49 protein-coding genes and 1 pseudogene are annotated in these 52,402 nt (G+C 39.9%); 40 read left to right on the plus strand and 10 right to left on the minus strand.

Going from position 1 to position 52,402, the window contains the following annotated elements; genetic code table 11:
• Positions 1-215: 215 nt before the first annotated feature.
• Both HMPREF0381_RS04940 and HMPREF0381_RS04945 read left to right on the plus strand, forming a co-directional pair.
• Positions 216-1,130 carry a hypothetical protein gene (locus HMPREF0381_RS04940; RefSeq protein WP_242824390.1) on the plus strand — a complete coding sequence of 305 codons (915 nt, stop codon included), beginning with the start codon at positions 216-218 and terminating at the stop codon, positions 1,128-1,130.
• A 122-nt stretch (positions 1,131-1,252) separates the two neighbouring features.
• Positions 1,253-2,227 (plus strand): choline-binding protein A, encoded by a 975-nt coding sequence (locus tag HMPREF0381_RS04945; RefSeq protein WP_008750802.1) that lies wholly within the window; start codon positions 1,253-1,255, stop codon positions 2,225-2,227.
• A 19-nt stretch (positions 2,228-2,246) separates the two neighbouring features.
• Here the strand turns inward: HMPREF0381_RS04945 and HMPREF0381_RS16060 are convergent, their stop codons facing one another.
• The gene (locus tag HMPREF0381_RS16060; RefSeq protein ID WP_242824391.1) at positions 2,247-2,483 is read right to left on the minus strand and encodes a hypothetical protein; all 237 of its coding nucleotides are present in this window, start codon (positions 2,481-2,483) and stop codon (positions 2,247-2,249) included.
• Between the two features lie 392 nt (positions 2,484-2,875).
• Here HMPREF0381_RS16060 and gltS point away from each other — a divergent pair, with 392 nt between their 5' ends.
• From gltS to uvrA, 5 genes are all read left to right on the plus strand, one after another.
• On the plus strand, positions 2,876-5,026 hold the full coding sequence (gene gltS / locus HMPREF0381_RS14505; RefSeq protein WP_081457396.1) for a sodium/glutamate symporter: 2,151 nt from the start codon (positions 2,876-2,878) through the stop codon (positions 5,024-5,026).
• Positions 5,027-5,164: 138 nt separating this feature from the next.
• Positions 5,165-7,315: a 1,3-beta-galactosyl-N-acetylhexosamine phosphorylase gene (gene gnpA / locus HMPREF0381_RS04960; protein WP_008750806.1), complete on the plus strand. Its 2,151-nt coding sequence runs from the start codon at positions 5,165-5,167 to the stop codon at positions 7,313-7,315.
• A gap of 2 nt (positions 7,316-7,317) precedes the next feature.
• Positions 7,318-8,400: a phosphotransferase enzyme family protein gene (locus tag HMPREF0381_RS04965; RefSeq protein ID WP_008750807.1), complete on the plus strand. Its 1,083-nt coding sequence runs from the start codon at positions 7,318-7,320 to the stop codon at positions 8,398-8,400.
• A gap of 36 nt (positions 8,401-8,436) precedes the next feature.
• Positions 8,437-8,946 (plus strand): shikimate kinase, encoded by a 510-nt coding sequence (locus HMPREF0381_RS04970; protein WP_008750808.1) that lies wholly within the window; start codon positions 8,437-8,439, stop codon positions 8,944-8,946.
• A gap of 61 nt (positions 8,947-9,007) precedes the next feature.
• A complete protein-coding gene (gene uvrA / locus HMPREF0381_RS04975) occupies positions 9,008-11,827 on the plus strand; it encodes an excinuclease ABC subunit UvrA (protein ID WP_040461163.1) in 2,820 nt (939 codons plus the stop codon).
• Positions 11,828-11,883: 56 nt separating this feature from the next.
• On the opposite strand, the gene HMPREF0381_RS04980 is transcribed toward uvrA, so the two are convergent.
• Positions 11,884-12,750: a nitroreductase family protein gene (locus HMPREF0381_RS04980; protein ID WP_008750810.1), complete on the minus strand. Its 867-nt coding sequence runs from the start codon at positions 12,748-12,750 to the stop codon at positions 11,884-11,886.
• A gap of 385 nt (positions 12,751-13,135) precedes the next feature.
• Here HMPREF0381_RS04980 and HMPREF0381_RS04985 point away from each other — a divergent pair, with 385 nt between their 5' ends.
• From HMPREF0381_RS04985 to brnQ, 6 genes are all read left to right on the plus strand, one after another.
• A complete protein-coding gene (locus HMPREF0381_RS04985; protein ID WP_008750811.1) occupies positions 13,136-13,579 on the plus strand; it encodes a Dps family protein in 444 nt (147 codons plus the stop codon).
• 246 nt (positions 13,580-13,825) lie between these two features.
• Entirely contained in the window at positions 13,826-15,217 is a 1,392-nt protein-coding gene (locus HMPREF0381_RS04990) for a GntP family permease (protein WP_008750812.1), read from the plus strand.
• A gap of 184 nt (positions 15,218-15,401) precedes the next feature.
• Positions 15,402-16,910, plus strand: coding sequence for a tetratricopeptide repeat protein (locus tag HMPREF0381_RS04995; RefSeq protein ID WP_008750814.1), 1,509 nt, complete (start codon positions 15,402-15,404; stop codon positions 16,908-16,910).
• Positions 16,910-18,205, plus strand: coding sequence for a DUF4026 domain-containing protein (locus HMPREF0381_RS05000; RefSeq protein WP_008750815.1), 1,296 nt, complete (start codon positions 16,910-16,912; stop codon positions 18,203-18,205). Before HMPREF0381_RS04995 ends, HMPREF0381_RS05000 begins: the two co-directional genes overlap by 1 nt.
• A gap of 43 nt (positions 18,206-18,248) precedes the next feature.
• Positions 18,249-18,701 carry a YhcH/YjgK/YiaL family protein gene (locus HMPREF0381_RS05005; RefSeq protein WP_040461164.1) on the plus strand — a complete coding sequence of 151 codons (453 nt, stop codon included), beginning with the start codon at positions 18,249-18,251 and terminating at the stop codon, positions 18,699-18,701.
• Positions 18,698-20,014, plus strand: coding sequence for a branched-chain amino acid transport system II carrier protein (brnQ, locus tag HMPREF0381_RS05010; protein ID WP_008750817.1), 1,317 nt, complete (start codon positions 18,698-18,700; stop codon positions 20,012-20,014). The genes HMPREF0381_RS05005 and brnQ overlap by 4 nt, the downstream gene beginning before the upstream one ends.
• Here brnQ and HMPREF0381_RS05015 read toward each other — a convergent pair.
• A complete protein-coding gene (locus tag HMPREF0381_RS05015) occupies positions 20,011-20,841 on the minus strand; it encodes an MBL fold metallo-hydrolase (protein WP_008750818.1) in 831 nt (276 codons plus the stop codon). The two genes, brnQ and HMPREF0381_RS05015, sit on opposite strands and share 4 nt — an antisense overlap.
• A gap of 139 nt (positions 20,842-20,980) precedes the next feature.
• Between HMPREF0381_RS05015 and HMPREF0381_RS05020 the strand changes: the two genes are divergently transcribed.
• From HMPREF0381_RS05020 to brxL, 26 genes and pseudogenes are all read left to right on the plus strand, one after another.
• Entirely contained in the window at positions 20,981-21,697 is a 717-nt protein-coding gene (locus HMPREF0381_RS05020; protein WP_008750819.1) for a ribonuclease domain-containing protein, read from the plus strand.
• Positions 21,698-21,707: 10 nt separating this feature from the next.
• The gene (locus tag HMPREF0381_RS05025; protein WP_008750820.1) at positions 21,708-21,986 is read left to right on the plus strand and encodes a barstar family protein; all 279 of its coding nucleotides are present in this window, start codon (positions 21,708-21,710) and stop codon (positions 21,984-21,986) included.
• A 21-nt stretch (positions 21,987-22,007) separates the two neighbouring features.
• Positions 22,008-23,744 carry a single-stranded-DNA-specific exonuclease RecJ gene (recJ, locus tag HMPREF0381_RS05030; protein ID WP_008750821.1) on the plus strand — a complete coding sequence of 579 codons (1,737 nt, stop codon included), beginning with the start codon at positions 22,008-22,010 and terminating at the stop codon, positions 23,742-23,744.
• Positions 23,745-23,803: 59 nt separating this feature from the next.
• On the plus strand, positions 23,804-25,051 hold the full coding sequence (glyA, locus tag HMPREF0381_RS05035) for a serine hydroxymethyltransferase (RefSeq protein WP_008750822.1): 1,248 nt from the start codon (positions 23,804-23,806) through the stop codon (positions 25,049-25,051).
• A gap of 86 nt (positions 25,052-25,137) precedes the next feature.
• Positions 25,138-25,662, plus strand: coding sequence for an adenine phosphoribosyltransferase (locus HMPREF0381_RS05040; protein ID WP_008750823.1), 525 nt, complete (start codon positions 25,138-25,140; stop codon positions 25,660-25,662).
• Positions 25,663-25,978: 316 nt separating this feature from the next.
• On the plus strand, positions 25,979-27,379 hold the full coding sequence (locus HMPREF0381_RS05045) for a hypothetical protein (RefSeq protein ID WP_040461167.1): 1,401 nt from the start codon (positions 25,979-25,981) through the stop codon (positions 27,377-27,379).
• Between the two features lie 44 nt (positions 27,380-27,423).
• On the plus strand, positions 27,424-29,220 hold the full coding sequence (locus tag HMPREF0381_RS05050; protein WP_242824392.1) for an ABC transporter permease: 1,797 nt from the start codon (positions 27,424-27,426) through the stop codon (positions 29,218-29,220).
• A gap of 1 nt (position 29,221) precedes the next feature.
• Positions 29,222-30,880, plus strand: a complete 1,659-nt coding sequence (locus HMPREF0381_RS05055; protein WP_008750826.1) for an ABC transporter ATP-binding protein — start codon at positions 29,222-29,224, stop codon at positions 30,878-30,880.
• A gap of 130 nt (positions 30,881-31,010) precedes the next feature.
• Positions 31,011-31,445, plus strand: coding sequence for a 50S ribosomal protein L13 (gene rplM / locus HMPREF0381_RS05060; protein WP_008750827.1), 435 nt, complete (start codon positions 31,011-31,013; stop codon positions 31,443-31,445).
• Between the two features lie 23 nt (positions 31,446-31,468).
• Positions 31,469-31,861 carry a 30S ribosomal protein S9 gene (gene rpsI / locus HMPREF0381_RS05065; RefSeq protein ID WP_007590784.1) on the plus strand — a complete coding sequence of 131 codons (393 nt, stop codon included), beginning with the start codon at positions 31,469-31,471 and terminating at the stop codon, positions 31,859-31,861.
• Between the two features lie 244 nt (positions 31,862-32,105).
• Positions 32,106-32,279, plus strand: coding sequence for a transposase family protein (locus HMPREF0381_RS14510; RefSeq protein WP_081457397.1), 174 nt, complete (start codon positions 32,106-32,108; stop codon positions 32,277-32,279).
• Positions 32,280-32,584: 305 nt separating this feature from the next.
• On the plus strand, positions 32,585-33,544 hold the full coding sequence (locus tag HMPREF0381_RS05070) for a helix-turn-helix domain-containing protein (protein WP_008750828.1): 960 nt from the start codon (positions 32,585-32,587) through the stop codon (positions 33,542-33,544).
• Positions 33,528-33,746, plus strand: coding sequence for a hypothetical protein (locus tag HMPREF0381_RS15675; RefSeq protein ID WP_008750829.1), 219 nt, complete (start codon positions 33,528-33,530; stop codon positions 33,744-33,746). Before HMPREF0381_RS05070 ends, HMPREF0381_RS15675 begins: the two co-directional genes overlap by 17 nt.
• Positions 33,747-33,884: 138 nt before the next feature.
• The gene (locus HMPREF0381_RS15680) at positions 33,885-34,151 is read left to right on the plus strand and encodes a hypothetical protein (RefSeq protein WP_330370236.1); all 267 of its coding nucleotides are present in this window, start codon (positions 33,885-33,887) and stop codon (positions 34,149-34,151) included.
• A gap of 186 nt (positions 34,152-34,337) precedes the next feature.
• On the plus strand, positions 34,338-34,520 hold the full coding sequence (locus HMPREF0381_RS14520; RefSeq protein ID WP_162097712.1) for a macro domain-containing protein: 183 nt from the start codon (positions 34,338-34,340) through the stop codon (positions 34,518-34,520).
• 34 nt (positions 34,521-34,554) lie between these two features.
• Positions 34,555-34,899: a hypothetical protein gene (locus HMPREF0381_RS16065; protein WP_330370237.1), complete on the plus strand. Its 345-nt coding sequence runs from the start codon at positions 34,555-34,557 to the stop codon at positions 34,897-34,899.
• Positions 34,900-34,987: 88 nt separating this feature from the next.
• Entirely contained in the window at positions 34,988-35,215 is a 228-nt protein-coding gene (locus HMPREF0381_RS05090) for a MerR family transcriptional regulator (RefSeq protein ID WP_008750832.1), read from the plus strand.
• Positions 35,196-35,804 (plus strand): DUF1819 family protein, encoded by a 609-nt coding sequence (locus tag HMPREF0381_RS05095; RefSeq protein ID WP_008750833.1) that lies wholly within the window; start codon positions 35,196-35,198, stop codon positions 35,802-35,804. The genes HMPREF0381_RS05090 and HMPREF0381_RS05095 overlap by 20 nt, the downstream gene beginning before the upstream one ends.
• 1 nt (position 35,805) lies before the next feature.
• Complete coding sequence (locus HMPREF0381_RS05100) at positions 35,806-36,426, plus strand: DUF1788 domain-containing protein (protein WP_008750834.1); 621 nt, start codon at positions 35,806-35,808, stop codon at positions 36,424-36,426.
• 18 nt (positions 36,427-36,444) lie between these two features.
• A complete protein-coding gene (brxC, locus tag HMPREF0381_RS05105; protein ID WP_154647080.1) occupies positions 36,445-40,098 on the plus strand; it encodes a BREX system P-loop protein BrxC in 3,654 nt (1,217 codons plus the stop codon).
• Positions 40,099-40,118: 20 nt separating this feature from the next.
• A complete protein-coding gene (gene pglX / locus HMPREF0381_RS05110; RefSeq protein ID WP_008750836.1) occupies positions 40,119-43,748 on the plus strand; it encodes a BREX-1 system adenine-specific DNA-methyltransferase PglX in 3,630 nt (1,209 codons plus the stop codon).
• Between the two features lie 21 nt (positions 43,749-43,769).
• Positions 43,770-44,252, plus strand: a complete 483-nt coding sequence (locus HMPREF0381_RS05115; RefSeq protein WP_008750837.1) for a DUF3990 domain-containing protein — start codon at positions 43,770-43,772, stop codon at positions 44,250-44,252.
• Complete coding sequence (locus HMPREF0381_RS05120; protein ID WP_005539002.1) at positions 44,249-44,488, plus strand: hypothetical protein; 240 nt, start codon at positions 44,249-44,251, stop codon at positions 44,486-44,488. Before HMPREF0381_RS05115 ends, HMPREF0381_RS05120 begins: the two co-directional genes overlap by 4 nt.
• A gap of 3 nt (positions 44,489-44,491) precedes the next feature.
• Positions 44,492-44,713, plus strand: a complete 222-nt coding sequence (locus HMPREF0381_RS05125) for a DUF3791 domain-containing protein (protein ID WP_040461170.1) — start codon at positions 44,492-44,494, stop codon at positions 44,711-44,713.
• A 54-nt stretch (positions 44,714-44,767) separates the two neighbouring features.
• A complete protein-coding gene (pglZ, locus tag HMPREF0381_RS05130) occupies positions 44,768-47,290 on the plus strand; it encodes a BREX-1 system phosphatase PglZ type A (RefSeq protein ID WP_008750839.1) in 2,523 nt (840 codons plus the stop codon).
• Positions 47,291-47,313: 23 nt separating this feature from the next.
• Positions 47,314-48,549: pseudogene (gene brxL / locus HMPREF0381_RS05135) on the plus strand (protease Lon-related BREX system protein BrxL); the annotation flags it as partial.
• A 100-nt stretch (positions 48,550-48,649) separates the two neighbouring features.
• On the opposite strand, the gene HMPREF0381_RS05140 reads toward brxL, so the two are convergent.
• From HMPREF0381_RS05140 to HMPREF0381_RS05155, 6 genes are all read right to left on the minus strand, one after another.
• Positions 48,650-49,153: a hypothetical protein gene (locus HMPREF0381_RS05140; RefSeq protein WP_008750841.1), complete on the minus strand. Its 504-nt coding sequence runs from the start codon at positions 49,151-49,153 to the stop codon at positions 48,650-48,652.
• A gap of 932 nt (positions 49,154-50,085) precedes the next feature.
• Positions 50,086-50,277 (minus strand): hypothetical protein, encoded by a 192-nt coding sequence (locus tag HMPREF0381_RS05145; protein WP_008750843.1) that lies wholly within the window; start codon positions 50,275-50,277, stop codon positions 50,086-50,088.
• The gene (locus tag HMPREF0381_RS14985; protein WP_008750844.1) at positions 50,274-50,450 is read right to left on the minus strand and encodes a hypothetical protein; all 177 of its coding nucleotides are present in this window, start codon (positions 50,448-50,450) and stop codon (positions 50,274-50,276) included. Before HMPREF0381_RS14985 ends, HMPREF0381_RS05145 begins: the two co-directional genes overlap by 4 nt.
• A gap of 129 nt (positions 50,451-50,579) precedes the next feature.
• Entirely contained in the window at positions 50,580-50,735 is a 156-nt protein-coding gene (locus tag HMPREF0381_RS14990) for a hypothetical protein (RefSeq protein ID WP_008750846.1), read from the minus strand.
• Between the two features lie 112 nt (positions 50,736-50,847).
• Complete coding sequence (locus HMPREF0381_RS05150) at positions 50,848-51,045, minus strand: hypothetical protein (RefSeq protein ID WP_008750848.1); 198 nt, start codon at positions 51,043-51,045, stop codon at positions 50,848-50,850.
• A 15-nt stretch (positions 51,046-51,060) separates the two neighbouring features.
• On the minus strand, positions 51,061-51,504 hold the full coding sequence (locus tag HMPREF0381_RS05155) for a hypothetical protein (protein ID WP_008750849.1): 444 nt from the start codon (positions 51,502-51,504) through the stop codon (positions 51,061-51,063).
• Positions 51,505-51,690: 186 nt separating this feature from the next.
• Here HMPREF0381_RS05155 and HMPREF0381_RS05160 point away from each other — a divergent pair, with 186 nt between their 5' ends.
• The gene (locus HMPREF0381_RS05160) at positions 51,691-51,948 is read left to right on the plus strand and encodes a helix-turn-helix domain-containing protein (protein WP_008750850.1); all 258 of its coding nucleotides are present in this window, start codon (positions 51,691-51,693) and stop codon (positions 51,946-51,948) included.
• Between the two features lie 39 nt (positions 51,949-51,987).
• Here the strand turns inward: HMPREF0381_RS05160 and HMPREF0381_RS05165 are convergent, their stop codons facing one another.
• Positions 51,988-52,209, minus strand: coding sequence for a hypothetical protein (locus tag HMPREF0381_RS05165; RefSeq protein ID WP_008750851.1), 222 nt, complete (start codon positions 52,207-52,209; stop codon positions 51,988-51,990).
• Positions 52,210-52,402: the final 193 nt, after the last annotated feature.

The raw sequence follows: 52,402 nt of genomic DNA on the forward strand, positions 1-52,402 counted from the left end.
AAAACATGATAGAGATATCAATGCAGCAAAAAATATATTGGAAGAAGGATTAAGACAAGTAGTATAATAAAAATGATAGGGCAGGGACTGCCCGAATTAACGCCTGTGGAGATAGTAGGTTGCGAGGTCAGCGAAGCAGGAAGCCCATAGGCTTTAGACTATGGGTAGTTCACGAAAGTGAGTGAGCGGATATGAGATTCATATGTATTTTTTGTGTGGCACTTATAATGTCAGGATGTAGAAGTATTGTATATGAAAAAGAGGTGCAAAATTATGATGTGTTGGAGACAAGCGATATTTCAACAGATAATTTTGAATGCACATTAAAGCCGGATGATTTTGATTTTCCGGTTCCGGAAATTTCATGTGAAATTATAAACAGTACAAAAGATAAGATTAATTTAATAACAACAGACAGCGAAAACCTTGAGAAATATTATAAAGAATTAAAAGAAGGCAATTGGCAGGTATTAAGATCGTCAACATCGGATTCTCCTGTTTCTATTTATTTTAACGGAATTGACGGTCTTGTAATAACAGACAGTAAAATAGATGATGTGGGGAACCGGGAAGTTGTTATTGATTATTATAACGGAAAAAAAGATAATTCATCTGAATATATCAAAAAATATGAAAATATTATAAGAGAGTATTTATCAGATGATGTAATATATGCTGTTTCTGAATATGATATTTATGAGGCCACTAAAAAATTAGGTTTACGAGGTTTTTATGTTTATACAGATAAAATTCACCCTAAAAAGCTTATAATTGATAAATACGAAAATATTATATTAGTCAATTATGATCAATTTGTAGTCTCTGATATAGATTCTGACGGGGAAGACGAATTAATCACACGCCTGGGATATGGTTTTGGTCGCTATATCATAACATTGTCCGCTTTTAAGTATAATTCGAAAGAAATGGTGATTTTATGCAAAACACAATATGAACAGACAGGTTCACTTGATATGTTTATAAGGCAGAACAATGGTAATGTGGAAGTGATTGCAGGGCAACAGAAAAACGGAGAAATTGTTGTATCGGAGTCTTATGGAAATTTGGAAATTAATAACGGTGTTTTGAGACCAAGGAAAAAAGATATTCCATTTAAGGTACTGAAATAAAAGATACTGAAATAAAAATGATATTTTGCCAAAGTAAGAGTAATAACGGTTAAAATATTTGTTATGTACTAAAAATCATTGTTTTATAACAGTACGGATTTATAATAGACCAGGAGGGTTTTATGGAAAAGAAGGGCTGGGTAAAGGATAAAGGAAAATGGTATTACTATGATACGAACGGTTCTATGAAAAAGGGCTGGGTAAAGGATAAGGAAAAGTGGTATTACTTGCTTGATAATGGTGAGATGGTTGCAAACAGATGGTTGCAGGATCCTAAAAGTTTTAAATGGTATTTTTTTAGAAGTAATGGAGAGATGCTTGTTTCAGATTGGGCACAGGACAGTGTGGGGAAATGGTATTATCTTAGAAGTAATGGAGAGATGGCTGTATCGCAGATGAGAAAGGGAAGGGACGGAAATAACTACTATCTGGGTTCTGATGGTGCTATGGCTACAAGGGGTGAAATAAAGTGGGACGGAAATTGGTATTATGTAAAAAGAAGCGGAGTCTGCGGAATAATTAAAAACATAGTGACAAAAAGAAACTTACTTGATTTGGGTTGGAGGGAAAAGCTTCTTACTGATAATATGTTGCTTAAACTAAATGCAGCTCTGTCGGAGTATGGTATTACAGATAAAAACAGTCTGAGACATTTTCTTGCACAATGCTGTGTGGAGAGCGGATGCGGAGAGATATTACTTGAAAGGCACAGTTCTAAATTCCCTTCACCTCAGGAGTATTTTCGCAACAGAGATTTTAAAGAGTACAATAATGTGCCGGGAAGTCCTGCGATGGAGGGTGACGGTGCAAAATACCGTGGAGCAGGTTATATACAGATAACATGGAAGGATGCCTACTATAAATTTGCAAAATATGTAGGTGATGATGAAATATTAAACAGGGGATGTGAATATGTAGCCGCAAACTATGCATGGGAGTCTGCCGGATGGTTTTGGAGTGTATTTAAAAAGCTGAACTCCCTGATAGAAAATGAACCGGATATAACAGTGGATAGAGTTACAAAGATAGTTAATGGAGGATATACGGCACTGGAGAAAAGAATAGAAGCTTATAACAGATCCTGTGATGTAATTTGATATACACCACTTTACAACTTTATAAATAATGTGCATGCTTAAAAACCGCCTCTTTTAAGGCATTTTTTACCGATGATAATTTTATTCCGGTTTCGATATTTTGCATGAAAATGGCAAAAAATACCTGTTGACGTATGCCTTCATTTAATACAAAACGGAAATCCTGCACGCTTTTATCCCTGTAATTATAAAATCTTTTATCTTGATATGGCAATAGCCTCATCACACAATAGGCAACATTAATCAGATTAACCATCATCTCAATACCTTTGTAGCTCCGCACCATATAGTTGCATAGTGACCGGAAAGTTTTCTGTTCATAGTAGCTGATTTCTATATTCCGGCGGAATGAGTACAGAAATAATGGGATATATTTCATTCTGGCACTTCCGGTATGATTTAAAGGCGATGACTCCTGCCATGCACAGAAAATCTGCAGTTTTTCAGGAGATATCGTGCTGAAAAGCAGGCGTTTGGTTCCACCGGTTAAGGCATTTGACGAAATGCTATATTTTCTGTATAATACTCTTCGTCTTTATATGACAGTGATTTTAAGGGGGTGGCATAAGCTGCCCTTTTCTTTATGTTTTATGAAAAGGAGGGATATTTATTAAAAGGATAGGAAAATTAGGAATAATATTTGTACTGTTGTTTACAATACTGGTTGCAACAGGGTGTTCAAAGGAAGTGGAAAACAACAATATTCATCTGGCAACAGGTGGAACAGGCGGAACATACTTTGCCTATGGCAATGCACTGAAGAATGTAGCAAAGCAGGAAAGCGATATGGATATAAGCATCCAGATTAGTGCAGGTTCGGCAGCCAATATCAGACTTATTGAAAATAATATAGTAGATATGGCAATTGTACAAAATGATACACTTACAGATGCCGTTGGCGGTAAGGGAGAGTTTGAAGGCAATCCGGTAAAGAAGACCAAGGCGGTGGCAGGACTTTATACTGAGAACTATCAGATAGTAGTTAATAAAAAACTACAGATAAAGTCTGTTGAGGATCTTAAAGGGCTTAGAGTGTCGGTAGGTGAAGAGGGTTCAGGTGTATTAAAAAATGCAAAAAATATATTGAAAGCTTATGGACTTACTGTCAATGATATCGATGTAAGATATCTGTCATTTGACGATGCCGCAACAGCTTTAAAAAACGGTGAGATAGACGCATTCTTTGTAACAGCGGCTACACCGACAAAGGCTGTTTCAGAGCTTGCAGATGCCAATGTGCCTATTGATATACTCTCACTGGATGACAGAGCTGTGAGATTCTTGGAAAACAGCTATGACGGATACAGTGTAACAACAATAAAAGCCGGAACTTATAAGGGTATCAACAAGGATATTACAACTGTAGGTGTAATGGCGGTACTTGTAGCAAATGAAAATGTCAGTGCAAGTCATATTGATACAATCTTAAATTTATTAAAGAAACATCATGAAAGTTTTAGTAAGATTTCAGGTAATACCTTAAATATGTTTGATGAAAACACATTGGACAGTATTGATGCACCTTTCCACAAAGCGGCGGCCAAGTGGTACGGTGACAACGGTATAACAGGGGTAAAGCCTGAAATTAAGGCTGAGACTTCTGCGGGAAAGACTTTAAATCTTGATATGTATCAGACAGTGGCGGTAGCCGTACTTGCACTTTTTATAGGTGTAATGCTGAAAGAAAAAATAAAATTCTTAACAACATTTTGTATTCCGGCTCCGGTGGTGGGCGGAATGATATTTGCCATAATATTCTGTATACTGTATGCGTTCGGTATTTTGGAGATAAATTTTGATGAGACATTAAGGAATGTCTGTATGGTAATGTTCTTTACCTCTGTAGGCTTTCAGGCAAATATGAAAGTGCTTAAGAGCGGTGGAAAGGGGACATTTATTTTCCTGATTTTAGTACTTTTGCTTATAATATTACAGAATACTCTGGCGGTAGGACTTTCAAAAGCAATCGGTATAAATCCGCTTATAGGTATGTGTACAGGTTCAATACCTATGATTGGCGGACATGGTACGGCAGGAGCATTCGGACCTTTGCTTGAGGATATGAATGTAGACGGTGCGACCACACTTGCTACAGCGGCGGCTACATTCGGACTTGTGGCAGGTTCACTGATGGGAGGACCGCTTGCAAACAGTCTGATAAAAAAGAAGAATCTTACAGATACCGCAGTATATGAGGATGACAGTATGCTTGTAGAAGAGGAGATAAAACATAGGAGAGAGGTTTCTATGTATGCTCCGGCGGTATATCAGCTTACACTTGCAATGGGTATAGGAACGGTTATATCCTTTGTGCTTTCAAAATCAGGCATGACCTTCCCTGTATATATCGGTTCTATGATAGTGGCAGCCATAATGAGAAATATAAGTGAGTATACTGATAAGTTCAGGATACATATGGGTGAGATAAATGACCTTGGAAGTATATGTTTGTCATTATTCCTTGGTGTAGCAATGATTACGCTTAAACTTTGGCAGTTGGCGGCACTTGCATTGCCGCTGTTTATCTTATTGGCAGGACAGACGGTACTTATGTTTGTGTTTGCAAGATTTGTGGTTTTTAAGTTTATGGGCAGTGACTATGATGCTGCGGTGCTTGCAGCGGGAACATGCGGTTTCGGTATGGGTGCAACTCCGAATGCAATGGCAAATATGCAGGCGGTGACAGAGAAGTACTTGCCTTCAGTAAAGGCATTTCTACTTGTACCGATAGTCGGAAGTATGTTTGCAGACTTTTTAAACAGTCTTACAATTACATTCTTTATAAATTTCTTAGGCTAAAAAGAGGCTCTCCGATGGGGAGCCTTTATTATTTTAGTATAAATTAGTTAAGATTTCAGTTGAATTTTTTGTGTTAAACTATTATAGTTGATTTAACACTGTGGTAAAAATCTATTTAAAACTTAAGGGGGTTAAATATTGAAAGGGAGAGTAACAATACCTACGGATGTAGACATAATTGAAGAGACAAAGAAGATCATGAAGCTTTGGGGAGCTGATGCCGTCAGAGACTGTGACGGTACAGATATGCCGAAAGAAATAGAAGAGCTTGATGCGAAAATTTATGCCACATACTATACAACCAGAAAAGATAACGAATGGGCGAAGAAAAATCCTGATGAAGTTCAGCAGATGTATGTGATGACCGACTTTCATATGGCGGATGACAGCGTTCTCAGAATTAATCTGATGGAAGGTTTACATAAGGACTTGCTGAAAGTAAATGACCATGATGATATAAAGAGATGGTGGGAGGTTATGGACAGGACTCTTGGCAGGTCGCTTGGGAGTAAGGAATGGCATTATGAAGACGGTGAAGTGGTAATCAAATCAAAGAAATATCATGAATATACAGTAAGCTTTTTGGCATATATCATATGGGATCCTGTACATATGTACAATGCAATAACCAATGGTTGGAAAGATTTTGAAAAACAGATAACTTTTGATGTACGTCAACCCAAGACCCGTGAATATTCAATGAAACGACTGAGAAAGTTCTTGGAAAATCATCCGAAAGTGGATGTAATCAGATTTACAACATTTTTTCATCAGTTCACACTGATATTTGATGAGCTTGCAAGACAAAAGTATGTGGATTGGTATGGATATTCCGCATCTGTAAGCCCATATATATTGGAGCAATTTGAAAAAGAAGCAGGATACAGATTCAGGCCTGAATATATAATAGATCAAGGTTATATGAATAATACCTACAGAGTGCCAAGTAAGGAATACTTTGATTTTATAGACTTCCAAAGAAGAGAAGTGACAAAGCTTGCAAAAGAGATGGCGGATATAGTACATGAGTACGGTAAGGAAGCCATGATGTTTTTGGGCGATCATTGGATCGGCATTGAGCCTTATATGGATGATTTTAAAAGTATCGGCTTGGATGCCGTGGTCGGAAGTGTCGGCAACGGTCAGACGCTTAGACTCATCAGTGATATTAAGGGAGTAAAGTATACAGAGGGCAGACTTTTGCCTTACTTTTTCCCTGATACTTTCCATCCGGGCGGTGACCCTGTAAAAGAGGCTATGAAAAACTGGATAACGGCCAGAAGGGCAATACTTAGAGCACCTGTGGACAGGATTGGCTATGGAGGCTATTTGAAGTTGACTTTGGATTTTCCGGATTTTATTGATTATACAAAGTCGGTATGTGAGGAGTTTAGAGAATTATATAAAAATATCAAAGGATGCAAGGCATACTCTATTAAAAAAGTTGCAATTTTAAGCAGTTGGGGAAGATATAAGGCATGGGGCAATCATATGGTACATCATGCCATATATCACAAGGAAAATGAAGCATATGCAGGTGTAATAGAGTCGCTAAGCGGTGCGCCTTTTGATGTAAGTTTTATAAGCTTTGACGATATAATAGAAAATAATGATATACTCAAAAATTTTGATGTGATTATAAATATAGGTGATGCTCAAACAGGACAATGTGGTGGAAGATACTGGAAGGATGAGCTGATTTTATCCACAATCAGAGAATTTATCTGTAATGGAGGGGGCTTTATAGGAATCGGAGAACCGAGCGGATATCCTTATCAGGGAAGGATTTTACAGCTTGCCGCTCAACTTGGTGTAGAGCTTGAAAACGGATTTACACTGGGCAGGGGTAAGTACAATACTGAGGTAAAATCACATTTTATAACAGAGGGTATAGACGGTGATATAGATTTTGGAGACAGAGAACATCAGATTTATGCACTTGAAGGAACCGATATTTTGGCAAAGAAGGGTAAGTTTGTAGAGCTTTCCGCAAAAGAATGTGAAAGCGGCAGATGTGTATATATAAGCGGTCTGCCATACAGTCTTAAAAATACCGGATTGTTATACAGAGCAATACTTTGGGCTTCACATGGTGAAGAGGATATTTACAAGTGGTTTAGCAGTAATGAAAATGTAGAAGTAAATGCTTACCTTGAGAATAATAAGTTCTGTGCGGTAAACAATACATATAGTGAACAGGAGAGTGTTATATATAGGGGAGATAAAAGCAGCTTTCATATTAAATTGGCTCCAAATGAGATAAAATGGTTTGAGATAGAGGAAAAATAATTATGGCTTTAGCAGAAGTTCTTAAGCAGTACAGCAGTATCGGTAACTTAAAAGGAGATTGTGAATATGGTAACGGTCATATAAATGATACCTATCTGCTTGAATATGACAACAACAGAGAGGTTATTTTGCAAAGGATAAACAGGTCAATCTTTAAAGAACCGGAAAAACTTATGGAAAATATATATCTTGTGACTTCGTTTTTAAAAGATAAGATAATAAAAAGAGGTGGAGATTATACCCGTGAGACTCTAAATCTTATAGATACAAATGACGGAAATTACTTTTATAAGGATAGTGACGGTGATATTTGGAGAGCTTATGACTTTATAAAGGATACGGTATGTTATGAGAAAGTGGAGTCGGCAAATGAGTTTTATGAGTCGGGTTTTGCCTTCGGTAACTTTCAAAATATGTTATCCGACTTTCCGGTTGAGAAACTGAGTGAGGTTATAAAGGATTTTCATAATACACAAAAAAGATATGAAACTTTTATAAACGGGGTATGTGAAGACCCGCTTGGCAGAGCATGCGATGTACAAAAAGAGATAGAATTTTTCAAAGAGAGAGAAGAGTATACTCGGATATTTAATAAAGCTATAGAAAACAAAGAAATCTCTCTGCGAGTGACACATAATGATACCAAACTCAACAATATCCTGTTTGATAAGCATACCAAAAAGGCGCTATGTGTAATAGATTTGGATACTATAATGCCCGGAGTTGCTGATTTTGACTTTGGAGATGCCATCAGGTTCGGGGCAAATAAAGGACTTGAAGATGAGCGGGATTTATCAAAGGTAGGCCTTGATATTGAACTTTTTAAGGCTTTTAGTGAGGGGTTTTTGAAGGCCTGCGGCAACAGCTTAAATAAAAGAGAGATAGAACTTTTGCCTATGGCGGCTGTTGTGATGACTTATGAATGCGGTATCAGATTTTTGGGAGACTATATAGCGGGAGATAAGTATTTTAAGATTTCAAGGGAGAATCATAACCTTGACAGGGCAAGGACTCAAATGAAGTTGATTTCAGATATGGAGTCAAATATGGATAAGATGAAAAAGGTTGTAGAAAAATATATTTAGTAATTCTAATAAATCTATAGCGAAACGGGATTAAAGATGTCGGATAAAAAAATTTATTTATGCGGTTTTATGGCAAGCGGAAAGACCACTGTAGGAAAGGCATTGTCAAAAAAATTAAATATTGATTATGTTGATACCGATGAGCTTCTGGTAGAGACTTACGGCCTTGGCATTCCTGCCATATTTGAAAAATACGGTGAAGATTATTTTAGAGACCTTGAATATGATATTGCTAAAAAGACTGCTGATATGAAAGGCGGAGTGGTATCAACCGGTGGAGGAATGCTTACTTTTGACAGAAATGGTGAGGTTCTACAAAAGAGCGGTATTATCATATGTCTTGTAAGAGATTTTGACAGCATATATCGGGAGATAAAGTCGGATAAAAACAGACCTCTTGCACAGACAAAGACAAAGGATGAGTTGAGGGAGATGTATGAGAGCAGAATCTTGAAGTATCAAAAGTATGCAGACTATATTGTAGGTAATGACGGCAGTGTAGATGACTGTGTAAAAAAAATAATGTCCATTATTGACGAGAGTTAAAATCCAGTATATACTATTACGAAAGTATGTTCGAATACTTTAAACAGTGATGGAGATTTTAATGGAAACTAAATATATAAAGATAAGAGGTGCCAATGAGCACAATTTAAAAAATATATCAGTGGATATACCAAGAGGAGAATTGGTGGTTTTGACAGGGCTTTCCGGATCGGGAAAGTCCTCTTTGGCGTTCGATACCATATATGCCGAGGGACAAAGAAGATATATGGAGTCAATGTCCTCATATGCGAGGATGTTTTTAGGTCAGATGGAAAAACCGGATGTGGAGAGCATAGAGGGACTTTCACCTGCGATTTCAATAGACCAAAAGTCCACAAACAGAAACCCGAGGTCTACTGTAGGAACAGTTACTGAGATATATGATTATCTTAGACTGCTATATGCAAGGATTGGAATACCGCATTGCCCAAGTTGCGGCAAGGAGATATACAAACAGAGTATTGACCAGATGGTGGACAGAGTACTTACTCTGCCTGAAAAGACAAAGTTTATGATACTTGCACCGGTAGTAAGGGGCAAAAAGGGCAGACATGAAAAGGTGCTTGAAAGTGCGAAAAAATCAGGCTATGTTCGTGCATTGATTGACGGAAATATGTATGAACTGAGTGAGGAGATTAACTTAGAAAAAAACATCAAACACAGTATTGATATTGTAATAGACAGACTTTCAGTAAAGGAGAATATAGAAAAGAGACTTACGGATTCGCTTGAGGCTGCATTAAACCTTGGCGGAGGCTATGCCACCGTTGATGTAATAGGCGCGGAACCTATTAAGTTTTCACAGAATTTTGCATGTCCTGACTGTGGAATCTCTATTGATGAGGTGGAGCCAAGGACTTTTTCATTTAACAATCCTTTCGGAGCCTGTCCTGACTGTGCAGGCCTTGGTTATACTATGGAATTTGATGAAGACCTTATGATTCCCGACAAGTCGCTTTCTATCAATCAAGGAGCGATAGTAGTACTTGGATGGCAAAGCAGCAATGACAAGAAAAGCTTCAGTAATGCGATGCTTAGGGCTTTGGCAGAGAAGTTTAAGTTCAGTCTTGATACACCTTTTGAAGATTATCCTAAAGAGATACATGATATTCTGATTTACGGTACTAGTGAGCAGGTGGATGTAGCCTATACAGGTCAAAGAGGAAGCGGAGTATATCCGGTAATCTTTGAAGGACTGATAAAGAATATGGAAAAGCGTTACAGGGAGACATATTCTCAGAGTGCAAAGGAAGAGTATGAACAGTATATGAGAATTGCTCCATGTAAAAGCTGTGGCGGTAAGAGACTAAAAAAGGAAGCGCTTGCAGTGACTGTGGGAGATAAGAATATATATGATGCTACAGATGAGTCCATAACGGAGTTTAGAAGCTTTATAGACGGTTTAAAACTTACAAAGATGCAGGAAGCTATAGGCTCGCTTATTTTAAAGGAGATCAGAGCAAGAGTTACCTTTCTTATAGATGTCGGACTTGATTACTTAAGTCTTACAAGAGCAACCGGTACTCTTAGCGGCGGTGAAGCACAAAGAATAAGACTTGCTACCCAGATAGGTTCAGGGCTTGTAGGAGTGGCGTATATACTGGATGAGCCGAGTATAGGACTCCATCAAAGGGATAATGATAAGCTGCTTGCCACTTTGAAACATCTGAGAGATTTGGGAAATTCGGTACTGGTGGTGGAGCATGATGAGGACACTATGATGGAAGCTGACTATATCGTAGATATCGGACCGGGAGCGGGCAGTCATGGCGGTGAGGTCGTTGCAACAGGCAGTGCCAAAGAGATTATGGCAAATCCTAATTCCGTTACAGGTAAGTATCTTTCAGGTGAGATAAAGATACCTGTGCCGAAGAGCAGAAGAACTCCTACAGGCTGGCTTAGAGTAAAGGGAGCGGCACAAAATAACCTTAAGAATATAAATGTAAAGATACCTACAGGAGTGATGACCTGTGTTACAGGTGTATCGGGCTCGGGTAAGTCATCACTTGTAAATGAGATAGTTTATAAGGCACTGGCAAAGAAACTGAACCGTGCCCATACAATTCCCGGTAAATATAAGTCCATAGAGGGGGTGGAACAGCTTGACAAGGTCATTGCTATTGACCAGTCACCGATAGGCAGAACTCCAAGATCAAATCCTGCCACATATACAGGTGTTTTTGATATGATCAGAGACCTGTTTGCAGCTACTCAGGATGCAAAGATGAGAGGTTATAAAAAGGGAAGATTCAGCTTTAATGTAAAGGGCGGAAGATGTGAGAGCTGTTCAGGTGACGGTATTATAAAGATTGAGATGCACTTTTTGCCTGATGTATATGTACCATGTGAGGTGTGTGGAGGAAAGAGATATAACAGAGAGACTTTGGAAGTAAAGTATAAGGGAAAGTCTATATATGATGTACTTGATATGACTGTTGAGGAGGCTTTAACCTTCTTTGAGAATGTGCCTACCATATCAAGAAAGATACAGACTTTATATGATGTAGGACTTTCATATATCAAGCTTGGACAGCCGTCTACAGAGCTGAGCGGTGGAGAAGCACAAAGAATAAAGCTTGCAACCGAACTTTCAAAGAGAGCTACAGGAAAGACCATTTATATCTTGGATGAGCCTACTACAGGTCTCCATTTTGCAGATGTACATAAGCTTGTGGAGATACTTAGAAGACTCTCAGACAGCGGAAATACAGTACTTGTAATAGAGCATAATCTGGATGTTATAAAATGTGCAGACTACATAATAGATATAGGACCTGAAGGCGGTGCCGGCGGCGGTGAAGTGGTAGCCACAGGTACACCTGAGGAGATAGCAAATATAGAAAAATCATATACAGGTAAGTATGTAAAAAAATATCTGTAGCAACAACTTAAAACACAGCCGTGAGCCGGCTGTGTTTTAAGTTATATAATACGAATTCAGATATCCAAAGCCGCCACCAATGTATAATCACTTGGATTTTTAAAATCATCTTTAATATTTGAAACATCAAGACTCCAGTTTCCGATTCCTGAATATTTTGATGACAGTATTATATAGAAGTTAAACATTGCAGCACCAAGGCCTAATAAATTGTCATTCTTTATAACTATTTCATCAAACCTGTTAAATAAATATATGTGGGTTCCGTTTATTACAAAACGATAATTTTGATGGTTTAAAAAGCTTGGTGAAAGACTGGCGGCATATACAGCATCAGCAATAACCGGATCCGAGCATTCATCATCAAAATTATAGGGGGTGTTAAAGTCGCTATCAAAAGCCAATGCTGTAGCTGCAATCTTTGGAGCTATATGTCCTGCTCTATTGCTTACACCTACATTTGAAGGTGAATGAATATCAAGTTTTGTAGTTTCCCTTTCTTTCTTACCGTATCCGAAAGCAATTACGCCGGCAACAGTCAGGTCGGATTCGATAAGCAAAACCTTCTTTATCATATCACTGTTATCACTTGTTAAAAAACAGGAGGACAGCCCCATCTCTTCAAGCTTTAAAATAAGATTTTCTGCCATAAAACCTGCATTTACAAGATAATTATCTTTCTCTTCAGATAGAATAACAAGATAAGCCGGAGCATTAAAGGCATTTCCACGATATCCGGCAACACCGAAAAGTCTGTTTGCAGTATCATCATCATTTGCAATAAGTATCTGTGCATTGACATCAAAAAGCTTCGGTACAGAGTTAAAAAAGCTGATTAACTCATCTGTTTTGTTTTGTTCAACTTTTTTCTTATAAAAATCTCTGATAGAGTTTCTGCTTTCAATAAGTTCTAAATAATTCATACATTTATCCCTCCATAGTACAAATTTCTAAAAATAAACTATATATATTATATGAAATAAAACCGGATTGGTCAAACTCTTATATATTCATATTTACAAAATATAGTTTTATCTGTACAGAAATTTTGTTTCCCAACTTCTTAACCAAGTGTACAATAAAATAGAAATACTACTGAAAAATATATATAGGTATATAATTGAATGAAAATATTTACAGTAAAAATATTGATTAAACAAAAGAACATGTTATAATACAAATGTCTCTTGGTGAGGCTGTCAGTTCCAAATACTGCAACAGTTTGTGTTGACTTTTGGAAGTTGGGGTCGATAGAAGAGCTTGCATAGTGGATTTTGATTTGTAAGGTTTTACAGAAAGGAAGATTTTATGAAACAGGAATTACTGGCAAAGATGAATGCTTATTTAGCCAATCAGGAGATCATGTATATTAAGTTACATAATATGCATTGGAATTTGAAGGGAAACGGATTTTTTACCCTTCATGCAAAATTAGAGGAATATTATGATCAGACAGCCGATATTATTGATGAGGTAGCTGAGAGAATACTTGCAATGGGTGAGTTGCCTGTTGCAAACCTTAAGGAAGCATTGGAGATTACTAAGGTTAAGGAGCTTCCGGACGGTGCTATTGATATAGCTGAAGCAGTTCGTATCCTTACTATTGATGTTGAGTACTGGATACATGACTCAAAGGAGATTGTAGAGCTGGCTGATAAAGAAGGCGATGTGGTTACCGCAGATATCTTCACAGGCTATTTGAAAGAATATGAAAAGACCCTGTGGATGTTAAAAGCATTCGCACAAAATTAAACACTGATTAAATGCTCAAAGCACAGCCGTTAAAGCGGCTGTGTTTTTTTAGCATAATGAAGAATTTTCAACATTGATAGGAATATATCATATTATTCGGTTTAAATAAATTTATTTGTATGAATTGCATTTGCCACATATTGTGTTATAATAAGTTTACAATATTATTAAGTGGAATATGGCATAAATATTAAAAGAAATGTACAAAGAGTTTATGCCGATATGTCTTGAGAAGGAGGTTTTGTTATGACAGGTTTACCACTTATATTCGTGTTTATTTTAGCAGTTATCATTATGATAGTTGCCATCTCAAAGCTGGGTATACATCCGTTTATATCCATTATGTGTATCTCACTTATTTTGGGGCTGGTGGCAGGTATTCCGTTGGTGGACAAGACTCTGGAAGACGGAACAAAGATACAAGGTCTGGCAAGTGTTATCGGAGCGGGATTTGCAGGTACATTCTCAAGTATCGGTATAGTTATTATACTTGGTGCATTGATTGGAACAATCTTGGAAAAGACCGGTGCGGCATTTAAACTGGCGGATATGGTTATCAAACTTGTGGGGAAAAGCAACCCTGTTCTGGCAGTGGAACTTATGGGTTGGATAGTTTCAATTCCGGTATTCTGTGATTCGGGATTTGTTATTTTGAATCCTATCAGAAAAGCATTGGTAAAGAGGACGGCAGAGTCGTCTGTAGCTATGACTGTAGGGCTTTCAGCAGGACTGTATATATCACATGTGTTTATACCTCCTACACCCGGACCTATTGCGGCGGCTTCAACACTTGGAATAGGAGATAATCTGTTGCTTGTTATGGGAATGGGTGCGGTATGTTCAGTATTTCCGCTGATTGCAGGATTTTTCTATGCCAAGTATATCGGTAAGAAAGTAAAAGCGGATGATGAAGCCGATTCAGATGAGATTACAAAGACATACGAAGAAATTGTTGCAGAGTATGGTAAGTTGCCCGGCGGATTGATGTCTTTGGCACCTATTATAGTGCCTGTACTGCTGATGGCTGTTGCATCCATAGTTTCAATGATGAAGATTAGCGGCACCGGAGCGGATATTTTAAAATTTATAGGAACACCTATTATCGCACTTGCAGTAGGTACTGTTTTTGGTGTACTTCAACTATATTGCACAGGTAAGATGAATGAATTCTATAATATAACCAATGAGACATTAAAAACTGTCGGTCCGATACTGTTTGTAACGGCAGCAGGCGGTGTGTTGGGAAAGGTTATAGCTTCATCCGATATGGTAAACTTTATAAAAGATCATGCAGAGGTTTTAAGTACAATGGGTATGTTGTTCCCGTTTTTACTTTCTGCAATTTTAAAGAGTGCACAGGGCTCATCTACAGTAGCACTTACAACCACAGCCGGAATTGTTGCACCGCTGCTTCCGGCACTTGGATTTGCAAGTCCTATGAGTGCTACACTTGTAACAATGGCTATAGGTGCAGGTGCTATGACAGTTTCACATGCCAATGACTCATACTTCTGGGTTGTTACAAACTTCGGTGCCATGTCACCTGAAAAAGGGTACAAGACACAGACTATGTGTACACTGTTTTTAGGTATAGCGGGAATCATTGAGATAATGATTCTGAGTCTTTTCCTACATTGATATAAATTGATATAAATTAACAGACAAAATATTTAAGGCACAGATTTTATAAATTTAATTTTTTGTAAGGTCTGTGCCTTATTTTAATTGCTGACAGTATTTTGTATATATGGTATATTTATAGTATTAAATAATAATTTAGAAGATAAGTTTTATAGACTTTTGTATAGACTAAGGAAAGAAAATGGAATTGCTGGAACAGTGTAAAGAGTGGAATGATAATGAAGAATATAAAAAGGTAGTGGATGCACTTGAGATTCTGCCTGAGAATGCAAGAACTCCTGAGATGGACTCAGAGCTTGCAAGGGCATACAATAATCTGGGTGAGCCGGGTGATTATAAGATGTTTGGACAGGCACTGAGATTATTGTTGCCATATGAGGAGTATTTTAGAGGTAATCACAGGTATTACTTCAGAGTGGCATATTCATACTTTTACCTTGATGAGCATGGACTTGCTTTGCATTACTTTAAGCAGGCACTGGATGCCAGACCCGGAGATGAAGACACAATTGATATGATGAATGAATGTGTGAACCGGCTGACAGATGGAGTTGTAGAGGTATCCATGTCACAGAAACTGGATTTCTTTTGGGAAGATACACAAGAAGAGATAAGAAAATATGATAAAAACAGCAAGGACTACCATGAAAAGGTGGCCGATATAACAGCTGACGGTATAAGGGATATATTTCAAAAGATAAATGTAAATATTTTATCGGACGGCAGGATACTTGAACTTGAAGCAGGTGATGATAAGTCAAATGTATTTATGCTTGAGTATATTAAGGACACCGTTCCTGATACTCTAAGAAAACTGTTTGATATAAAAGTCGGAATATCACCAAAAGAAAATATCAAAGATATAATGATATATGAGGATGAGGAATATGATATAAGTGAACTTAGATTCTTTGTCAGTGATGACAGGCAGATAATTATATATGCTGATGAGTTTGATATTCCGTTAGAGGTTATTGAACAGCTTTTTATAGATATCTTTGGTGAGATAGATTTGATGGCAAATGATTTTGAGTTTGATATTGCGGATGAAGATGATTTTAATGCTCCGACTGAGGATACATGTAAGATAGTACTTGACTATAATGAAAAGGAAGATTTCTTAAAAGAATGTGTGGATTATAACGGTCTTAGAGACAGGGCGAAAAGTAAGGGATTCAGACTTGGAACAAGTGCCAAAGAGTATCTGAAGATGTATTCCGGTTATCAACTACAGTCTATAGAGGAAGATATCAGAGAGGATATATATATAGGCACTACATGTTTGCCTTCTCTTATAAGTGAATATATATCAAGCGGACCGTTTGATATAATGCCTATAATGGATGAACTGTATAGAAATGGCGTTATGGCCGGTTTTTTTTGTTTCAGTATAGAAGGAGGGGAGCTGACAAATTCTTCATTAGAGTATGAGTTTGAAATTATGAATATTAGAAATCAGCTTATGGAATATATTTTAAATGAGCTTGATAAACTTGGTAAGACTAAAGATATAGCCTTCTTAGAGGGTGCTACAGGTAAGATATGCGGATATCTTGATTTTTTGATATTTGGAAGCTTTATGGATATTATGAATGCGGCATGTGAGTTCTTTGAAGAGAAAAATATAAAGCTTGCAGGTTATAAGACATTTAGAAAAATATCAAAATTAGTGACATTTAAGGAGGAATAATGTTTAACTTATTTAAGAAAAAGCAAAATGAGGTGGAACTGCCAAAAGTTGCACCGATGGAATTGTGGGAAGAACGTTCATATATGCATGTGCTGTCTGACAGTGTAGATACTGAAGACATTACAGATGCCAAAGAGAGAATAAAAGCGATAGATGAAGTTAACCTTATAGAATTCAATCAAAAAGACGATAAGTCAGGCAATATTATACTTGAATATAAAGGAGAAGAGTATGGTATAGGCTTTTATTTTGGGGATTTTGTATTTGACAGTTTGTACTCATTGCAAAAGCAAAAGATTCATGATGAAGACTTTAAAAAAATTGAGAAAAAGACCAAATCATTTATTATATATATGAAGTTCAATAAAAATTACTTTGACTCATATCATCTGCAATTAAAACTGATAACCGCATTTTTCCCTGATACATTGGCAGTAATAGATGAAAGTGCAGAGAAACTTTTAAGCGGAAGATGGGTGAAGTTGGCGGCCGATTCAAGAGTTGCTCCAAGTGCAGACAGTATATTTACCGTACAGGCGGTATATGATGATAAGACTAAAAAAGTTTGGTTTCATACACATGGAATATGCAGGACAGGGTTCTCAGAGTTTGAACTTTTAGATATCAGTCAGGACAATGCAAATGATCTGTATTACCTGATAAATACTGTAGCCAACAGAGTTTTGTATCAAAATGAAGCTATTGATGACTATATGTTTTTAGGTGAGTTTGTAGACGGAAATATGATTGTAGCCACCACTCTTCCTTGGAATGAAGCTGTCTGCAAATATCCTAAGGATATACTTGGCGGAGCGGCCGATAGAGAATGCAGTCACAACACAAACAGCAGAGTGATTTTCTTATACTTGACTGAAGATGATGCCAATAATAAGAGATATACAAAGCCGTCTGAAGTAGAGGAGAGACTTATAAACAATCCGCTTTATTATTATTCAAATGAGCAGACGGAGAATATGAAGTTCATGGCAAGGGATAGGTTTGGGCTGTTAAAAGAGGCTGTTTCAAATAATCATGATTATACAGCTTTAATAAAAATAGGTCTTCCTACAACTGACGAGGAAGGAAATATAGACTATGAAAATCTTGAACATATATGGTTTGAGTTAAAGGAATTTAACGAAGACGGGTTTAGAGCCGTACTGACACAGAACCCATATAGAGTACCGTCTATGAAAGAGGGAGATGAGGGTGAATATACTATATGTGATGTAACGGATTGGATAGTATATACTGATGATATGAGGATTGAACCGAATACAGCTTATTTATTATAAGGGGATTATTTACTATAAAGAGCTTATTTATAAAGGAGAGAATATGTTTTTTACAAATATCAAGTTAGCTAAGAAGTACAATTATTTGGATGAGAAATTTTTGAAAGCCTATGACTGGTTGGAAAGTCATGATTTGAAGTCATTGCCTGTAGGAAAGTATGAGATAGCAGGCAGTGATGTGGTTGCAAATGTACAGGAATATACCACATTGAAGGTGGAAGAAAAAAAGTTTGAGGCACATGATAAATTCTTTGATATTCAATACATGGTAGAAGGTGTGGAATTTTTTGGTATCTGTGACAGAGAGGGGCTTAAGGTAAAAGAGACAAAACCTGAAAATGATGTGCTTTTCTTTAAAACACCGGATATCTACGGCCATGTGATATTACATCCGGGTGAGTTTATAGTGGTGGCACCGGAGGATGCGCATATGCCCGGATGTTGTGTGGATAAACCTGAATATGCAAAAAAGGCAGTTGTAAAAGTAAGAGTATGATAAAAAAGGGTTTCTTAATAGGACTGTTACTTTTCGGTATTTTTTTCGGAGCAGGGAATTTGATTTTCCCTGCTGAACTTGGATTTAGGGCAGGAAAATATTTTTCTTATGCTATGTCAGGTTTTGTATTATCAGGAGTCGGAATAGCTATAATCACACTGATAGCGGGTACTATGGTAAGAGGCGGGTATAAGAGAGAACTTAGTATAAAGGTGGATACAAACTTTGCAATAGGATATCTTACAGTACTTTATCTTGCTATCGGTCCTTTCTTTGCAATACCCAGGACTGCAAGTACTTCATTTTCTATAGGCATTGCTCCGGTTACCGGAAATGGGAGAATGCCTTTATTTGTATTCAGTATAATATATTTTCTTTTTGCATATCTTATAGCTATAAATCCTTCAAAACTTATGGACAGAGTGGGCAAGGTGCTTACTCCTATATTTGCGCTGCTTATAGTCATACTTATAATTGTAGGAAATCTTAATTTTCATGCTGTAAACGAGGGTGAGATGACGGGAAGTCTTGTAGCTTTAAAGACGGGATTTTTTGACGGATACAATACTTTGGATGCACTTGCTTCCGTAAGTTTTTGTTTGATTGCAACTTCCGGTATAAAGAACTTCGGATTTTCCTCAAAAAAAGAGTATAAAGGAATAATGGCGATTGTAGGCATTGTAACAACTATATTTTTTAGCGGTTTATATATCGGACTCGGTGCTTTGGGAAATAAGTTTGATATTTCAAAGGAAGTTTTATCAGATCCTAATACCAATATAGGTACATATATATTGTCTATGAGTTCTTATAAACTTTTTGGAAGATTTGGACAGATCTTTCTTGGAACAATGACCATCCTTACCTGTTTTACCACTACTGTAGGCCTTATTGCAGTAACTTCAGAGTTTTTTACCGACATATTTAAAATGTTCGGCTACAGAACTTATGTAAATATTTTTACACTGACAGGCTTTGCTATGTCAAACTTCGGACTTAATACTATTATCAAGATTTCTGTTCCGATACTTAAAATTTTATACCCTGTTACAATAGTTATTGTATTGACAGTTATATTGAATAAATTTATAAGTCTGTCCAAGACAGGTATGAAGTTTACAATTATTTTGACAGCTGTAATCTCTGCAATAGATGTAATAGGAAATATATCAGATATAAAATTGATAAAAATATTTATGTCACTGTTTATAGGCGGAAGAGCGGGATTTGTCTGGATAAATATTGTTGTTTTTGGAATATTGCTTTCACTTGTTTTAAAAGACAAAGTAAGGGGAGAAGGTTTTGAGATTTAAAATCTCAAAACCTTAAGGGATGTAGCTTCATGTGATGCAAGGCTGTAGGCACAGTTTTTGTCCATTGACTCCATTCTGACCCATTCAAGTGCATGCATAGAGGCTTCTTTGTCTACACTTACGGCAGGCGGTGTAAGCTCTTTCCAAGCCTGTTCGCCATAGCCTGCATCTGCATAAAGTAAAGTGAACTTATTATTATCAGATGTTATCTTTACTCCGAACATACCGGCAGAATGTCCATACAGTTTAATAAGTTTGATAGAGCCGTCTTTCAGTAAGTCAAGAGATTTTTCAAAGGGGCCTTCTTTACCGTTCCAATCAAATATAGAAATATTTGCATTCTTCCACCAGTTTCTTGAATATCTGAGAGGATTTTTTATTGCCGCCTTTGCCTCATCTCTTGAAACCAAAATCTTGGTATCAGGTAAGAGATCTGCAACTCCGCTTACATTTTCAAAATCAAGATGAGTAAGAAGCACACAGTCAATGTCTCTTGGAGAAAGATTGAGAGCTTCAAGTCTTGAAATCAGTGAAGAGTCCTTTTGCAGATGAAAATGTGTGGAAGCAAATGTAAGAGGCGCCTTGACGGCACTTAGCTGTTTATTAAAGCTTAGCGGGGAATCCGACTCAAGTTCCTTTTTGATACCGGTGTCTACCAGTATATTTTTCTTTCCTGTTTGGATAAGGAATGATAATACAGGAACGCTTATTCTATCAATATCCTTTAAAAATAATCCGTATGTTTGCGGATTGAATTTATTATTGCCGCTATATGCAAGAGACGGTGCCACCTTAACCTCTCCTGTTTGTAATATATATATTTTCATAAATAACCATACCTTACTGTATTTTAGTTGTTTTAAACCATATTATACAAAATATAATACACTTGGTCAAACTTAATATAATCTTTCGTTGCGAAGAATTATGCCGTTTCGTATAATGATAAGAATGTGAGGTGAAAAGATGACAAATAAAGAAAACGGGAGTCTGTTAAAGAAGCTGCTTTGGTGGATTCCTATAATTATTTTGGGATTAATGTTTGCTTTGGGTGCTTGCACAAGGCGGGAAAATAAAATTATTCCTGATAAAAATACCGGTCAGGCAGAAAGCACTCAGAGCAAGAGTATTGCTAAGGAAAGCGGTACAAAACAAAGTGTAGAGATAAAAGAGACACAAGGTCAAAAAAAGCATAAACAAAAAAATAATAAATCAAAAAAACGTAAGAATAAAAAGCAAATACAGGAGTCGGTAAGTGAATCATCTGATGAAACAAGCAGTCAGGAAATTGAAAGCACAAAAGATTCCACTGTAGAGACCGGTGAAAACGGAAGTATAAATGTAGAAGAAAACGGTAACTATACTTCCAAGGATGATGTTGCATTGTATATTCATACTTACGGTAAACTGCCGCTGAACTATATTACAAAGGCTAAAGCACAGGAAATGGGATGGGATCCGGAAAAGGGAAACCTTTCAGATGTACTTCCCGGAATGAGTATAGGCGGCAGTGCTTTCGGAAATTATGAGGGAAATTTGCCGAGGGCAACCGGAAGAAGATATTTTGAATGTGATATTGATTATGAAGGCGGATATAGAGGTGCTAAAAGACTGATATATTCAAATGACGGTCTGGTTTTTTATACGGAAGATCATTACAAGACATTTGAACAATTGTATTAGGGAAAAATAAATGAATAATATTACTTTAAAATTGGATAAGTTTAATACAAAAAAAGAATTACACGGTTATTTAAAAAAGAAATTGAAGTTTCCGGATTACTATGGAGAAAATCTGGATGCTTTGTTTGACTGTTTGACTGACATAAGTACCGACACAGCTGTTGATATAAGATATGATGCGGAAAATGAATTTCAAAAAACAGTGCTTAAAGTGTTTAGCGATGCAGTGTCACAAAATACACATCTGGCTATAATAAAAACAAAGGTAAATAAAAAGAAGCCTGAGTAATATATTTAGAATGGAGATTAGATGGAGTCAAAGTGGATGCTATATACAAAACGGGCTGATTTTGAAAGAATATCAGCCCGTTTTCATATTTCACCTGTATTAGCAAGAATAATGGTAAATAGAGATATAAAGGAAGAAGACTTTTCTCTATATCTTAACAATGATTTGAATTTGATGCATGATGCAAAAGACTTGTACGGTGTGGAAGATGCCTATAAGGAAATCATGAGTGAGGTAAAAAAGGGGAAAAAGATAAGAGTTGTGGGAGATTATGATATAGACGGAGTCTGTTCATCATATATCTTAATGAAGTCTTTAAAGCACTTCGGTGCAAATGTGGATGTAAGGATACCGGATAGGATAAAGGACGGCTATGGCATCAATGACAATATTATAAATGAAGCGGCAAATGATAAAGTCTCTATGATTATCACATGTGACAACGGTATTGCTGCTCATAAACAGATGGAACTTGCAAATAATTTCGGAATAAAAGTTATTATCACAGACCATCATGAGGTGTATCAGGAAGACGGAAAAGATTATCTGCCGGTAGCCGATGTGGTAATCAATCCGAAGAGGAGTGATTGTACATATCCTTTCAAAACCATCTGTGGTGCATTGGTAGCTTATAAACTTGTGGAATATATTTATAAAAGACTTTATGACGGAAAACTGTATGAAGACAGCGAACTTGGCGACCTTTTGGAAGTGGCGGCTATTGCAACTATAGGTGATGTTATGCCGCTTGTAGATGAGAACAGAATAATTGTAAAAAACGGTCTGAAAAGTTTGATGAATACAAAAAACCCGGGGCTTAAAGCACTTATAAAGGCTACCGGCATGGAAGGAAAAAAAATCAGTGCTTACAGCGTCGGTTTTGTAATCGGGCCTTGCCTGAATGCAGGTGGCAGACTTGAAAATGCTCTTGTGGCGTTAAATATGTTTATGTCAAAAAACAGTGATGAGGCAAATGAATATGCTTCTCATCTAAAAGAGCTTAATGATGAGAGAAAGGATCTCACAGCCGGAAATGTAAAAATCGCCATAGAGTCGGCAAAAAGTGAGTATATCAATGATGATATATTGGTAATATATCTTAAAAATTGTCATGAGTCAATTGCGGGAATCATAGCGGGAAGGGTTAGAGAAGCACTTGGAAAACCTACTATTATACTTACAGATGCCTTTGGTGAAGAAGGTATGATAAAAGGCTCAGGAAGGTCAATAGAAAGCTACAACATGTTTGAGGCACTGTATGAAGTCAAGGATATATTTGAAAAATTCGGCGGACATCATATGGCGGCGGGTATGAGTCTGAAAAAGGACAGATTGGATGAGTTTAGAAAAAAATTAAATAAAAACTCAAAGCTTACAAAAGAGGACTTCATACAGAAGATATGGATTGATATTGCACTACCGTTTTCATATCTCAGTATTGATTTTGTAAGAGAACTTGAAAAGCTGGAGCCATACGGAAATAAGAATGATAAGCCGAAGTTTGCAAGGAAGGATATAAAGATCCTGTCAAAGAATATACTCGGAAAGAGCAAAAATGTTGTAAAGATGGTACTTGAAGATGTGGACGGCACAAGAATGGACGGAATATACTTTGGAGACGGTGAAGCCTTCTTTGAAGAACTTAAAGGTAAGAAGGAAATAGATATTATATATTATCCTGATATCAATGAATATGGCGGCAGGGAAAGCCTGCAAGTAATTATAACCGGTTATAAGATAAAAATATATAGCAAATAGAGTTTATTTATTGTATACTTTCAGAAGCGATAAAACAGTTGTAGGTAGGAGAGTTAGATATGGTTAATGAAGTGATGAAATTTTTAAAGGAGCTTGACCCGGAGGTCGGAACGGCGGTAGAGAAGGAAGCAAACAGGCAGAGAAGAAATCTTGAGCTTATTGCTTCTGAAAATATCGTATCTGAAGCTGTGATGATGGCAATGGGAACGGTGCTTACAAATAAATATGCTGAAGGGTATCCGGGAAAGAGATACTATGGCGGCTGTGAAGATGTGGATATAGTGGAGAGTATTGCAATTGAAAGAGCAAAGAAACTCTTCGGTTGTGACTATGCCAATGTTCAGCCGCATTCAGGTGCACAGGCAAATATGGCGGTATTTTTGGCAATGCTTGAGGCAGGAGATACCGTACTTGGAATGAATCTCAATCATGGCGGACATTTGACACATGGTTCAGCTGTAAACTTTTCAGGAAAGTACTTCAATATAGTACCTTACGGTGTAAATGATGAAGGTTTTATAGACTATGATGAGCTTGAAAGATTAGCTATAGAGCATAAACCTAAGATGATTATTGCAGGTGCAAGTGCATATGCCAGAGTGATTGATTTTAAGAGATTTAGAGAGGTTGCAGATAAGGTTGGTGCATATCTTATGGTGGATATGGCTCATATTGCAGGACTGGTAGCTACAGGACTTCATCCGTCACCTATAGGAATAGCCGATGTTGTAACCACTACAACACATAAAACACTTAGAGGTCCCAGAGGCGGACTTATCCTTGCAAATAAAGAAGCGGCTGAGAAGTTTAACTTCAACAAGGCGGTTTTTCCGGGAATACAGGGCGGACCGCTTGAACATGTAATAGCATCAAAGGCGGTTTGTTTTGGTGAGGCTCTAAAGCCTGAGTTTAAAAAGTATCAGGAGCAGGTGGTAAAGAATGCCAAGGCTTTAGCTGATGCACTTATAGCTGAAGGCTTCAATATTCTTACAGGCGGTACAGATAATCATCTGATGCTTCTTGACCTTAGAGGAACCGGGATTACAGGAAAAGAGCTTCAAAACAAATGTGATGAAGTGTATATAACTTTGAATAAGAACACAGTTCCAAATGACCCTCAGAGTCCGTTTACTACAAGCGGTGTCAGAATAGGAACTCCGGCGGTTACAAGTCGTGGACTTGTAGAAGAGGATATGAAGACCGTAGCAAGACTTATTAAGATGACAGCATATGACTTTGATACAAAGGCTGATGAGATAAGAACTGAAGTTACAAGACTTATGGATAAGTATCCTATTTACAAATAAAGACACATTTGTGGCATTATAAATATGAAATTATATTATTTTAGAAAGGGTGACCCAAGAGATTTTGGGTTGCTTTGGTGTGTGAAATGAAGGAATTAAAGGAATATGTAAGAAGTATACCTGACTTTCCGGAGCCGGGAATTATATTCAGAGATGTGACCACTATATTGCAGGATCCTGACGGACTTTGTCTAAGCATTGACGAGCTGAGAGAGAAGTTACAGGGAATTGACTATGATATGATAGTAGGTCCGGAGTCAAGAGGCTTTATCTTCGGTGTACCGGTAGCCTACGCCGAGCATAAGGCATTTATCCCTGTCAGAAAAAAAGGAAAACTTCCATGTGAGACTGTAAGCATAGACTATGACCTTGAGTATGGCAAGGAAACTATTGAAATTCACAAGGATGCCATAAAACCCGGAGACAAAGTGGTTATAGTTGATGATTTAATAGCTACAGGCGGCACAACGGAGGCTATTGCAAAGCTTGTGGAGGGTCTTGGCGGCAGGATAGTAAAGATTGTATTTGTAATGGAGCTTGAAGGGCTTAAAGGAAGAAAAAAGCTTTTAAAGTATGATGTAGACAGTCTCATAAAATATGAAGGAAATTGATGAACAGGTAGATAGTTTGGCATAATCTTTGTCTTACAAGGATTATGCTTTTTTATTGTAAAAAATAAACTTAATATAAATATATATTTTGATGTAAAATTAGCAAGTAATTTAATATAAAATATATTTTCTTGACAAAAATACCTAATGAAATTATAATTGAATAAAAGTTTCAGTGAGCGTGATCTATGAAAAATATTTTTACAGGTGAAGTTGTCTTGATTGTTTGGAGGTGAAAATTTATAAAGCTTTGCTTTTACTATAAATATGACATTTTATTACGCACTGAATAATGACAGAAACAGAGGAGGGTAAGATGAAAAAAAGAGGTTTGGCATTGGCAATTGTATCAGCTATGTTGGTTGCAACATTGGGTGCTTGTGGTTCGGGTACCGCAAAGACTACAGGTGACACTGCGACCGCTCAGTCACAGGAGACAGGCTCCAAACAGGCGGCAAATACTGAAAAGAGTGAGGTAGATAATATTATTGCGGAGGCTCAAGGGATGAGCCTTGAGGAGCTTGCAAAAAAGGCTATAGAAGAATCAAACGGTAAGACTTTCTATGGGGTTGGAAACTCAAGCCGTGGAAAGACTGCACTGCCGCTTTTTATTTCATATTTGAAGACTATTGATCCGAATTACAATATGGAGTTTGAGTGGCAGCAGCCAAAGAACAATAAAATATTTGAACAGCTTAGTGCAGATTCGCTTAAGCCAAGCGGTACATTTGCAATGACTCTTATTCAGGACGGTAATCAGATCCAGACAAAGATGGTAGATACCAATATACTGAAGACCTTTATACCGAAGGATTGGGCGGAGGCTAAAGGTATAAGCGCAGACAGTTATAAGGGATTTTTACCGCTTCAGACTTTGAATAAAGTATTTATGTTCAACAACACAGGCGATGCAAAATATAATAACTGCTGGGATTTCGTATATGAGGGTTCACATCCGCTGTTTATGGATATTGATTCTGAACTTGTAGGAAAGAACTTCTTATATATGCTGACAAAACAGGAGTACTCCGATAAGTTAAAAGAAGCATATGATAAGTTGGATGATACCAAGAAAGCATATTTTGATCCTGTTATTAAAGGTGTAGAGTCTGATGCAAAGGATCTTGGTCTGTCTGAAAACGGCAAGTATGCTCTGGCATGGATTAAGCTCTGGGTTGAAAACTATACAGAGGAGACAGATGACGGTCCTATTTGCAATACGCTTGTAGATACATCTGCAAAGGATCAGTCAGGATTACTGGTTTATTCAAAACTTCGTTCTGTAGAAGAATCGGCTAATGTTTCAGTAAACAATATAACAGTTGCGGCATATCAGGACGATTATACAGGAATTGGCGGCTATGGATATGATCACTATCTGTTCCTTACAAAGAACAGCCCGCTTCCATGGACGGCATGTGCATTTATAGCATACATGACTTGTACAGAAGACGGTTTCAGTGCTTGGGGAAAGGACATGGGCGGATATTCTTCAAATCCTAAAGTAATGGAAGCAACAGAGGCAAAGTATCAGCATCAAAAAGGCGGATACAATGAAGCAGGTGAGGATCAGTTCCCGGCTAAAGATGACAGAGGCTATGACTGGTGGACAAAGGAGGGTGAACTTGTATTAGAGGATCCACAGTATTGTGCAGATGTTTCATTTACTGTAGGTAGCTGGATTGAAATGCTTAGTAAAGCTTCTGATAAGAACTAAGAGCTCGGGTGCTGCATATGCAGCACCCTTTTAAGGAGAATATTATGGGAATCCTAAAAAATAGAATCAGGACATTTTTTGGCAAACCACAGAATATTATTTTACTTATTTTTGGAATAATGTTGACATTTTCGACTGTTGCTCCGGTTGTGGCAATAGTAAAGGATACACTGGTGATACATCCGGGAACCATTGACCAGCATTTGACGGGAAAAGCTTCAGGCTACAGTGTTGTAAACTATATAGATTTATTTACAAGCAAACTGGCAATGTCCAATCTGTGGAAGCCACTTATAAACACATTGTTTTTGGCAATATTTACCTGCATTATATCCATCTTATATGGCGGTTTTTTTGCATTTTTGGTTACCAGAACCAATATGAAGTTTAAAAAATATTTGAGTTCAATATTTATCTTTCCATATATTATGCCGCAGTGGACCTTGGCGGTTGTATGGCAAAATATGTTCAATTCAAATGCAGTACTTGGAACTGCCGACGGACTTATAGCTTCACTTACAGGTGTGACTTTTCCGAAGTGGTGGTGTCAGGGATTGTTTCCGAGTGCTGTAGTACTTGGACTTCACTATGCACCGTTTGCCTACATTATGATTGGAGGCATCTTCAAAAATATGGATGCAAATCTTGAAGAGGCGGCTACAATACTTGATACTCCAAAGTGGAAAATTATGACAATGATTACATTACCTATGATAACTCCTGCGATACTGAATACAATTTTGCTTGTATTCGGTTCTGCAATGGGCTCATATCCTGTGCCACATTATCTTGGACTTACCACATTGTCAACAAAGTATATTTCTTTAAACAGTAAGTATACAGGTGAAGCAAGTATACTTGCAATCATTATGATGGTATTTGGAATAATGATTTTGGCTCTGAATCAGCTCTCACTTAAGAGTCGAAAGAACTACACAACAGTTACAGGAAAGTCAGGACAGCTTTCAAAGATAAATATAGGTAAGGCGGGAAAGTATATAGTCGGAACAGTTTATATTGTAATGACATTCTTAACAAGTATTTGGCCGATAATGCTCTTTGCACTTGAGACTTTCTTACCGAATCCGGGAGATTACAGCTTTTTGTATACACGTGATTTTAGAAACCTGACAACAAAGTGGTGGCTTACAAGTGAGAATTTGACTGAAAACGGTCTGTATGGACAGCAGGGTATACTACACAATCCCACTATATGGCATGCATTTTGGGGTACATTATTACTTGCTTTCGCCTGTGCGGCCATTGCAGGAACTGTCGGTACATTGATTGGATATGCAGTAGCAAAAAACAGACGTTCAAGGTGGGCTGCTTATGTCAACAATATGGCGTTTTTACCTTATTTGATGCCGTCTATAGCAGTGGGTGCGGCATTCTTTATACTGTTTTCAAATGAGCATATAAATCTTTTTAATACCTACTACCTTCTTATTATAGCCGGTGTCATAAAGTATATACCGTTTGCAAGCAGAGCTTCACTTAATTCCATGTTACAAATCAGCAATGAGCTTGAGGAGGCGGCAATAATTCAAAATGCAAGTTGGATAAAGAGAATGGTTAAGATAATAATTCCGATTCAGAAATCTTCCATAATAAGCGGTTTCAGTTTACCGTTTATGACTTGTTTGAGAGAGTTGTCACTATTTCTATTACTTTGTACCCAAGGATTTATACTTTCAACAACACTTGATTACTTTGATGAGATGGGACTGTATGCATTTTCAAGTGCTATAAACCTTATTTTGATTGTAACTATACTTATATTTAATACATTGGCGGACAAGCTTACAGGTTCAAGCCTTGACAATGGAATAGGAGGTTGATATGCCGGCAATTACATTAACAAATATTACAAAAAGATGGAAAAACTATTTTGGTGTTGACAATTTAAGCCTTGAAATACCTGATAACTCATTTATAACATTACTTGGACCGTCCGGTTGCGGTAAGACAACTATTCTTCGTATGATTGCAGGACTTGAAACTCCTACAGAGGGAAGAATAACTATAGGTGATAATGTTGTTTTTGACAGTGATAAAGGAATTAATGTACCGCCGAATAAGAGAAAGGTAGGCTTCTTGTTCCAAAACTATGCACTTTGGCCAAATATGACAGTGTATCAAAATATAATGTTCGGTTTGAAAAACATCAAAGAAGAACTTCCTGTAGTAGACGTGGAAGCAAAAAGATGTTCAGATATTATAAGAGCATTGCAAAACGGTAAGAGAATAAAGACCGAGGTGACGGATTGTTATGATAAAAACGGTAAGCTTGATAGTAACAGAGCGTATGTGAAGCTTATAGATGCATTTGAGTTATCAATATTCAGTGCAAAAACAGTATTTGAGTTAAAAATTCATGAAAGTGACAATCCTGATGAGGCTGCAAAAAAGCATAGAGATGAATATGAGAAAAAACTTGCAGCGATTATAGATAATCACAAGGCAAAGGGAGAAGAGTTAAATAAAGATTTTGAGGTTGTAAAGGCCGGAAATGTTGTGACGGAAGTTCGTAAGCTTACAGATGAGGAAATGGATTCAAGACTTAGACATGTAGCCGGAATAGTAAAGATTGGTATGTTTATGGACAGGTATCCTGCGGAGCTTTCAGGAGGTCAACAGCAAAGGGTGGCAATAGCAAGAACTTTGGCACCAAGACCTCAGGTATTGTTTATGGATGAACCGCTTTCAAACTTGGATGCAAAGCTGAGGCTTGAGATGCGTTATGAATTGCAAAGACTTCATGTGGAAACAGGTAGTACTTTCGTTTATGTTACACATGACCAGATGGAGGCAATGACACTTGCAACGAAGATATGTCTGGTACAAAACGGTGTATTACAGCAGTACGCTCCACCACTTGAAATTTATAGAAGACCTGACAATCTCTTTGTGGCGGACTTTGTCGGAAATCCTTCCATAAATTTTGTAGAAGCTAAGGGAAATCAGAATGCTGACGGAAGTATTGGTTTAAAGATATTTGACAACATAAATGTAGACTTTATTCCAAATGAGGATATTAAGATTTCAGATTGGCATCAAGGCAGAGACTATGATCTGGAAAAAAAGAAAGAACAAAAAGCAGAGCTTATGAAGGACAAACATTATGTAGAGAAGTCCAACAAAGATGAGGTATTTAAATATCATATTGCAAAAATTGTAGAAGAGGACAGCAGTATAAAAAGTGAGCAGGTTGTGACAGATGAAGATTTTGTACTTGCTATAAGGCCTGAAGCCATAGGCATAACAGGTGAAGAAGGTCTGCATACTACAATTTACGGTGCAATGCCTACAGGTATGGAGAGTACTTTAAAACTGAGGCTTGGAGATTATTTGCTTACAAGTGTAATATTCGGAAATACCGCTTACAGGATCGGTGAAGATATGAATATAAACTTTACAGGAGATGATATATTACTCTTTGATCGTAAGTCCGGAATGAGAGTCGCAACAGGTCAAATAAGGCTGAAATTGGTTAAATAAGGGTATTGACAAATAAAGGTAAGTTAAATATAATCATTAATTGTGACATTAGAGATTGATGCTTATTCCAATGCCCCGGAGAGCATTTATCCATATAAAGCGAAGTTAAAAGATTAATGGAGGTCAGTCAATGAAAACTTTTATGGCTAATCCGGATAAGATCGACAGAAAATGGTATGTTGTCGATGCAAAGGGAGCTACATTGGGACGACTTGCTTCAGAAGTTGCAAGTGTATTAAGAGGAAAGAATAAACCTGAGTTTACACCACATGCTGATTGTGGAGATTATGTTATTGTAATCAATGCGGCACAGGTAAAGGTTACAGGTAAAAAGTTAGATCAGAAGATTTATTACAACCATTCAGAGTATGTCGGTGGTATGAGAGAGACAACACTTCGTGAACTTCTTGCAAAGAAGCCTGAGAGAGTTGTAGAGCTTGCCGTCAAAGGTATGCTTCCAAAAGGACCACTTGGTAGAGATATGTACAGAAAACTTCATGTCTATGCAGGCGAAAGTCATGGACATCAGGCACAGAAACCGGTAGTAATGGAAATTAAAGGCTAATAATCTTTAAGAAGGAGAATGGTATGACTAACGATAAGTTTTACGGAACAGGTAGAAGAAAAAGTTCTATCGCCAGGGTATATCTTGTACCGGGAACAGGCAAGATAACAATAAATAAAAGAGATATTGATGAGTATTTCGGTCTTGAGACATTGAAGGTTGTTGTTCGTCAGCCTTTAGTGGCTACAGACAATGTAAATAAGTTTGATGTACTTGTAAATGTTTGCGGCGGAGGGTTCACAGGTCAGGCAGGCGCTATCAGACATGGTATATCAAGAGCGCTTCTTCATGCAGATGAGGAGTATAGACCGACTTTAAAGAAAGCAGGATTCCTTACAAGAGATCCGAGAATGAAAGAGCGTAAGAAATACGGTCTTAAGTCAGCAAGAAGAGCACCACAGTTCAGCAAGCGATAATCTACAAATTAAAAGTGCTAAAAAAGCTCGGAAATACGCTATTTTCTGGGCTTTTTCTATAGCCGAAATTCTGTCCGGACTGTTCGGTTTTGATGGAATTTGAACGGAAATTTATGGGTTTATAGTGGTCAAATTACTTGTGGACAATAGGGGCAAATGAAGTCCGATTTTGCCATCGACGTACAAACAAATACTTGACTGATTTACATAGAGCCTTGGTTCATTCTTTGAAAACGAGAATGGGTTGAGGCTCTATTTTTTCGCCAAAATCCGGCGAGACAAATTTGAGAATGAAGAATATTTAAAAAGATACATAAAACTTGAGAATGGTATTCCGTCCCACGACACATTATGTCGTGTTTTTGGCATGCTACAACCGGAGATATTACAACAGATTTATAAGAAATGGCAAGAGTAGTAACAATTGATGCCATGGGAACGTAAACGGCAGTAGTAGAAACTATACGTAGAAAAAGGGGAGAGTATGCATTGGCATTTAGATGTAACATTTGAAGAAGATGCAAATAAAACAATAGATAAAAGAGCAGCAGAAAATTAAATATTATCAGGAAATGGTGTATAAGCATATTAAAAAATGATATTTTTGCCAAAGGGGGAGTATAACATTTCAGGCGTTTGTCCTGTTGATCTTAACTCAAATATTATATCTTAACTTAAAAAGAGTTATAATACAGAAAAAAAGTTAAGATTAAAGGTGATGACATGGAATATCTCAATAAAGTTCTTGGAGTCAAGGTGGCCTGTGAGGATGTGGACTTTAAGCACTTACCCAATTTTATAGCCACAAGGTATCGCTTACAGATGGTGTCTATGAATGAACAGAAGATGATTTTTCTTTATCCTAAGACGGAACTGGAGCAGATTGAAGTACTGAAAAAGCATATTGCCCGGATACAGAAAAATAATAATTTGCCTGTTGTGCTGGTGTTAAAAGAACTTAGCCATCGCCAGAAAGAATATTTGATTCGTGAAAAGATTCCATTTATTGTAGATGGAAGGCAAATTTATTTGCCCTTTATGGCAGTGTATTTGCAGGAACGGTGCAGCGCGGAAAAAATGCCACGGGAAGAAATACTTCCATCGGTGCAGATGCTTCTACTGCATTTCATTTATGGAGGCGCACAGGAACTATCTGCAAGTCAAGCTGCGAAGGACTTGGAACTGACCCCTACTTCTATATCAAGGGCATCGAGACAACTTGAAGAAATGGGATTGCTGCATATTAAGAAAGTAGGTGTGCAGAGGATTATGCGATCTGAGGATTCTCCGAAAATACTGTTCCAAAAAGCAGGAGATAAGTTACTGAACCCAATAAAACGAACGGTTTATATTCCGAAAGAATTCGTGAGAACGGACTTGCCGGAAAGCGGATATTCGGCATTGGCGGAGTATTCCATGTTGAACGCACCGAATGTCAGATGTTACGCGGCAGAAAGAATTTCTCAATGGAAAGATGTTATGACCAATAGCTTGCAGAATTCGCAGGTGCAAGTGGCCGTAGATATGTGGAGATACAATCCCCGAAAATTGTCTATGCGAAATACTGTAGACGAGCTTTCGTTGGCATTGGCATTGAGAGAAGATGCAGATGAACGAGTGGAGGATGCAGTGGAAGAAATGCTGAATGGACTGTGGAGGAAAATAGATGGTTACAGGAATTGACAGCTTTAAGGAATGGTTCAAGGGCAGTGAAGAACAATATGCCATCATTGGAGGAACGGAGTGTGACATTCTGATGACGGAAGAAGGACTGGACTTCCGAGCAACAAAGGACATTGACCTTGTTCTGATTATAGAAGCAGTTGACGCGAATTTCGTAAAGAAATTCTGGGAATATGTAAACCAGGCTGGATATGAACATTGAAATAAAAGTTCGGGTGTGTCGCAGTTTTATCGTTTTAGTTATCCAATCTCGAATCAGTATCCTGCGATGATTGAACTTTTCACGCGAAAGCTGGATTCCATTCAACTTCTGAAAGATGCAGTGCTAACACCGTTACCGATGGACGAAGATATTTCAAGTCTGTCTGCTATTCTTTTGGACGATGATTACTACGAATTTTTGAAGCAAGGGACAGTCACTGTTGGTGGAGTGACTGTCTTGGATGCGGCATATTTGATTCCATTTAAGGCAAAAGCGTGGATGGATTTGACAGATCGTAAGTTCGCAGGAGAACATGTTGATAGCAAAAATATCAAGAAACATAAGAATGATGTTTTCCGTCTGACGGAGTTGATTGATACCACCGCCAAGATAGTGGCTCCCTAAGGAGTTTATGCCGATATTCAAGAGTTTGTCCAGCGTATGAAAAATGAAAACGTGGATATTAAACAGTTGGGATTGGTTGGCAGAACAAAGGAGAAGATTCTGGAAGAATTGAAAGCAATGTATGAGACACTTTAATAGATATTTAAACAGACAAGGGCATTGATCTGACGAATGGGGGTATGCTTCATGCCGTTGCAGATTATCAGAAACGATATTACAAAAATGAGCGTTGATGCAATCCTCAATGCTGCCAACACTTCTCTTTTGGGCGGCGGCGGTGTGGACGGCTGCATTCACTGTGCCGCCGGACCGGAACTTCCGGAATCCTGCTATCGGCGGTGCGATTCATCACATTGGAAATGTTCATAAGTATGTAAGACCGGAGGATGTACCGGAACATATAATGTTCGTAATCACTACGGACGTAATGGAAAATGCCGGCCGCCGGTACAACAGCGAAAAAGTGAAGCAGATGATTGAGCGGCAGAAAGCAAAATATGGTTGGGAGTTTTTGTTTCTTGGTGACAATATTGACGCGGTAGAGACCGCAAGCACAAGTAAATGTTTTTTTGAGAATCCGGGGAATGATTCACTCCGATTTTTTCTTTGGCAGGAACTTATGTTAAAGCATCCGGAACGGATGCACAGCCCGATGCAGCAGGCAGCGTTCTATGGAGATTGGGAAGTTTCCACAACAAGCAGGGCTTTTGTGTCAAGAAAATCGCTCAATATTTGGCATAACTTTTGATTGATTTTGTTCGTTTCTTGGAGTAGAATATAAATGAGAAATTTTAACTTGCTGCGAGTGACTTTAGACATCGAAAAAGAGGTTCCGTATGGATTTCATGACGATTAAGCAGGCTTCTGAAAAATGGGGCATCTGCACAAGGAGAGTACAGACATTATGCACGGAAGGGCGAATTGATGGTGTCGAGCGTTTAGGCCATCAGTGGGTCATTCCTATTAACGCCGAAAAGCCGAAGGATGCCAGAATCAAAAGCGGCAGATACATTAAAACAAAATCCGGGAATGGAGAGGACGAAGATGGAAAGAAAATCGTATAGTGCCGGAGCAGTGAAATTTTCGTTCTGGTTCATGGAATTTCGGAAAACCGTGCAGCTTTTGAGTGAGGGTGAGAGCTTTGTAGACATTAAAAAGTTGAATGAAGAGACAAATATTTATGGCGCACCGACAAAACTGCGAGCGCAGCAGATTTATTCTACTGTAACAGCCCGTATCAAGACGTTAGATGAAAGCTTTTACCCAATCTTTTTGAGCAGTGATCTTGCTACACAAAAATTATTTGTGCTGACTGCGGCTCTTTTGCATGACACGCTGTTCTTTGATTTTGTGTATGAAGTAGTGCGGGAAAAAATGATTCTTGGTTCCGATGAGCTGACGGATGCAGATATCCGGATATTTTTCAAAAATAAGCAGGAACAGAGTGAGAAAGTGGCTTCTCTTCAAGACTATACGCTGCGCCGTCTCGGTTCCTGCTATAAAACACAGCTTTATGAAGCAGGACTTTTAGAAAGCAACCGGGCAAACAGCACAAGAAAAATACTGAAGCCAATTCTTGATATTGCATTTGAACATTGGCTTTATGACAATGATCTTGGCATCATGGTAAAAACACTGACGGGGGTAAGATGAAATGGACAAGGTGAATTTCTCCGCAGGAGAAAGAGAAGGTGGCCTGGGCCATCTAAGCCAAAGACTGGATGAGATGGAGCTTGCAATCCATAAGCCGTCTTTCCGAAAAGGAACAGGCCGCGCAAATGAGGTCAACTATTGGGTGTTTGATTATCCACCGGAAAAGGAACTGGAAGTTAGGGAGCGCGTAGAGTATCTGAAAAATAAGAACGACCGGGGCGATGATGATTTTGAGCTTGTGGTCTTTGACCTGTATGATATCATCATTGACTTTTTGGAAAAGAAGAACTTCATGGAAAAGTGCTATGACTTTGAAAAAAAGCGAGGAATCGAGCGTATCGTCAAGGCAGTGACCAACTCCATGAAGGTAAATGACGATGACAGCCTGATCGTGCAATATATCAAAGAACATACGCCGGAGAATGCAGTCGTGTTCCTAACCGGTATCGGCAAGTGCTATCCGATTTTGCGCTCCCACAAGGTGCTTAACAACTTGCACCAGGCATTTGTGCGCTGCCCGATCGTGATGTTCTTTCCGGGAACCTATAATGAACAGGAGCTGATTCTGTTCAATGAGATTAAAGACGATAACTATTACCGGGCATTCCGACTGGTAAAGTAATGGATGGAGGAAACTGTTATGCAGATCAAGGACATGTTCCGAAAGAAAATTGACCGTGAAATACAGGGTGTTATCATTGTCGGTCAGGGTGAAGAAACGAATGTGGCGCAGGAGCTGGAAGAGTATGTTGTGACCCGTGAGCTTCAGCGTCATTTTGCAGATTTCTTTGCAGCATATAAAAAAGGTATTCAGGGAACCACACCGAAAATGGGCGTCTGGATTTCCGGCTTCTTTGGAAGTGGTAAATCTCATTTCCTGAAAATTCTGTCCTATCTGCTTCAGAATAAACAGGTCGGAGACAAACATGCCATTGACTACTTCATTGAGGATCAGAAGATTACCAATCAGATGGTGCTGGCAGATATGCAGTTGGCAGCAAACACCCCATCGGACATAATTCTTTTCAACATTGATTCCAAAAGCGATTCCAATGGCAAGGAAAACAAAGATGCCATTGTGAACGTGTTCCTGAAGGTATTCAATGAGATGCAGGGCTTCTGCGGTTCCATGCCGCACCTTGCCGACCTGGAGCGCAGGCTTTCCGAGGAAGGTCGTTTTGAAGAGTTTAAGGAAAAGTTTGAAGAAGAGCATGGCGATCCGTGGGAAAGCTCTCGTCAGGACTTCGATTTCATTCAGGATTCCGTTGTCGATGTTCTTTCTGACATGGATTTCATGAGCGAATCAGCTGCCCGTAACTGGTGTGAGAAAGCAACTGAGGGCTACCAGATCAGCATTGAGGATTTTGCCAAGCGTGTGAAATCCTATATTGATAAAAAAGGTAACAACCACCATGTTGTTTTCCTTGTGGATGAGATCGGTCAGTACATTGGTGATGATTCCAAGCTGATGCTGAACCTTCAGACAGTGACGGAAGAACTGGGCAAGGAATGCATGGGTAAGGCTTGGGTAATCGTAACGAGCCAGCAGGATATCGACTCCATTACCAAAGTGAAGGGTAACGACTTCTCCAAGATTCAGGGACGTTTCGATACCCGTCTTTCTTTGTCCTCTGCCAATGTGGACGCTGTTATCAAAAAGCGTATTCTGGATAAGACTGAGACCGCAGCACAGAGCCTGCGTCTGCTCTATGACCAGAAAGCAACCATCATCAAAAATCTGATTGTCTTCAACGACGGTGTGGAGAAAAAACTGTACGCCAATGCGGAAGATTTTGCAGAGGTTTACCCGTTTGTTCCCTACCAGTTTAATTTGCTTGCCAGCGTGCTGACCAGCATTCGTACCCACGGTGCATCCGGTAAGCACCTGTCCGAGGGTGAGCGTTCCATGCTGGCGCTGTTCAAAGAGTCTGCCATGCAGCTGATGGACGATGAGATGGGGGCAATCGTGCCGTTCTATCGGTTCTATGATGCTTTGGAGAACTTCCTCGACCACAGCCACAGCAGCGTGATCATTCGTGCTTATGACAACAGCTACATCAACCCGGAAAAGAAGGAAAAAGATGTCTTTGCGATCAATGTGTTGAAGACCCTTTTCCTGATTAAATATGTTCTGGAGATCGAAGCCAGCGTGGACAACATCGTCAGCCTGATGATTACCAGCATTGACGATGATCGCATCTCTTTGAAAGCACAGGTGGAAGATGCACTGAAAGTGCTGATGCGCCAGATGCTGATCCAGAAGAATGGCTCCATCTATGTATTCCTGACCGATGAGGAACAGGAAATCAACAACGAAATCGAAAAAGAAAATGTGGAGATGCCGGAGGTCATCACGAAGATTGCGGAGATGATCTATGAGGACATTTTCTCCAGCAAGAAGTATCATTACCCCAGCTTTGGTGGACGATATGCGTTCTCCTTCAATCAGACAGTGGATGACCGCCCCTATAAGGCAAACCAGAATTACGATATCGGCCTCCGTGTGTTGACCCCGTGGTATGAGGGCGGCACCGATGATGGTACGCTGTGCCTGCTCTCCGGCCAGGGCAAGGAAGTCCTTGTGGTTCTGCCGAATGATGATGCGTTCCTGACGGAAATGCGGGCATACTTGAAAATTGAGCGGTTCCTGCGCAAGAATACTTCTGTGCAGCTTGCCAAGTATGAGACCATTAAGGAAGCAAAGCGCGTGGAGATGCGGGAACGCAACGGTAACGCCAAGCTTTACCTGACGGAAGCTCTGAAAGAGGCTACCATCTATGTCAATGGCGATGTGCTGCACACTTCCGGTAAGGAAGTGACCAGCCGTATCAACGAGGCTATCGGCCGACTGGTGCAGACGGTTTACCACAAGCTGTCCTACATTGACGCAGCGATGGGCGAAGCAGACATCCGGAAGATGTTCAAGACCAGCAACCAGCTGTCGCTGGCACTGGGAGATACCGGAGAATCCAATGTCCACGCATTGGATGATGTGCTGCAATTTGTGGCAAGCAATTCCCGGATGCACATGAAAACTTCTATGAAAACCATCAAGGATCGCTTTATGAAAGCACCCTATGGCTTTGTGGAAGATGACATCCATTGGTTGGTGGCACGGCTCTTTAAGCGTGGAGATCTGTCCTTTGCGGTCAGCGGTGAGAGCGTCAATCTGAACAACCGTTCCGAAGAAGAAATCATCGGATACATCACAAAGAAGCAGTTTGTGGATAAACTGCTGACGGAAGTGCGCGTCCGTGTGCCGGAAAACCAGAAAAAGGCCGTTCGCACCGTGATGAAAGAGCTGTTCAAGATGACGCCGCCTGCCGATGACGAAGATACCATCATGAAGAACTTCCAGCACTATTGTGAGAATCGGATCACCGAGATCGAGCGGCTGGAACCGAAATATGAGAATTATGCCTATCCCGGAAAAGAACTTCTGGAAAAGGGCAAGAAGCGGATTTTCGCCCTGGTGCAGATTCAGGCACCGCTGGAATTCTTTAAGACCGTATTTGACGAGCAGGACGATCTGATGGATTTTGGCGAGGACTATGAGCCTATCCTCAATTTTTTTGACAGTGAACAGCTGCCCATCTTCACCCGTGCGTTGGATATGCTGAATATCTACGAAGACAGTAAGACCTACATCGTGGATGCGGAACTGGAAGATGTGGTGGCCAAAATGCGCACCATCGTCCGGATGGCGAAGCCCTACAAGGAAATTCCGAAGCTACCGGAACTGCGCGAAAAGTTTATGAACTGCTATATGCGTATTCTGGAAGAGCAGGCAGAGCCGGTCAAGGATTCCATAGGTCAGGATCGGAACCGTGTCTTTGAAGTGCTGAACACCAAGCCTTATAAGGATACAAAGTTCAACCGCTATCTGGAGCTGTTTAAGGAGATTATGGACGGTGCAGAGAACTGCAACAATGTCTCTACGCTGCGTAGTTTTGCAGATAAGGCGGAGGCCTTGAAACTGCGACTGCTCAATGAGATGACGGCAGAAGATAACCGCCTTGCAAAAGAAGCAGCGGCAAAGGCCGAAGCAGAGCAGAGGCGCCAGGAAGAAGAGGCGAAAAAACGCGGCGAGACCGTGAAACCGGCAGAAAAGGTCGCGGAACCGCAGCCGGTATATAAGGTGCGCACCACGAAGAATGTTTCCATCAAAACGGTTGCCAAGACTGCATCGTGGCGACTGGAGAGCAAGGATGATGTTGATAAATACCTTGCTGCATTGCGTGAAAACCTGCTGAAAGAGATGGACGAAGATACAATCGTCAACATTGAACTATAAATGACAGGAGGATTGGCTCCATGAACAAGACAGCCATAAAAAATTTTGCGATCTGGGCGCGGAATAAGTTGATTGCAGATGTTAGCTATGATGCCCGACTGATCGGTATTATGGAGGACGGCATTGCAAAGCCGCTGCCGCAGAGCTTCGGCGACACCCAGTTCTTCGATATCGGCACTGCAAAACCGTATTCGATTTCCGGCGAGGCCGTGCGTAAGCGTGACAAGCTGATAGAGGTTATTCAGCAGAAGGAAAAGGATACCGACTACAAAACCGCATATCAGTATGTGATCAAGGAGGTTGCCTATACATGGTTTAACCGCTTGATCGCGATCCGTTTCATGGAGGTCAACGACTATCTGCCTTCCCATATCCGAGTGCTATCTTCCGAGAGTGGTAAGCTGGAGCCGGATTTGGTTACAACACCGTTTGACGCAGAGCTGCCCTTCACTGCGGAGGAAGAGGCTCAGATTTTTAAGTGGAAACAGGACAACAAGCTGGATGAGGTGTTCCGCATCCTGTTCCTGAAACAGTGCAACGCACTGAACGAAATTCTGCCTGCTCTGTTTGAAAAGACGAAGAACTACACCGAGCTGTTGCTCAGCCTGTCCGTCATTGACCAAGATGGTGTAGTCTATCACCTGATCCACGATATCCCGGAGGATGACTTCAACATCGAGCGCGGTGGTCAGGTAGAGATCATCGGCTGGCTGTACCAGTATTACAATACCGAGCCGAAGGCCGCTGCATTTGCCAAGAACGGCAAGATCACCAAAGAGGAAATCCCTGCTGTAACCCAGCTGTTCACCCCAGACTGGATCGTCCGCTACATGGTGGAGAACAACCTGGGCCGTCTGTGGGTGGAAGGACACCCGGACTGCGGCCTGAAAGAAAACTGGAAATACTATCTGGAAGAGGCACAGCAGGAGCCGGAAGTGCAGGTGAAACTTTCGGAAATTTGTAAAGAATATTCCGCCCTGAACCCGGAGGATATAAAGCTCATCGACCCCTGCATGGGTTCTGGCCATATCCTCGTATACGCCTTTGATGTGCTGATGCAGATTTACGAGAGTGCCAGTTACAGCCAGCGTGATGCTGCAAAGAGCATTCTGGAACATAATATTTACGGTTTGGACATTGATGACCGCGCCTATCAGCTGGCGTACTTTGCTGTGATGATGAAAGCCAGACAGTACAACCGCCGTATCTTAAACGGCGAGAACACCTGTCATGTCTATGCCATTCAGGAGAGCAACAGCATCAACCGTTTGCACCTGAAATATTTCGGTGCAGGGATGGACGATATCGAGAAGAACGCCGCTAAGATGCAGATGGAAGGCCTGCTGGACACCCTGACGGATGCCAAGGAATACGGCTCAATCCTGAATGTGGAGAACTATAACTGGGAATTGCTGCGCCAATTTGTGGCAGCAGAAGATACCGCAGGGCAGATCAGCATGGACAGCGTAGGCGTGGAAGAAACCGCCGAACAGCTGAATCGGCTTATTGATATTGGCGAGACGATGGCGCGGAAGTATTGGGTGACTTGTACGAATCCGCCGTATGCCGGAACCAGTAACCTGAGCGCAAAGGTCAACAATTTTGTAAAGAAAAATTATCCGGACAGCAAAGCTGATTTGTTCGCTGTGTTTATTGAGCGTTGCCACCAGATGACCTTAGTCAATGGTTTTCAGGCAATGATTACCCAGCATAGCTGGATGTTCCTTTCCAGCTTTGAGAAGCTGCGTGAAAAGATGATGCTGAGCGAGACCGTCAATATGGCGCATCTGGGCGCAAGAGCCTTTGAAGAAATCGGCGGTGAGGTGGTGCAGACCACCGCGTTTGTGCGCTGTGCAAACCATGTGGAGGGATATAAGGGCACCTATTGCCGCCTGATTGAGCCGACCTCCCAGCATGGAAAAGAGGAGATGTTCCTTGCAGGGCAAAACCGCTATACCGCAAATCAGGATGATTTTGCGAAGATTCCGGGTAGTCCACTAGCCTATTGGGTTGCACAAGCTGTTTTTAAATTGATGGCAGAAGAAAAGTTAGAGGGGAAGTTCTTATCTGCTGGAAGATTCAAATCCTGTAATGATGAACTTTATTTAAGGCTTTGGTGGGAGCCGATATGTAAATCAACACATTGGCATCCCTATTGTAAAGGAGGAGATGGAAGGAAATATGTGGGCAATGAAGTGAGGCTTATTAACTGGACAGAAGAAAGCCAAAGATATTATAAAGATAATGGTGGCGTTGGAAATAAAGAGTTTTGGGAAAAAGAAGGTATTACATGGGCGACGATAACTACGTCTAAGCCGTCGTTCCGAAGAAAGCCATCGAACTATTTTTGGAGTTCATCTGCTCCAACGATTTTTCATATTCAAGGAGCGGAGTTAACAGGATATTTAGCGTATTTGAACTCAAAGCCTGTTGAGTATATTCTGGGGGTATTAAATCCCACGGCGAGTCTCACTGTGGCTGATGTTTTGAAATTACCATACAAAGAAAACTGGAACACATCAACAAATCAAAACCTCGGAAATGAGAATGAAAGAATTTGTCGCCAAGATTGGGATTCTTTTGAAACAAGCTGGGACTTTAAGGTACACCCCCTTGTGAACATGAGCAAAGGTTTATGGGATGCTACGGCTACGGCCGCTGCTATGGATTACTTTTATGGCTACAAGCCAGAAGTGAGCTGCCCGCTGGAAATTTGCTATTTATTGTGGCAGGGACAGTGCAAGGAGCGTTTTGAAAAGTTGAAAGCCAACGAAGAAGAGCTGAATCGCATTTTTATTGACATTTACGGCTTGCAAGACGAGCTGAACCCGGAAGTGGAAGAGAAAGATGTGACCGTGCGCAAGGCTGACTTGCAGCGGGACATCAAGAGCCTGCTAAGCTTCTCGGTGGGCTGTATGTTTGGCCGTTACTCGCTGGATGTGGAAGGACTGGCCTATGCAGGCGGCGAGTGGGATAGCAGCAAATATCAGAGCTTTATCCCAGATGCCGACAATGTTATCCCTATCACCGATGAAGAATATCTGGACGATGATATCGTATCGCGCCTGTGTGCATGGCTGAAAGCGGTTTACGGCGCCGATACACTGGAAGCAAACCTCGATTATATCGCAAAAGCCCTCGCCAATAAGGGCAGCACCAGCCGAGAGATCATCCGTAATTACTTCCTGAACGATTTCTTCAAGGATCACTGCCAGACCTATTCTGTTACCGGTTCCGGCAAGCGTCCGATCTACTGGCTGTTTGACAGCGGCAAGCAGAACGGCTTTAAGGCACTGGTTTACCTGCACCGCTATACGCCGGATACCATCGGCAACCTGCGTATCGACTACCTGCACAAGATGCAGCGCGTATATGAATCCGAGATCAACCGGATGCAGGATATGATGGATCACAGCGAGAATGCCCGTGAGGTGGCAGCAGCCGGGAAGCGTAAGGATAAACTCGCCAAGCAGCTGAAGGAATGTCGGGAATACGATGAGAAGATCAGCCATCTGGCACTTTCTCGCATCGAGCTTGACCTCGATGACGGCGTAAAGGTCAACTACCGCAAGCTCCAGACTGCGCAGGACGGCAAGTTCTATGAGGTTCTGGCAGACAGCAAGAATATTATGGTGAAAGAGAAGAAATAAGAGGAACAGGAGGCGTTTGCAATGATTTTGTACCATGGAAGCAATGTTATCGTAAAACAACCGAAATTTATCCGGCAAAATCGCTATCTGGACTTCGGTTTTGGATTTTATACCACCACCAACCGCGATCAGGCAGTGAACTTTGCTCAAAAGGTCACTGACCGCCGCAAAACAGGAGCTGCTACGCTGAATATTTATTCCGTAGAGGAAGCTGTGGCTTTCAAGGAGTGCAGTTTGTTGCGCTTTGACAGCCCAGATGAAGCATGGCTGGATTTTGTAGCTGAGAACCGTCAGGGAACCTATCAGGGAAAGCAGCATGACCTGATTTATGGTGCTGTGGCAAATGATGATGTGTACCGCACCATTACCCTGTATACGACCGGAGTGTTGGATAAGGAACAAACACTGGCGGCACTCAGGATTCGGAAATTGTTCAACCAGCTGGTGTTTGCAACTGAGAAGTCTCTGCAATACTTGTATTTTGAAGGGAGGGAGCTTGTATGAACGAAGATCAGTTCAGCGCAATGCTTGCAATCATTGTGCCGCCCATCATCGAACAGATTACAAAAAACAGCAATGTGGATGATGAAAAAGCGATTTCCCGCTTTTATCAGTCCAAGCTCTATCAGGAACTTTCGGATGAAAAATCAAAATTGTGGCACTACAGCCCGATGACGCTGTATACCATGTATCAAGATGAACTTCTAACAGGCTCCTATGATTACCCGGAGGAGGCGTGAGAGATGAGCAAAGAATCCAATTTTTTGATTTATTGCATGGAGCGGTACCGTCATTTCAAAGGGCTTTCCGGTGCGGATGTGGCAAAGACCTTTGAAGAGTATGGCATCTATGGGTATATCATAAAGTATTTTGAATCACTGCACACAATGGGGGATCATTGCATCGTGCAGGATATTGACGATTATATTAGTAGCATCACAGGCAACAAACGGATCAAGGCGTAACTGCCTGTATGATATTCTCCAAAGGGCGGAATCTATCAAGTAAAGGAAATTGATATGGCAGAATTGAACCTGAAACAAATTATAGACCGCCTGAATGCGGAATTTACCGGGGAGACCCGGAAACTGGTTTTCTGGTACGATGACAAGGCAGAATTTGCCGAGGATATGGAGACAGTGGAGCTTCAGAATGCGAAGATCTACCATCTCCAGCCGGATAACCAGTTCTATACAAAGTATTTTCTGGAGCGTGTGGATAAGACCACGAATTATCTGATCTATGCACCGTTTCTGAAGCCGGATGTAAGGGACAACCATCTGGAAGACACTTGTGCTTATTCCAGACGGTTCTTTGCCGACCGAGCCTCCTTGCTGTCTGTTGACCTGGGTATCGAGGAAAAGTACAAGCCGGTTATTGAGAAGCACATCAAGTTTTTCGCCAACAAAGAGCGCACTCAGCGGTTCTATGATTTGGAAATCGAAAACTTCAATGAAGAAAATATCCTTGTCGGTCTGCTAAGTGCAGTCTGCAAGGCGCGTACCTGCTCTTTTGAGGAAGTCGTGCGCATCGTGTTGACGGATGGCGAGCTGGTGGACAATGCTTTCTTGCAGGAGTTTGAAAAATACGACCTGCTGTCTGCATTCTGGCAGCTCTGTGAGCAGCATTTCGGATACACCGATACAAAACCGAGTTTGGAACGGCTTTTGGTAACATTGTTCGTTACTTATACTGGGCGATATGTGCAGGCAGAGCTTCCGGCAGCATGGAAGAGCTTTGTCTCCTACAAGTCAGGCAATATTATCGCATTCCTTGATAGCCTGATGAACAGCGTTCTGTACAGGGACAAATACGACGCTCTGTCGGCACACGTTGCCAAAGGGCTGAATGTTTTTTCGGCATTTGCAGGAATGCGAGTGGACGATTTGATGGAGTGCGATACTTTCCTTGCTGTGGATCAGGTTCTGGTAAAGTGGCTCATTGGCAGACTTGTTTCGGAAGATATCGGTGCAATCGTAAACGGATTTACCATTCCGGAACTCTGTGAAAAACGGGCTAAAATGCACTTTGGAAGAAAGACCGGGAAGACATATCAGTTGCTTTCCAGTGCGTACAGCATGGTGAAGGAAGCGGATTACCATGCCGCAGATGGCTTAAAGCCAATTATCGACCGATATCTTGCTGCGGATTACAATATGGATCAGCAGTATCGGAAATTCTACTATTATTATGACCAGCTGGAGAGTACGGAAAGTTTTGAGTCGCTTCGGGAACTGGTGGAAAATATCTACACGAACGAATATCTGGCATGTCTGCTCCCTGCTTGGAATGCCGGAATCCAGACAGACGGCGCATTTTCTGCAATTCCGTTGCAGCGGGAGTTTTACAATACAAACCTGCGATATACAAAAGAACGCACAGTGGTCATCATTTCGGATGCCATGCGTTACGAAGTTGGACAGGAATTGTTTGCCCGAATGCAGGATGACCCGAAATGCACGGCAAAACTTTCTGTACAGCTGAGTGTCCTGCCGTCTTATACAAGGCTCGGCATGGCAGCAGTTTTACCGCATAAGACACTGGAGATGACGGATGATTTTCAGGTGCTGGCAGATGGTATTCTTTGCGATAACCTGGCAGGTCGGCAGCAGGTGCTGCAAAACTATAACCCGGATAGTGTCTGTGTGCAGTTTGATGATATCAAAAACCTGAAAGTGGCAGAGCTGCGAGATGTGCTGACAAGACGTCAGATTATCTATGTATATCATAATCAGATTGACGCGCGCGGAGACAAGGCAAACACCGAGGACGAGGTGTTTAATGCGTGCGAGGAAGCCGTTCAGGAAATCATGGATTTGATCCATCGAGTCTCCGTCAGCGGCAACACCTATCATTTTATCGTCACTGCCGATCATGGCTTTATTTACAATCGTGATAAACTGACAGAAAGTGACAAAATTTCCGGGAAAAGCGCAGAAAAAGCATTTGTCAATCGCAGATTTATTGTGTCCAAGGCGGCACTGGAAGATGACGGCATCGACCATATGAGCATGGGACGTGTTCTGGGAAACGAGGACAGCAAGGTGGTGTCCTATCCAGTCAGCAGCAATGTCTTTAAGGTGGCCGGAGGCGGTGCTAACTATGTGCATGGCGGTTCCTCACCGCAGGAAATGCTGGTGCCGGTGCTGGAGTTTAAGATGGAGCGCGGTCACATGGAAACAAAGAATGCAGAGATTGCTCTGGTCAGCATTGTCCATAAGATTACGAACCTGATCACGTCCATGGACTTTATTCAGCCGGACGCCGTTAGCGATACTGTAAAAGCTGCAAAATACCGCATTTTCTTTATCTCGGAGGACAATGAGAAAATCTCGAACGAAAACAGTTATGTGGCGGATAGCCGGGAAGAAAATGCGCAGAAGCGTATCTTCCGGATGCGGTTCACATTCAAGAATAAGAAATACGACAAGGACAAGCAGTATTACCTTGTGGTTTACGACGAAGAAAGCGGTCTGGAGCAGTGGAGGCAGCCTGTCATCATGGACATTGCCTTTGCAGATGACTTTGGATTCGGATTCTGATATAGAGGAGGCAGGAATTCCGTATGGAAATGATGGATATGGCGGCAGACGATACCCGTGAAGAACTGCGTCAGAAGCTGCGCAGCAACTTTGACGGTCGGATCGTCCGCAAAGACCTGACAAAGAAAATAAAAGAAGGAGCGAATGTTCCGGTCTATGTGCTGGAGTTCCTGCTGGGTCAGTATTGTAGTTCAGACGATGAGACAATCATTGAGCAGGGCGTTCAGAATGTGAAACGCATTCTGGCAGACAATTTTGTCCGCCCGGATGAGGCTCAGAAAATTCTCTCCCAGCTGCGCAAGAACGGGAGCCATACCATTATTGATATGGTGACCGTGCATCTGGACATCAAAAAGGATTGCTTTTTTGCAGAGTTCTCTAACCTTGGTCTCACCAATGTGCCGATTACGGATGATTATCCGGAAAAATATGACCGGCTGCTTTGCGGCGGTATCTGGTGCATCGTGCAGCTGGAATATGAATCCGAGGGAGACAGCAGCTTTGGAATCACGGATATAGATGGACAGCCGATTTCTTCTAAACAGAAAAAGCAGAAGGATATCTCTCCCATCAGCATCCATAAGCTGACTCCGATTCAGATGCCCCATATCGACATTGAAGAAGTTCGAGAGGGACGCAAGGCATTCACACAGGAAGAGTGGATGGATGTTATGTTGCGTTCCTGCGGATATGAGCCGGAACAGTTGAACAATCGGGAAAAATGGCTGCTGCTTGCGCGTATGCTGCCGTTGGTGGAGAACAACTTCAATCTCTGTGAGTTGGGGCCGCGCAGCACAGGCAAGTCCCATATCTATAAAGAAATCAGCCCGAACAGTATCCTGGTATCCGGGGGTCAGACGACCGTTGCAAATCTGTTTTACAATATGGGACGCAAAACCGTAGGGTTGGTAGGCTTATGGGACTGCGTTGCCTTTGATGAGGTTGCCGGAATCAAGTTTAAGGACAAAGACGGCATTCAAATTATGAAAGACTATATGGCTTCCGGCTCCTTTGCCCGCGGCAAAGAGGAAAAGGCAGCATCGGCTTCTATGGTCTTTGTAGGAAACATCAATCAGAGCGTGGATGTGTTGCTTAAGACTTCCTCTCTGTTTGACCCGTTCCCGCCGGAGATGGGAACGGACACCGCCTTTCTTGACCGTCTGCATTGCTACATTCCAGGCTGGGAGATTCCGAAGTTCCGTCCGGAGCATTTTACCAATGATTACGGCTTTATCACGGATTATCTGGCAGATTTTATACACCTATTTTTTTATATTTTTTATACTGTTAAATAGCCTTTAATATACTTATATTTTATTTTTAGGCTGTATTTTTTATTATTTAGTTATCATTTTATTATCAATCTTCAGTATACTTATTTAGCAGGCTTTCAAGGTCAGACCTGCTCATATTTATAAGCCTTGCAGTCTCTATATCGTCCTTACCGTCTAGGTATTTTAATCTTAGGGCTTTTTGTAACTGCTCCTTTGGGCAGTCCTGCCATATTTTAAAATGGCTATACTTTGATAGCTCTATGAAAGACGGGATATTGTTTTGTATATAATTTTCTACTCTCTCGCGTGGCCATTCCGTGCGACTCATACATAAATCTAAAAGAACCTTTTGCCGTTCCTTAACTTGTTCTAACTTTGCCAATTTGTCCGATATGTCCGTATGCTCTCCGTCATTGGCCTTTACAGTGTCGGACCTTATAGAATGCAGATCATAAAGAGTATTTGCATTCTCTGCATCATAAGAAGCCTTTAAATTGTCATAGTCTTTTTTAACTTCTAAATACTCGCCCAGTATACGCCTTTTAAGCTTTACAGCCGGATACTCATAGGTCGGCCATTTTTTCCGCATGTGTAACCTCCTAAAATAATAATGCTTTGATTATATTATAATTTCCTGCTATAGTATACCTATAGGGCGTACGATTTCCCCTTGAAAGCTTTTAAGCCGGTAGGAAGTCGCCACGCCCTTATTTTTTTTGTAACGTCCTTAGACTTTCCGACAAAAAAGTATAAAAGTAGTAGTTTGTAGTAAATCCCCGTTGTTCGTTTCCTTGCTTCGTTCTTGCTTCATTTGTGATATTTCCTCTGCTCGTCCTCTGCTAATTAAAATAAACTTAGGTTTTATTAGGTTTTGTATTTACACCGTTACAAGAAAAAAAGTTGAGTTTTGCTAATTTTTTTAATAATAGGATTTGAATATCAAGTTTTTTCAGATTTTCAACCTTTTTAAACATTTAAGTGAACGGCTTGCGTAAATTTCCGCAACCTGTATTAGATTTAGATTGCGGCAGACTGCGGCGGATGTATATAATACCTTTAATTTTAACGGTATATAGCCCATTTATCGTTTTTATTGCTTTGACGTATATTTCTTAGGGTAGGAATTAAAAGCCGTTACAAAGGAAAATAAGGCGGTTTACAGCTGTTTTATACATCGGCTCAAAATAGAGCTAAACTCTGCCAGGCCTAAGGAATGATTAGGGCAGGTATAAAATAAGGGTGTAAGGATGTGTTACGCACTTTATGCGTAAGGATTGTTTACGCATTCCTTGAACCTGCTCAAATTAGAGCAAGTTCCGATCTGCTGCATAAATGGTACTAAAAAAAAAGAAGTACCCCACTTAATGGAATACTTCTCTTTGCTTGTCGAAGGCGTATATTGTTTTTATATGCAGGCCACCCGGTAATCAGTTATCAAACCAGTTAGAGGCATCCGCCTTTTTGGCTTTGGCTAAATATTCTTTAAGGCCTGTTATGGCTTGTCCTAAGCGTTGTAACTCATCACCTAAATATATTATAGTGGTCTTTTGCTATATCATAATAGCCTTTGCAATATTCTTTATAAACTTTATCATCAAAAAAATCTCTAGTGAAGCCATAGCTGTATAAACTGTTAACCTTTTTATACTCTTCTTCTATGCCTACAAAACAGTTATCTAATGCCAGTGTGTCAAGTTCTGCGGTTCTATTCATTTCTTGCCTCTTTTCTTTCTGTTTCTTCCCTTGCTCATCATTGAATGTTGAAAAAGTATTTCGTTTTGCTTTACTCCGTATAATATCGCTTCTTCTTTACAGCCATATTCGTGTGTACTATTTCTAAAACTTAAATTCTTGCCACCTCTTTTTATGTTCTGCATTGTATCCATTATTCTAAATTCTCCTTTGTTTCTCTGCCTGAATAATTTATTGCGAACGCATATATAAACTTCAATCCTCTAACGTCCATCTGTCGAATCCAATTTTCTATTAATTTGATTAATGTTTTTTTACTCATATTATTCTAAATCCTCCTTATACTTAGCATTTACATATTCAATGATTATGTTATTGAGTGATTTCAAAAACCTGTAATCATCATATTGTAACGGCTCAAGGTTTAACCCTATAAGTTCCTTTATTTGGTCGGCCTTTATCTCATTAGCGTTTATCATCCTTTTTTCTCCTCTTTTTCCTTATCCAGTATCAAAGCAACTATAAAATATAACCAATGTGTTTCAAGCTTATATAATCGCTCTATTATCAGCTCATAGGCCTGTTCTCTTGTCATGCTCCGGATCCTCTCATTTCCCTTAGTATCTTATCTTTATGTTCAAATGCATATTTGATAATGCTTTCTTGTTCGAACATCAGTTCTAAAACCTTATCGGCTATGAAAAACACATAATCATCCTCAAGCTTATCTATATTGTTCTTTACGGTGGTTATTGCTCGCCACCTCTTATAGGCCTGTTCTCTTGTCATAATGTAATACCTTTCTTATATTGCTATGTTTAATAATGCCCCATAATTCTCTTTATATGCATAACCACCGATAACCCCTAACAAATCGGCTTTAACGCTTAACCCTTTATCTATAACCTTTGCTAATTCATTGCTTAGCCCCTTAGGGATATAGCCTATAAAAGCTTTTTTCTGTAACGGCTTAATATGGACTATGATTTTTATAGCGTTACAATCAATAATATTAGCCTGCTCCCTCTCAAGTGTTATATACAGGTCCTCACGCTTAAACTTTGCTATGAACTGTAAAATCTCTTGTCTATTCCCAAAGCTTACGCCGGTAGCTCTTACGGTCATACTGTTTTTAATCCTGCTCCATGCCTTTTTGAATGCAGCAGATAATGAATAACCTAACTTTTTTAATTCATTAGCCATTATACAAACCGCTTTCCTTATATTTGTTATCTGCTGCCCTTTCATTTTTTTAATACTCCTTTCTTTAATGTAAGAGTATTATAACCCTTTTTAGGTTATTTGTCAACCTTTTTGTATTATAAAATATATTATTTATATCTATTTTCTTCTTAGATATAACCTTTATATATTGAATAATAACCTTTTTTGTATTATAATGTTCTTATTTTAAAGATTGGAGCGTTACAAAGAATGATATATCAATCAAGAGAACAACTTATAATAGAGTTCAAAAAATTACTTCTTGAAAACCAAACTAACCAGAGGGAAGTCGCTCAAAGACTGAACATCACACCGCAAGCATTAACTAAAATTCTTAATAAGCAAAATTTTAGCTTTGATGATATGCAAAAACTGTTATCAGCTGTAGGCTGTAAACTATTAGTTGACTTCTTGCCGGTAGATGAAAATGCAGCAGATGAAAAAATAGAGCGCGATAACCTTTTATAGGCGGTTACAGGGGGATGCGGTAAAATGCCGCTCCCTTTTTTATTGCTGTTCTATCTGCTCCTTAAGCATATCTATGTTTTCTATTACTCTGCTTATATAGTCCTCAAGCATAAAGTAATAGGCCTTTGCCGACTTAAAGCCCTCGCCCTTAATATCATTTAAGAAATAGCGTTGTATCGGTGTATCACTTATCAACTCGTACAATATATTTAAATTGTCATCAATACATTTTAATCTATCTTTTACATCTTCTATGTTCATTTTTTAATTCCTTTCTCTTATCTGCCGTTACAAAGAAAAAATAGCCCGCTCTACTCTTCTACAAATTCCACGGCTTTTTATAGGGCAATAATTCACATTTTTGCGATAGTTCCGAAAGTTCTAATTTTTTGCAACTCACTTATATATATATATTTATATACTCTTTTTTATTATTTATTTTTTATAATATAAA

The organism is Lachnoanaerobaculum saburreum DSM 3986, assembly GCF_000185385.1.
In the GTDB taxonomy this organism is placed as follows: Bacteria; Bacillota; Clostridia; order Lachnospirales; family Lachnospiraceae; genus Lachnoanaerobaculum; species Lachnoanaerobaculum saburreum.

Coding starts and splice junctions, on each gene's coding strand:
- HMPREF0381_RS14985 (WP_008750844.1), bottom strand. CDS start 50,450: ATGGATACAATGCAGAACATAAAAAGAGGTGGCAAGAATTTAAGTTTT.
- HMPREF0381_RS05040 (WP_008750823.1), top strand. CDS start 25,138: ATGAAGGAATTAAAGGAATATGTAAGAAGTATACCTGACTTTCCGGAG.
- HMPREF0381_RS04965 (WP_008750807.1), top strand. CDS start 7,318: ATGGCTTTAGCAGAAGTTCTTAAGCAGTACAGCAGTATCGGTAACTTA.
- HMPREF0381_RS04990 (WP_008750812.1), top strand. CDS start 13,826: ATGACAGGTTTACCACTTATATTCGTGTTTATTTTAGCAGTTATCATT.
- HMPREF0381_RS05140 (WP_008750841.1), bottom strand. CDS start 49,153: ATGCGGAAAAAATGGCCGACCTATGAGTATCCGGCTGTAAAGCTTAAA.
- pglZ (WP_008750839.1), top strand. CDS start 44,768: ATGGCAGAATTGAACCTGAAACAAATTATAGACCGCCTGAATGCGGAA.
- HMPREF0381_RS05155 (WP_008750849.1), bottom strand. CDS start 51,504: ATGAAAGGGCAGCAGATAACAAATATAAGGAAAGCGGTTTGTATAATG.
- HMPREF0381_RS05165 (WP_008750851.1), bottom strand. CDS start 52,209: ATGAACATAGAAGATGTAAAAGATAGATTAAAATGTATTGATGACAAT.
- HMPREF0381_RS04980 (WP_008750810.1), bottom strand. CDS start 12,750: ATGAATTATTTAGAACTTATTGAAAGCAGAAACTCTATCAGAGATTTT.
- glyA (WP_008750822.1), top strand. CDS start 23,804: ATGGTTAATGAAGTGATGAAATTTTTAAAGGAGCTTGACCCGGAGGTC.
- HMPREF0381_RS05000 (WP_008750815.1), top strand. CDS start 16,910: ATGTTTAACTTATTTAAGAAAAAGCAAAATGAGGTGGAACTGCCAAAA.
- HMPREF0381_RS05045 (WP_040461167.1), top strand. CDS start 25,979: ATGAAAAAAAGAGGTTTGGCATTGGCAATTGTATCAGCTATGTTGGTT.
- HMPREF0381_RS05115 (WP_008750837.1), top strand. CDS start 43,770: ATGATTTTGTACCATGGAAGCAATGTTATCGTAAAACAACCGAAATTT.
- HMPREF0381_RS14990 (WP_008750846.1), bottom strand. CDS start 50,735: ATGATAAACGCTAATGAGATAAAGGCCGACCAAATAAAGGAACTTATA.
- HMPREF0381_RS05055 (WP_008750826.1), top strand. CDS start 29,222: ATGCCGGCAATTACATTAACAAATATTACAAAAAGATGGAAAAACTAT.
- pglX (WP_008750836.1), top strand. CDS start 40,119: ATGAACAAGACAGCCATAAAAAATTTTGCGATCTGGGCGCGGAATAAG.
- HMPREF0381_RS16065 (WP_330370237.1), top strand. CDS start 34,555: ATGTTCGTAATCACTACGGACGTAATGGAAAATGCCGGCCGCCGGTAC.
- rpsI (WP_007590784.1), top strand. CDS start 31,469: ATGACTAACGATAAGTTTTACGGAACAGGTAGAAGAAAAAGTTCTATC.
- recJ (WP_008750821.1), top strand. CDS start 22,008: ATGGAGTCAAAGTGGATGCTATATACAAAACGGGCTGATTTTGAAAGA.
- HMPREF0381_RS05005 (WP_040461164.1), top strand. CDS start 18,249: ATGTTTTTTACAAATATCAAGTTAGCTAAGAAGTACAATTATTTGGAT.
- brnQ (WP_008750817.1), top strand. CDS start 18,698: ATGATAAAAAAGGGTTTCTTAATAGGACTGTTACTTTTCGGTATTTTT.
- HMPREF0381_RS15680 (WP_330370236.1), top strand. CDS start 33,885: ATGGACGAAGATATTTCAAGTCTGTCTGCTATTCTTTTGGACGATGAT.
- HMPREF0381_RS04945 (WP_008750802.1), top strand. CDS start 1,253: ATGGAAAAGAAGGGCTGGGTAAAGGATAAAGGAAAATGGTATTACTAT.
- HMPREF0381_RS05120 (WP_005539002.1), top strand. CDS start 44,249: ATGAACGAAGATCAGTTCAGCGCAATGCTTGCAATCATTGTGCCGCCC.
- HMPREF0381_RS05145 (WP_008750843.1), bottom strand. CDS start 50,277: ATGAATAGAACCGCAGAACTTGACACACTGGCATTAGATAACTGTTTT.
- HMPREF0381_RS05100 (WP_008750834.1), top strand. CDS start 35,806: ATGGACAAGGTGAATTTCTCCGCAGGAGAAAGAGAAGGTGGCCTGGGC.
- HMPREF0381_RS05125 (WP_040461170.1), top strand. CDS start 44,492: ATGAGCAAAGAATCCAATTTTTTGATTTATTGCATGGAGCGGTACCGT.
- HMPREF0381_RS05070 (WP_008750828.1), top strand. CDS start 32,585: ATGGAATATCTCAATAAAGTTCTTGGAGTCAAGGTGGCCTGTGAGGAT.
- HMPREF0381_RS05020 (WP_008750819.1), top strand. CDS start 20,981: ATGACAAATAAAGAAAACGGGAGTCTGTTAAAGAAGCTGCTTTGGTGG.
- HMPREF0381_RS05050 (WP_242824392.1), top strand. CDS start 27,424: ATGGGAATCCTAAAAAATAGAATCAGGACATTTTTTGGCAAACCACAG.
- HMPREF0381_RS16060 (WP_242824391.1), bottom strand. CDS start 2,483: ATGGTTAATCTGATTAATGTTGCCTATTGTGTGATGAGGCTATTGCCA.
- rplM (WP_008750827.1), top strand. CDS start 31,011: ATGAAAACTTTTATGGCTAATCCGGATAAGATCGACAGAAAATGGTAT.
- HMPREF0381_RS04970 (WP_008750808.1), top strand. CDS start 8,437: ATGTCGGATAAAAAAATTTATTTATGCGGTTTTATGGCAAGCGGAAAG.
- uvrA (WP_040461163.1), top strand. CDS start 9,008: ATGGAAACTAAATATATAAAGATAAGAGGTGCCAATGAGCACAATTTA.
- HMPREF0381_RS04985 (WP_008750811.1), top strand. CDS start 13,136: ATGAAACAGGAATTACTGGCAAAGATGAATGCTTATTTAGCCAATCAG.
- HMPREF0381_RS05090 (WP_008750832.1), top strand. CDS start 34,988: ATGGATTTCATGACGATTAAGCAGGCTTCTGAAAAATGGGGCATCTGC.
- HMPREF0381_RS15675 (WP_008750829.1), top strand. CDS start 33,528: ATGGTTACAGGAATTGACAGCTTTAAGGAATGGTTCAAGGGCAGTGAA.
- HMPREF0381_RS05160 (WP_008750850.1), top strand. CDS start 51,691: ATGATATATCAATCAAGAGAACAACTTATAATAGAGTTCAAAAAATTA.
- HMPREF0381_RS04995 (WP_008750814.1), top strand. CDS start 15,402: ATGGAATTGCTGGAACAGTGTAAAGAGTGGAATGATAATGAAGAATAT.
- brxC (WP_154647080.1), top strand. CDS start 36,445: ATGCAGATCAAGGACATGTTCCGAAAGAAAATTGACCGTGAAATACAG.
- HMPREF0381_RS05015 (WP_008750818.1), bottom strand. CDS start 20,841: ATGAAAATATATATATTACAAACAGGAGAGGTTAAGGTGGCACCGTCT.
- HMPREF0381_RS05025 (WP_008750820.1), top strand. CDS start 21,708: ATGAATAATATTACTTTAAAATTGGATAAGTTTAATACAAAAAAAGAA.
- HMPREF0381_RS05095 (WP_008750833.1), top strand. CDS start 35,196: ATGGAAAGAAAATCGTATAGTGCCGGAGCAGTGAAATTTTCGTTCTGG.
- HMPREF0381_RS05150 (WP_008750848.1), bottom strand. CDS start 51,045: ATGACAAGAGAACAGGCCTATAAGAGGTGGCGAGCAATAACCACCGTA.
- HMPREF0381_RS14520 (WP_162097712.1), top strand. CDS start 34,338: ATGCCGTTGCAGATTATCAGAAACGATATTACAAAAATGAGCGTTGAT.